39 protein-coding genes (1 of these 39 only partly in view) are annotated in these 45,904 nt (G+C 44.5%); all 39 read right to left on the bottom strand.

Annotated features, from left to right (window positions below):
* Positions 1-312: helix-turn-helix domain-containing protein (locus G632_RS0106130; protein WP_026512420.1), on the bottom strand; the 312-nt coding region annotated here is incomplete at its 3' end.
* A gap of 85 nt (positions 313-397) precedes the next feature.
* The gene (locus tag G632_RS18995; protein ID WP_051154873.1) at positions 398-1,633 is read right to left on the bottom strand and encodes a polysaccharide pyruvyl transferase family protein; all 1,236 of its coding nucleotides are present in this window, start codon (positions 1,631-1,633) and stop codon (positions 398-400) included.
* A gap of 1 nt (position 1,634) precedes the next feature.
* A complete protein-coding gene (locus G632_RS20985; RefSeq protein WP_022768147.1) occupies positions 1,635-2,630 on the bottom strand; it encodes a glycosyltransferase family 2 protein in 996 nt (331 codons plus the stop codon).
* A gap of 19 nt (positions 2,631-2,649) precedes the next feature.
* Positions 2,650-4,011: a DUF3329 domain-containing protein gene (locus G632_RS0106115; protein ID WP_022768146.1), complete on the bottom strand. Its 1,362-nt coding sequence runs from the start codon at positions 4,009-4,011 to the stop codon at positions 2,650-2,652.
* Positions 3,995-5,179, bottom strand: coding sequence for a hypothetical protein (locus G632_RS0106110; RefSeq protein WP_022768145.1), 1,185 nt, complete (start codon positions 5,177-5,179; stop codon positions 3,995-3,997). Before G632_RS0106110 ends, G632_RS0106115 begins: the two co-directional genes overlap by 17 nt.
* A 13-nt stretch (positions 5,180-5,192) precedes the next feature.
* Positions 5,193-6,146 carry a hypothetical protein gene (locus G632_RS0106105; RefSeq protein ID WP_022768144.1) on the bottom strand — a complete coding sequence of 318 codons (954 nt, stop codon included), beginning with the start codon at positions 6,144-6,146 and terminating at the stop codon, positions 5,193-5,195.
* A 2-nt stretch (positions 6,147-6,148) separates the two neighbouring features.
* The gene (locus tag G632_RS0106100) at positions 6,149-7,204 is read right to left on the bottom strand and encodes a glycosyltransferase family 2 protein (RefSeq protein ID WP_022768143.1); all 1,056 of its coding nucleotides are present in this window, start codon (positions 7,202-7,204) and stop codon (positions 6,149-6,151) included.
* On the bottom strand, positions 7,201-7,968 hold the full coding sequence (locus G632_RS18985; RefSeq protein WP_022768142.1) for a DUF5672 family protein: 768 nt from the start codon (positions 7,966-7,968) through the stop codon (positions 7,201-7,203). The genes G632_RS0106100 and G632_RS18985 overlap by 4 nt, the downstream gene beginning before the upstream one ends.
* A 9-nt stretch (positions 7,969-7,977) precedes the next feature.
* The gene (locus tag G632_RS0106090) at positions 7,978-9,021 is read right to left on the bottom strand and encodes a glycosyl transferase (RefSeq protein ID WP_022768141.1); all 1,044 of its coding nucleotides are present in this window, start codon (positions 9,019-9,021) and stop codon (positions 7,978-7,980) included.
* A complete protein-coding gene (locus G632_RS0106085; RefSeq protein WP_022768140.1) occupies positions 9,021-10,814 on the bottom strand; it encodes an ABC transporter ATP-binding protein in 1,794 nt (597 codons plus the stop codon). Before G632_RS0106085 ends, G632_RS0106090 begins: the two co-directional genes overlap by 1 nt.
* Complete coding sequence (locus G632_RS22415) at positions 10,814-11,686, bottom strand: alpha-1,2-fucosyltransferase (protein ID WP_022768139.1); 873 nt, start codon at positions 11,684-11,686, stop codon at positions 10,814-10,816. The genes G632_RS0106085 and G632_RS22415 overlap by 1 nt, the downstream gene beginning before the upstream one ends.
* 64 nt (positions 11,687-11,750) lie before the next feature.
* Positions 11,751-12,842 (bottom strand): hypothetical protein, encoded by a 1,092-nt coding sequence (locus G632_RS0106075; RefSeq protein ID WP_026512419.1) that lies wholly within the window; start codon positions 12,840-12,842, stop codon positions 11,751-11,753.
* A gap of 6 nt (positions 12,843-12,848) precedes the next feature.
* Positions 12,849-14,366: an MBOAT family O-acyltransferase gene (locus G632_RS0106070; RefSeq protein ID WP_022768137.1), complete on the bottom strand. Its 1,518-nt coding sequence runs from the start codon at positions 14,364-14,366 to the stop codon at positions 12,849-12,851.
* Positions 14,363-16,228 (bottom strand): asparagine synthase (glutamine-hydrolyzing), encoded by a 1,866-nt coding sequence (asnB, locus tag G632_RS0106065; RefSeq protein ID WP_022768136.1) that lies wholly within the window; start codon positions 16,226-16,228, stop codon positions 14,363-14,365. The genes G632_RS0106070 and asnB (G632_RS0106065) overlap by 4 nt, the downstream gene beginning before the upstream one ends.
* A 10-nt stretch (positions 16,229-16,238) precedes the next feature.
* Positions 16,239-18,041: an HAD-IIIC family phosphatase gene (locus G632_RS0106060; RefSeq protein ID WP_022768135.1), complete on the bottom strand. Its 1,803-nt coding sequence runs from the start codon at positions 18,039-18,041 to the stop codon at positions 16,239-16,241.
* 25 nt (positions 18,042-18,066) lie between these two features.
* Positions 18,067-19,281 (bottom strand): glycosyltransferase, encoded by a 1,215-nt coding sequence (locus G632_RS0106055; RefSeq protein WP_022768134.1) that lies wholly within the window; start codon positions 19,279-19,281, stop codon positions 18,067-18,069.
* A 13-nt stretch (positions 19,282-19,294) separates the two neighbouring features.
* Complete coding sequence (locus G632_RS0106050; protein WP_022768133.1) at positions 19,295-20,044, bottom strand: SDR family NAD(P)-dependent oxidoreductase; 750 nt, start codon at positions 20,042-20,044, stop codon at positions 19,295-19,297.
* Positions 20,037-20,477 (bottom strand): MaoC family dehydratase, encoded by a 441-nt coding sequence (locus G632_RS0106045; RefSeq protein WP_022768132.1) that lies wholly within the window; start codon positions 20,475-20,477, stop codon positions 20,037-20,039. Before G632_RS0106045 ends, G632_RS0106050 begins: the two co-directional genes overlap by 8 nt.
* Before the next feature lie 21 nt (positions 20,478-20,498).
* A complete protein-coding gene (locus G632_RS0106040; RefSeq protein ID WP_022768131.1) occupies positions 20,499-20,738 on the bottom strand; it encodes an acyl carrier protein in 240 nt (79 codons plus the stop codon).
* 18 nt (positions 20,739-20,756) lie between these two features.
* Positions 20,757-22,643 carry an asparagine synthase (glutamine-hydrolyzing) gene (gene asnB, locus G632_RS0106035; RefSeq protein ID WP_022768130.1) on the bottom strand — a complete coding sequence of 629 codons (1,887 nt, stop codon included), beginning with the start codon at positions 22,641-22,643 and terminating at the stop codon, positions 20,757-20,759.
* A gap of 23 nt (positions 22,644-22,666) precedes the next feature.
* The gene (locus G632_RS0106030) at positions 22,667-23,428 is read right to left on the bottom strand and encodes a hypothetical protein (protein WP_022768129.1); all 762 of its coding nucleotides are present in this window, start codon (positions 23,426-23,428) and stop codon (positions 22,667-22,669) included.
* Position 23,429: 1 nt separating this feature from the next.
* Entirely contained in the window at positions 23,430-24,542 is a 1,113-nt protein-coding gene (locus G632_RS0106025) for a glycosyltransferase (protein ID WP_022768128.1), read from the bottom strand.
* 3 nt (positions 24,543-24,545) lie between these two features.
* On the bottom strand, positions 24,546-25,481 hold the full coding sequence (locus G632_RS0106020) for a methionyl-tRNA formyltransferase (RefSeq protein ID WP_022768127.1): 936 nt from the start codon (positions 25,479-25,481) through the stop codon (positions 24,546-24,548).
* Positions 25,481-26,680, bottom strand: a complete 1,200-nt coding sequence (locus G632_RS0106015; protein ID WP_022768126.1) for a glycosyltransferase — start codon at positions 26,678-26,680, stop codon at positions 25,481-25,483. Before G632_RS0106015 ends, G632_RS0106020 begins: the two co-directional genes overlap by 1 nt.
* A complete protein-coding gene (locus tag G632_RS18980) occupies positions 26,680-28,128 on the bottom strand; it encodes a glycosyltransferase (protein WP_022768125.1) in 1,449 nt (482 codons plus the stop codon). The genes G632_RS0106015 and G632_RS18980 overlap by 1 nt, the downstream gene beginning before the upstream one ends.
* 40 nt (positions 28,129-28,168) lie before the next feature.
* Positions 28,169-28,912, bottom strand: a complete 744-nt coding sequence (locus G632_RS0106005) for a DUF2334 domain-containing protein (protein WP_026512418.1) — start codon at positions 28,910-28,912, stop codon at positions 28,169-28,171.
* Positions 28,909-29,883 carry an SDR family oxidoreductase gene (locus tag G632_RS0106000; RefSeq protein WP_022768123.1) on the bottom strand — a complete coding sequence of 325 codons (975 nt, stop codon included), beginning with the start codon at positions 29,881-29,883 and terminating at the stop codon, positions 28,909-28,911. Before G632_RS0106000 ends, G632_RS0106005 begins: the two co-directional genes overlap by 4 nt.
* 16 nt (positions 29,884-29,899) lie before the next feature.
* On the bottom strand, positions 29,900-31,216 hold the full coding sequence (locus G632_RS0105995; RefSeq protein WP_022768122.1) for a nucleotide sugar dehydrogenase: 1,317 nt from the start codon (positions 31,214-31,216) through the stop codon (positions 29,900-29,902).
* Between the two features lie 25 nt (positions 31,217-31,241).
* The gene (locus G632_RS0105990; protein ID WP_022768121.1) at positions 31,242-32,342 is read right to left on the bottom strand and encodes a glycosyltransferase family 4 protein; all 1,101 of its coding nucleotides are present in this window, start codon (positions 32,340-32,342) and stop codon (positions 31,242-31,244) included.
* Between the two features lie 24 nt (positions 32,343-32,366).
* Complete coding sequence (locus tag G632_RS0105985; RefSeq protein WP_022768120.1) at positions 32,367-33,350, bottom strand: ATP-grasp domain-containing protein; 984 nt, start codon at positions 33,348-33,350, stop codon at positions 32,367-32,369.
* A 15-nt stretch (positions 33,351-33,365) separates the two neighbouring features.
* Entirely contained in the window at positions 33,366-34,022 is a 657-nt protein-coding gene (locus G632_RS18975) for a sugar transferase (RefSeq protein WP_022768119.1), read from the bottom strand.
* Positions 34,023-34,910: 888 nt separating this feature from the next.
* On the bottom strand, positions 34,911-36,182 hold the full coding sequence (locus G632_RS0105970; protein WP_022768117.1) for a DegT/DnrJ/EryC1/StrS family aminotransferase: 1,272 nt from the start codon (positions 36,180-36,182) through the stop codon (positions 34,911-34,913).
* Entirely contained in the window at positions 36,172-38,109 is a 1,938-nt protein-coding gene (locus tag G632_RS18970; protein ID WP_022768116.1) for a nucleoside-diphosphate sugar epimerase/dehydratase, read from the bottom strand. The genes G632_RS0105970 and G632_RS18970 overlap by 11 nt, the downstream gene beginning before the upstream one ends.
* Positions 38,106-40,739, bottom strand: a complete 2,634-nt coding sequence (locus tag G632_RS22120) for an O-antigen ligase family protein (protein WP_196802270.1) — start codon at positions 40,737-40,739, stop codon at positions 38,106-38,108. Before G632_RS22120 ends, G632_RS18970 begins: the two co-directional genes overlap by 4 nt.
* 72 nt (positions 40,740-40,811) lie before the next feature.
* Positions 40,812-42,455 (bottom strand): DUF6020 family protein, encoded by a 1,644-nt coding sequence (locus G632_RS0105955; protein ID WP_022768114.1) that lies wholly within the window; start codon positions 42,453-42,455, stop codon positions 40,812-40,814.
* Complete coding sequence (locus tag G632_RS0105950; protein WP_026512417.1) at positions 42,442-43,389, bottom strand: glycosyltransferase family 2 protein; 948 nt, start codon at positions 43,387-43,389, stop codon at positions 42,442-42,444. Before G632_RS0105950 ends, G632_RS0105955 begins: the two co-directional genes overlap by 14 nt.
* Before the next feature lie 21 nt (positions 43,390-43,410).
* Positions 43,411-43,950, bottom strand: a complete 540-nt coding sequence (locus G632_RS20980) for a GNAT family N-acetyltransferase (protein WP_022768112.1) — start codon at positions 43,948-43,950, stop codon at positions 43,411-43,413.
* Positions 43,951-43,962: 12 nt separating this feature from the next.
* Positions 43,963-45,711, bottom strand: a complete 1,749-nt coding sequence (locus G632_RS0105940) for a hypothetical protein (protein WP_022768111.1) — start codon at positions 45,709-45,711, stop codon at positions 43,963-43,965.
* Between the two features lie 15 nt (positions 45,712-45,726).
* Positions 45,727-45,904 carry the 3' end of a dTDP-4-amino-4,6-dideoxygalactose transaminase gene (gene rffA / locus G632_RS0105935; protein ID WP_022768110.1) on the bottom strand. The gene runs 959 nt beyond the window's last position, so the window shows 178 of its 1,137 coding nt (coding positions 960-1,137); the start codon falls outside the window, past its right edge; its stop codon occupies positions 45,727-45,729.

Raw genomic sequence — 45,904 nt, 5'->3', positions numbered from 1 at the left:
GTGGTATAAGGGATAAGAAGCATCGCCACGCCAGAAGTTCTCAAAGGATCTCTGGAGATCTTTAAGCTCCTCCTGAAGTGCCATGGAGTCAGCCTGCGCCAGCCAGGGGTAAACAAGCTTTAAGTACTTCAGGTCATTTGCACAGGCATTGTAGTTCATACTGCGGTGCTGAGTGCGCCATGCAAGGCTTCTCAGGTTCAGATAGTAGTTGTGGATGAACCTGCAGCAGTTAGCAGTAATCTGTGCTTTTGCTTTTTGTAAGTCATTGGGATATATGCGGTACTGATATCTGAGGTAGATATACTTATCCATAGAAGCTGCTCCAAAACTTGTCTTATGCTAGTATTATAGCACTTTTGCAGCTCTTTAGCAAACGTATGTTCCCGTATTACAAAATTTAAATATCAGTGCGATTCATCCCACAACCGACTTCATCGGAAGGGGTTTTTTCGCACGTTATTATAAACTCATAAGAATGGATCAGTCCCTGCGGATCAGAAAGCTCCTGAACCGGTAAGACAAACTTGTCATAAGTCCCAAACAGATCCGTGGCTATTCCCCTGCTCTTTACAGAATATCCTATTACAAGAGTAGGAACTCCTGTACTGTAGGCTGCAATAGTACTGTGCGTTCTCGCCCCAACGAAGAAACTACACTTTGATATATAGCCCTTTAGAACCTCTGCTGGTGCATCCCCTATAATAACCACGCGCCCGGTGTCCTTGAACTCGTCATAAAGCTCTGTGAGCGGCTTTCTGTCATCGTTGTTGCTCCAGACAACATGCGGAATAAAAGCGATGTTGTTATCGGTTTTATCCAGAATATATCTGATGAAGTTTCTGTAACTCTCTCTAACCAGTTCCGGATCTCCTGCTCTGTCCAGGACCATGGGACTTAAGTTGATTCCCACAGTCTTCCCCGGAATAAAGCCCTCTAAAGCAGGAGGCTCAGCAGTTTCCATCTCAAAGGCCGGATCCTTTCGCAGCTCAAGCTTATCAGCAGAAAGTCCTGCCTCAAGCAGCGCATTAAAGCTTATCGACTCCCTGGCATATATCCTGTCAAACCTTGTAAGATCCTTTAAAAGAGCTGCATTCTTAAGGGAATCGGGCTCAATAGAACATCCCCAAAGTATAGTCTCAAAGCCCTTTTTAATAAAATAGTCATGGGCCAGTATCAGATCAGGCACCATCTCGGGATAGCAGTAATTGTCTCCTCCGATGGAGATCGCCAGTGGCTTCTTGTTCGCATAAGCCCCGGTATCACTGTATCTGCTACACTCTTTCACATAGTCCCTATAGGCATCCTTAAACCTGTAGCGCATGAAGGACTGCTTATCGCCTGTTATCTTGCGCCATCCATAGTAAAAGACATGAGCTAGAAAATCTCTGTCTATGTGACGCTCCGTAGTAAGCACGCAAAGCCCCTGCTTCTCCAAATCGCCCAGAACATATTTCCTGTCCTCATCAGCGTTATTGGATATGATCACCGGTGCCGGTACCTTCTCCACATCGCACCCCTGCTCAAGCCTCAATCTTTGTATCAGCTTGATGGTGCTGTCTGCAATAGCCTCACACCCATGATTTCCGCTTCCGGCATGCATATATAGAATTATTGGTCTGCTTAAATCTATCATATTATCCTTTTCCTTTGTGCCTGCCATAGAGTTTCAGATACAGTTCAGGACTTAAACGAAACAGCGCAGTCTTGATCTTGTGCCCTAATGGGAGTGCTGCAAACACCCCTTGTGTCTTAAGCGCATGCTCTATCTGTCCCTTGGCCTCATCAACTGCAAGCCTTGCCAGGTCGTTATCTCTTTTATCATCATCAAGAACCGCCACCTTGCCAATCACAAGAAAAGCTGTCAGAATCTGACTTACAGAAAGCGAAACAAACGCATCCCTGCTCATCTCACCCTTATATGGCAGGAGCTTCTCCTCAGCCTCTCTCCAGGATATGATCTCGCCCAGATAGCTCTCCTTAAATTCCTGCTTCATAGCTCCGGCAGCATTCTCAGTGTAAATATAGTTACCGTCTTCTATGCATTTGATGGTATGTCTTTTCCCTTGAGAGATTGCAAAGTCCAAGAGGAACAAAAGATCCTCGCCAATTGCCAGGCCTTCCTTGAAGCGTACATGCCCTTCCTCAATGCTCTGTCTCTCAAAGAGCTTGCCCCAGACATGGGTGTTGCGATCAAGGACCGAGTTCTCGATGTACTGAAAGCCGCTGAGCTTGGTATTTCCGTTAAAAGACCTTGTCTCGTCCACAAGGCTCGTACCCTCATCCGCATACTTCATCAGAGTCTCAAGGTATCCTGCCTTGACCTCGTCGTCAGAGTCCACAAAAACCACAAACCTACCGCTTGCATGCTCAAGGCCTATGTTTCTGGCGTGTGACACCCCGTGGTTCCGCGTATGCATAACCTGCACCCGGCCATGTTCATCCTCTTTTGCAAGACGGTCGCATATTTCAGATGAGCCGTCAGTTGACCCATCATCCACCAGAATAACCTCGATCTCGCCCTCTTTTACAAACTTCTGATTTAAACAAGATAAGACACACCTATCCAGTGTGTCTTTAGCCTGATAGACAGGAATTATTATGCTGACCAATATCTCCCTGTTTTCTTCCATACTTCTCCCAAATAACTATTTAATAAGCAGTCCAGGTCTCCCTGTCAACGCCAATGATATACCAAAGGCCATAATGTTCTGCATAGCTTATATTAAGCCAGAAAAACTTATCCTCAGTAATATCCGAATCATAGGCCATTGAAAATCTGGTCTCCCATTCCGGACGCAGCATAGGTGCTTCTATAACCTTTTCTTCGCCCTTTGCCATTTCAGTAAGGTATGCATCTCTTTCGTCGAACTCTCTCTTAATTCTGGCAAGATTTGCACCTTCCTCAATGTATGTGAAGATCAAAAGAATTCCGAACACTGTTACAACTGACGTTGCAATGATCTGCACTAAATCTTCTTTGAAACCTTCATTTGCAACCCAACCAATACCCATAGCTATAGCGGTCATAAGGAACAGACCGGCACCATAATAGGTACGAAGCTGTGAATCCGGTACAGCAATAAGCGCATAACAGGTCGCCAGGAAAAGGAACCCAAACAGAGCCATCCCCGGTACTTTTTGCAGTAATGCACCCTTTCCTCCCCTGTAAAGAATAGCAATTGCAATAACGATAAATACCAGAACCAAAACCAGATAGTAGTTCTTTATATTCAGTGTGATCTTCAGAAATCTTGCCATAAGCGCCAAAAGACCGGTATGTGCTTCATCCGTGATCTCTGCTCTATTGAAGTTCCCCGGTGACATAATCAATAACATAAATCCGATAAGAGCACCGGCAAGTCCCGACGCCATCCAAGGCCTGACCTTAGAAAAGTTCTTGCTCTCTCTCCATCTTGCAAAGATCATGATAAGAACAAAGAGAATAACACCACCGGAAGTGTTTTCATTACACCACCCTGCAAAGAGGCCAAAGAAAAACATACCGATGACAGCCCCAATACTCTTTTTGTCCTCTGCAGCATATTTCCTGAACAGTGTGATAAAGCCGAGCATGATGCATCCGGTAAACATATAGTTACATGCTCCGGTCTCCCAGAACACGCTGTTTGCTATGGTAGGGTCAAACAACCAAAGCAGTACTGCTATAGCAGCATAAATCCTGATATCATATTTTTTCCTGTGATCAACATTTAAATAAATGAGCACAGATATCAGCACAAACACTACAGCAGCTACTATATCAAATAATATCTTATTATCCGTATATAAAAAGATTCTCAGAATTATATGTGCGATGCTCCTGCCGGTATGCGCCATGTAATGCTCGTATTCCTGTGCGAACAAGTCAAAAAAGCTGCCGGCCTGTGCCACCTTATCATAGTAGATCACATCATCAGACATATTAGGTGTCAGATACTGATAGATGAAAACCATTATGAAATTTGCAAAGACTGTCAGCTGAAACAGCCTCTTTCTAAGATTCTCTGACATCTGTTTCCCCTTTATTTTTAAAGTAATAACCCAGGTAAGCACCTGCGATCAGCAAAAAGAAATCACGTCCAATATATCTTGTTACAAAAGTAGCCTCAACTATAGTATACACGGACAGTGCAAATATGATTATCAATGCCCGGATATCCTGCTTTTTATAGCACACATAAATAACTGCCAGCAGAGCAATCACTAACAGCACCACCGGAATAATTCCATACCAGTAAAAGAGCCTTACCCACCCCATATCAAAGTAGGAGTCTGTGCCATGTGCTGAAAAAAGCTTCCAGCGAGAGAGCACTGCATCCCTGTTTGCAGCTTCATAATATATGGAACTCATTCTGTAATTAAAGCGGGTTTCAATCTTCCAGTAATCGCCCTCAAGATCCCAGAAATTATCCCCGCAATACATGGCTCCGGTCCAACCTGCTGCCAGAACTGCAGTTACAATACAGATCACCGGAGAAACGATCGTCTCCAGAATATAAAACACCTTAAACGCTGCCAACTTAGGAAACAGCCTGAATACTATTGCGAGCAGTATAGTTGCCGCCAATATCACCGCACTTGTCCTTGATTTGGTCAGGAAAGTTATTATGACAGAAGAAACAATCATAACCAGATATGGTAATATACCGGCTGTTTTTCCATATATCCATATCCACATCAATATAAGCACAAATACAGAGCTAAAAAGTGTATTGGGATGTCCGAATCCAAACACATATCTGGTTTCTTCGCCTTCGCCTCTGCCGTAATCAGCTACCTGTATCATCTCTCCCATAACTCCGGCACAAGCAAGTAGTGCTATCAGTGTAAATCCGACAACACACACATAAAATGTGTACTTCATTGCTTTTTTAAGATCAATATCTCTGGCTGCCATCAGGAATGTCACTACTCTGAGCATATCATTCTTACCGCACATGTAATAGCTCACAGCCGACACAGCCCAAATAGCTGCAATAAATATCCATTCCCTCTTATCATGCTTCATGAAGAGCACTGCAAGAAGAGTCAGAAGAAATGTCACCCTGAACACATAGCTCTCATAGGAAAAAGAGATCTCGCTCTTTTCCACGATCATGAGTACCAGCTCTATGGTCAGCGCAATATAAAACAGCGCATCCACTATTTTCTTTCTTTTTTCATCCGTAATGTGCATCATATACAACTATCCGTCACTTAGCTAACATCCTCTTAATCTTGCGCAAAGCCTTTCTGCAAAACCTTCCGACTGTCAGATCAAATTTGTGATAAAACTTTTTGAAAGGTGAAATATATGGCATCACCAGATAATCGTATTCTGAGAGATGTTTCAAAAGATATTCGGGATAACTCTCATCCACTTCTACTCTCGTGAACGTAGCATCTCTTCCAAAGATATCCTGCCCCAGCACCAGTCTGTCGACAGTCTCCAGGATCACCTCCCTCTCGGAGTACTCCTGATGGGCTGCTGCCATGACTTTTACGCCAATCCTCTTTAAAGGATCAGTAACATGTTCTCCGCCCATATATCCAAAATGCCAGCCGCCGTCAGAAACTCTCACAGCATTTGGATCCGTTACACGGCACAGATCCCTAAGTCTTACTATACCCTCTTTGGGAATGTTATTTATTGAAGTGATTTTGGTCCCCAGCCATTTCCTGTCACTTTCCGGAATATCAGGAAACTCTCCCGTAACGGACAAAAGCTTACCTGATGATTCTTCCATGTTTAAAAAAGCATAGAAGTTTCGCTGGGCAAGATGATAGACTTTAGTTTTATCAAACTCCTCAACGATCTTCTCAAGGACTTTGGGATTCGGTATCTCATCACAATCGCCGAAGATTATGACATCGTCCTCAGTTGCCCCTACTTCCTCAAGGCCTTTTATCAAATGATTTTTCTGAAAGTAATCCCTCTCATGAGTCTTGGCATTTTCAAGAGTGTCCGTTACCTTGATATATACTATCTTATCGAGATAATCTTTAAACTTTTCCCTGTTCTTTTCAAAGCAAAGCTCTTTCTCCTGCCCGGAAAAGGTTTCAACCGCCTCCTCAATGATAAATTTATCAACATAAGGAGACAGTACCCCAAGTCTTAGCCTTAAAATATCTATTTCGTTGAAAAATGGTATCAGATCATAAACCATATTTATCTGACCCTTCCCTTGATCCAGTTTTTTATGCCTGTCTTGACAGCTTCACCCAAAAGTGCCCTCGTGGGATTTGGTAATATCTCAAATTTTCTTACATACAATGATTCTTCAGGAGCCCAATCGGGAAGTTCATAGGAATAATACTTTTTATAAAACTCATCCTCCATGAGCTTACCGAGCTTATATTTCTTTTCGGAAAAAGACATCCCGGAATAAATAAGCTTTGTAACAGCAATGGTGCATGTCAGAGCTTTTCTGCGATTGATCTGATCTACCTGTTCTGTAAGGTGCCACTTTTCCACCATCTCATCAACTTTTCCCCAGGTGATCTTCTGATTATCCACATACACCTCGCTGTAAGTTGAAGAAAGGCTGGATGCATCTTCCCGATAATAATATAAAATCTCTCCGATATATACTGCCGCTGACGCCCTATCAAGATATTCAGCTGTCTGATACAGATCCTCTCCATAGTTGAGATACAGATCCGTGTTGCCCAGATACGCAATATCTCTTTTGATACACTTAGTCCACATCGCGTTTATGGAGTCATCCATGCACAGACTCTTTTTAAAAATATCAAGCTCACTGCCGCTGTATACTTTGCCGGCTTCAAAAACTCTCTTTGAAAGAGGCGTCGATGGTCTTCCCATCCCTGCAGCATCAAACAAGATAAACTCAGGCAGTTCACCGGCTTCTTCAAATTTTCTGATCTCACAAAAGAGTCTGGCCAAGGCCTTTTGATGAAGCCTGTCATCAGCATCCATGGCCAATATCCAGTCTCCCTTTGCAGCCTTTATGCCCACCTGACGGGCACTGTATAGACCGATCTTCCCTTTATGGATCACAGATACGTTCTCATACTTCTCAGCAAACTCATCGCAAATAGAAGGACTGCTATCCTTAGAGCCGTTCTCTATAAGAATCACCTCATAGGCATCCTCTTTTCCCATATTCTCTGCAAAAGACAGATCCTGTGAAATAGCCGAGTCAATACACTCATGCAGAAACTGCTCTCCATTACAGATTGGTATTACGATTGAAAAGATCATTGAATACCGTGCTCCTCTTTCCACTTTTTGCTTCTTCTCCAGAAAAGAAGCGGCCTGATAGCCATCTTAAGCCGCTTTTTGGGGCTGTAGAATTGTGGATAGTTCTCGTTCTCCCCCCACCACTTATGGAAAATGAAAGGTTCTATGCCTTTGTTCTCGGGAAGAGGGTGCTCTCTGCCAAAATAAAGCGCAAGCTCAAAGGGTGCCCACTTTAAGCCTTCTGCCTCCATAGCGTTTTTGGAATGGCAGCAGATGAAGATATCCTCATTGTAAAAGCCATCATCTACTAGCTCCCATTTAAGATTGTGCTTTGCAGGGAACTCCAAAAGGCGCTTACTTCGAATAGACACGCTGTTTCCTACCCTGCATATATTTCCCTTACTGTCTCTGTAGGCATAATCATTTTTAGGTAGTGGCCAGGGTGATCCTATGTAGTCATAATCAAGGAACTCATCTCTCCAAAGCTCCGGATGAATTACAAAGCCATCTGCATGAACCACCAGACAAAAATCGGTCTTTATGTGGTCCTTGAGCTCATATACCATCTTGTAGTTAAATTCATCAATGTTATCAAGCTTGCTTGTGTGACTGTATCTGATGCTCTTTGGCAAGAACCATGGCTTTTTATCAGTGATGAGCACAGCGTCGCCAAACTCGATATCACGCATGCTGTAGCACATGGCCCTTACAGTCTCATACATATTTACACTTGTCATAGCCACAAGGGTTACCCTTGGCAGCTTTAGTTTCTTTTCTTTGGACATATTTTCAACCTATACGTGGAATACTTTTATAAGTCCCGTACGTCTTTCAAGGCTCCTTATGATCTTCTTAAACATATAAGCACCATAGAGCCATCTAGCCCTGATTTCCTGACAGGTTTTCAAAAATCCCGAAGGCTTTTTGTTAAGCTTTCTGTAAGTTCCGGATTTTGCTTTATATTCCTCAAGCTCCTTCTTACACTCCTCCGGGGAAAAGACCTTTCCCTTTCTGTCCATGTAGTGGAAACAGCTGTAAATATTCTGTTCCGAAGCCCAGTAGCCGTCTGATACATTATGACGGGCCCAGTACTTGGGGGCGATGGCATACTGAAGTTCATCGCTGGTAAAAGCAGGAAATACAGCAAAGGATGAGTTTGAAAGAAGGAGATATCTCGCATTCTTGATGGTTACGTAATCCTTGCCAATATCATTTCTAATGGCCTTAACCTCAGGAAGAATCTTGTGTGCTGCAGATACATCATCTGTAACAGCAAGGAATTCCATATCAGGCCTGATCTTGCGCATGTTCTTAATACCATTCACCCAGTACTTACGATCAAGCCAAAGCTCCGGTGAATTTGAATAATCGCCGCACCTTAAATGAATGATGCATAAATTGTCCTTGGTATATTCGTGAGAATCATACTCAGGCTTAACCTTAAGCCAGTCCTTAAGCTGATCCTTGTACTTTTTAAAATAGCTCTCTGCCTGGAGGTTTCCATACATAAGAGTATTGTCTTCTACTTCAAAGAACTTTGGGTCAACACCGCTGACATAAGTACCATGTGTCATATCATGCTTTGAATTGCCAAGATAAAGCCTGTTGTCATGATCCTCAAATATCTTGTACTTTGGCTTATCTTCCTCCGGGATCTCTTTTCCCAGGTCCATGTCCATGAAATACATTCCGGTGTCTGAGTGCATATTGTTGGCAAGAGCCTTAGGGTTGCAAATCCCAAAGTCAACGCCCTTATCAAGAGCTGCTGCCCTTGCTGCAACATACCAGAACAGCTGGTTCCCCAGCCCAAAGCCATGTAAAAACTCGGTTCCTATCATCAGTGAATTACCGTTCTTCCCTCTAAACTTGTGGCAGTTATCTTCTCATCCTTAACCTCATAGATCACGTCGCACTTCTCGATGGTGTTAAGTCTGTGGGCAATGATGACCATGGTCTTTCTGCCCTGGAAGCTGTTGATGGCCTCCATAACTGCTGCCTCTGTCTCGTTATCAAGCGCACTTGTCGCCTCGTCAAATACCAGGATCTCAGGATCATGATAAAGAGCTCTTGCAATACCAATTCTCTGTCTCTGTCCGCCGGAGAGTCTTACGCCTCTGTCTCCAATCTTGGTGTCCAGTCCTTCAGGAAGGCCCTTTACGAAGTCAGCAAGCTGAGCCTCCTCCATAACTTCCCAGATCCTGTCATCATTTATCTGATCCTCATCGATACCAAAGGCTATGTTCTCTCTTATGGATTCATCCACAAGGTAGATAGACTGCGGAATATAGCCGATCTGTGCAAGCCAGGAATCGTAGTTACTAAAGATATTGCTTCCATCGCACAGGATCTCTCCGGACTGAACATGTAAAAGTCCAAGCAGGATATCCACGATGGTTGACTTACCTGCTCCTGAAGGTCCCATGATTCCGACAGACTGACCCTTCTTGATGGTCATGTTTGCCTTATCAAAGATCTTCACATCAGAATCCGGATAGGAGAAAGTGATGTCTTTTAGATCAATCTCTTTTTCTAAGTGAAGCTCAGGTCCTGCAATGGCAGCGCGCTCTGCTCTCATTGCCTTATCTGCCTTCATGGACTCGGTGAGATTCTCATATACAAAATCCAGACTGAACTGGTTGTAAGCGATAGTTGTGATATGGGTATTTATTCTGTTGGCTGATGGCATTATCCTCATGGCAGCCACACCAAAGGCTGTGAGCTGAGGAAGAAGTTCTGTCGCATCTCCGCCGCCCAGAATATAGATAAGGACATAGAGCATGACAACAGCCATAAACACTGTCTCTATCATGAGCCTCGGAACACTGTTAAGAACGGTATATGTTCTATCGATGTCTGCTCCGATCTTACCCTGCTCGTAGTAGTTGCGGATAAAGAAGTCCTGTCTGTTTAAGACCTTGACGTCCTTAAGACCATAGATGGCCTGAAGTCTCCACTTGGCAATCCTTGACTGAGTCTCCTGATTGCGTCTTCCGATTGTATTGAGCCTTGGCTTTAAGATCTTGGTGCTGATAAGTGTAAGTATCAAAAGCACAAAGATAATAAGCACCGTCATCTGCCAGTTTACAAATAAAAGAACAACACCAAGACACGTTGAAACCACCAGCTCGGTTGCAAGAGAAAGGAGTGAGAGCATCAGCGTAAAAGTCTTGGGAATATCTGAATCGGTAATTCGAAATACAGTCGGGATATCAGCTCCAAGGTAGTCCTCGTAGGGCCTGTTTAAGAACTCTCTCATGACCCTGCTTATCATGTCGTTCCTGGACCTGGAGATGAAGGTATTCTGTCTGTGGATAAGGAACAGAAGATATGAGTTCTTGATCACAAACAAAAGAATAAGAATTATCAGTAGTGCACTGGTGAGCTTTATATCCGTGTTCAGGCCCACGGCATTTAAAATGTCCTGAAGCCATGGAATCTTGGCAATATTCCTGTGCAGCGCATCAGGGGAAAGAATTATTGAAACAACAGGCAGGATCATGGATACGCCCAGTGTTTCAAAAACACCCCCAATGAGTATAAGGACAGCCAGAATAACAAGCTGTCCCTTTTGTTTTCTATCAAATATGTAGTTGAGTTTGGTAAAAAGACTTACCTTTTTTGAATCGTTCATTATATAGCAACCTTTGTCATTCGCTCAGTATAGATGTCATCCATCTTCTTGTTATTGATCCACTTGGATGGAGCGATGACTATCTTTTCCGGAGAATCATTGAGCCATGCTGACCACCAGCTAAAAGAGCTGTTGGCGATGATGTGATGCTTGCATCTGCTCATGAGCAGCATGTCCGCAACATCCGTAAACTCGCCCTCCTGAAGCTCTACAGTGATAAACTTGGGGCCCTTAAAGTGCTCCTTGCACCACTCCTTGTCATCGGTAAATATGAAGAATACAGCGTTGGGATGTTCTTCCCTTATCTTGCTGATCGCATTCTTGTAATACTTCTCGGAGCAGAGGTTGTGGATCTTGATGTGCTCTGCATCCATGTAGTCAGTCCTTCGAACATGGATACTTACTGACTCACAGCACTCGATCTGCTGAAGAGTTGACCAGCTGACAGAGTCATGCATGATCTCCTGTGGACGCTTTCCGAAGGCTTCCTGTATCTGTTCAATAACCTCTGGAGATGTGAAGTATTTCTCAGACTGCCAGTATCCTACAAGATAAGCATTCTCTGTCTCCAATATCTTGGGATCAAAGATGCCTTCCATCTCATCGATCCTGAAAGTCTTACGTCCTGTGAGCTTTCTTCTGATCCTGCTGAAGATATCCATCTTGGAATCGGTAAGGGCTATAACTTCATCTTTGGTTGCCCTGTCGTATTCGACGCCAAATCGGTCAAGTACCGGAACTCTTAACTTATCACCTATAAAGCCAGACTCGTCGTCGATCTTTACATCTCTTCCTCTATGCTTAAGTTCTTTGTATAAGGCGTACTGGAACATCTGGTTTCCAAGTCCGCCTTTCAGCTGAATGATTATCATAACTCCTCCACATAAAAATACGCATATCTCAAGCTATTATATCATGGATAATGAAGTGTCGCCATTACTCGGTTTCAAGCTCATAATAGATCTCATTTTCGATGTTGTATTTCACCTGTTCTTTGGCATCAATACAAAGGCTCTTCCACAGCTCATACGCTTTATCCCAGGAGCTGTACTTCTTATCTCCTCTGTGATCGGCAGTCAGTGCCACGCCTGTATTTACATAATTTTCCTGTAGATAATTTTCAAACCAATCTGTTATCTTCTCGCCGCCAACTATATTAACATGGGTGCCGTAATCCCTGATATCCTTCTCGAAATCAAGTCCCATCTCATCCACATAACTGTTCATATCAAGGAAATCATATCCCTTGCTGCTTATCAGTTCAGACATGTAATTGATCTTTTTCTGCTCATCTTCTGTAGCGGAGTAAGGTGTTACCACAAACAGTGCCTTCTGATCTTTTTCCTTGAGGTAATCAAGAAGGTCCAAAAGATATTCCTCCTGCTCAGAAGGAATAGGCTCTTTTACCGTAACAGGAACCTGTGCAGGCTCATCAGCCGGTCCGACATCGGTCTCGATCACATGGCCTTTAAGGTCATCCGGATAACTGTAGAAAAGTGTCCTGAACTGTGACCACAGAAAGAGTGTCTTCCAGTTGGAGTGATACTTGAAAATGTCGAAGTAGTAATTGATCCGGTCACTCTTATCATCCACCATGGCATTTATCGTCTTTTTTCTGTTTACGGAGTATTTCATGTTGTCGGTAACTTCTCTGGTATGGGCCATGTTCCCAAGAAGATCCTCGTCGTTTGCAGTCCACATCCTCATCTCAAAGATAACCAGATCAGGGCTCTGAGTCTTTAGAGCTTCCTCCAAAAGATACTTAGACGCCACAGGACGCTGCATGTTGGACGAGAGCGGATACATGGTTATGCCCATATCCCCGTAAATCTTTGGGGTTATAAAGCAGGGTGCAACAGGGCTGGAGCCAATGACAAGAGCATCGATGGTGTCATTCTTTTCGGCATTAAATCCGACGAACCTGTCCTTGACATCTCCGTTAGTCCTGAGGATATAAGTAAGATGCACCACCATCCACAAAACCAGCACTATGAAAATTACCGATCTCAAAATCTGTTTTCTGGTCATACCAAATCAAAAATCCTTATAAATAAATTCTGCTGCGCTGTAACCCGGGCCATATTCGGCCAGAAGGATAACATAGAACAGCAAACCTATGAAGATAACCCACCTAAGGACAATACCCTTGGAGGCTATAAGTTCTCTTATATTTGAAGGTCCATCCTGCCCTTCCATCCTGTACTGAAGAGTTGAAACCGTGATCAGAACAGCCAGAGAAACCAGCAGGATTCCCCACTCTATAAAATCAAGTCCAAGTCCCAGAACACTTCCGTTTACCAGCACCTGAGGATTAAAGACAGTAACACTCTCCTTGAGCATTCTAAGTGCATGCGGAACATTGTCTGACCTGAAGAACAGATCGCCTATGCACACCAGAAAGAACGTCCTTACCACCCTGAAGGCGTCAGCTGCCTTACTCTTAAGATTCATATGCATCTTCTCGGCAAAGAGCCAGGTGAAGAATGGCAGCGTTATCTCGCCGATGACGATATAAGCCCAGTGAAGAAGACCTGAACCGATGACATATTTCATCTCGCCTCCGTGCCACATACCAACAGAGAACCAGAGAATGAGCATGGCAACGTAGGTCGTATACTGCTTGCCTTTCTTTTTCCCAAGCTTACCCTTTAAGGTCTTGCCAAGGCTTGTGATCATCTTACTCCTAAGGAGCGGGTAAAAGACATTGTCCTTCATCCAGGTTCCAAGAGTAGCGTGCCATCTTCTCCAATACTCACTTATGTTCTTTGCAAAGAACGGAGTTTTAAAGTTCTCCGGAAGGACGATTCCAAAGGTCTCGGAAATACCTATAACGATGTCCATACATCCCGAGAAATTGGTGTAGAGCTGGAATGCAAAGCACACTGTACCAAGCCAGATATAAGCGCCCTGGTACTGGGTATCATTGTCATAAATTGTGTTTACAACCGTCGCAAGGCGCTCAGAAATAACAAGCTCTTTAAAAAATCCCCAGAGCATTCTCTGAATACCGAAAGTGATGTTTTTGTAGTCCAATGGGTGATGTTCAAAGAACTGATCCCCGGATTGTCTTGTCTGGAAGATAGGTCCGGAAATCATAACAGGAAAGTACATCCCGTAAAGTGCAGTCTTCAGAAAGCTCTTTTGCCCCTTACCGATACCATTGTAGACCTCGATAAAGTAGCCCAAAAGGATAAACGTGTAGAAGGATAGTCCCAAAGGAGTTGCAATGCTGCCACCGTGAATGAACCTGGTGTACTTAAGTCCTATGAGGACACCAAGGAGGCCAAGGAGCTCAGCCGCCAGCAAAAGGCGTCTCTTTACAATGTCTTCTTCCTTAAGTCTTCCAAGGAGCTGTAAGAGCCCCCATGTCAAAAGAGATGACAAAAGGGGGTAGAGAATAAGAACCCCGTTTCCGCTAAGAAGGTAGTATGTGATGCTCGCAAGAAGGAGCACCACCCACTGCCCTTTTCCCTTGAAGATCAGGGGCACCAGATAATATATGATTAAAACCAGTGCAAAGAAGCACAGAAAATAAAACGATGTTACACTCATCTAAACTCTTCCTCGATCCAGAGCTGGAACATGAGAATGTACCATATCTGAATACGGTAAATTCCCCGCTCTGTAAAGTCGGTCCATATCTTTTCGACAACATCGGCATCAAGAATTCCCTGCTGCCTGATCTTGTCTTTACTTAACAGTCCTTCCGCCCAGTCACGAAGCTCCGGTTCAAGGAGCCACTTGTCAATCGGAATAGAGAATCCTTTCTTTGGTCTCTCCATCATCTCTCTGGGCACATAACGGTATAATACATCTCTTAGGACCTTTTTGCCAACCTTATCGTCCCTGAGATAATTTATAGGAAGTGACCATGCAAATTCCACAACATCCCTGTCCAGCATCGGTACTCTTGTTTCCAGTGAAACAGCCATAGCAGTCCTGTCCACCTTGACCAGAATATCGTCAGGGTGGTACACAAGCATATCCATCAGCATTGTCTCATGATTGACTTCATTTAAGAAATCATTTGGAAGTTCGGTGTATTTATAGGGTAGGCTCCCCTTTGTCAGCGCTATCTTCTTAGTCAGAGGATCTGTCTCATGTTCCATCCTATGGATATCAGCAGGTCCCTTTGCTCCAAGAATTGTTCCTTTTATCCTGTATATTTCCTTGTTGGCCAAAGGACTGTGGAGAACAATGCTGCTAACAGGTTTTCTGATAAAATATGGGATATTTTTCATCTTTCCCCATATTCTTGATATGGATTCATAGGATGTATATCCGCAGAAAAGCTCATCCCCGCCATCTCCGGAAAGAGATACGGTAACTTTGTCTCTGGTCATACGGCTTACCAGATAAGTCGGAATCTGAGATGAATCCGCAAAAGGTTCGCCAAACATGAAAGAAAGCTTTGGAATAACTTCCTTCATGTCTTTTTCTGTGATGTATAACTCTGTATGCTCGGTACCTAAATGCTTTGCAATTTCTTTTGCATAAACAGCCTCATTGAACGCAGGGTCATCCATGCCGATCGTAAAGGTTTTAACCTTCCCGGCATCAAGAGACTGCATCAAAGATACCACTGTTGCGCTGTCAATTCCGGCAGAAAGAAAAGCGCCAACAGGAACATCTGCTACCATCTGCCCCTTTATTGATTCTTTTAGGAGTCTTTCAAGTTCGTCTGCCGCTTCATTCTCAGTTCCTCTGAACGGGTTCTTCTGACCGCGCAGAGCAACATCCTTCATGGACCAGTAAGCCTGTGTCTCAGTTCTTAAAGTATTAACGTCAACAGTAAGGTAAGTTCCTGCCTCCAACTTATAAATGTTTTTATAAATTGAATATGGAGCCGGAATATAGCCTTCAGTGAAGTATATATCCAGCACATCAGTATTGATTCCGTTATCAAATCCCTCTATCACTCTAAGGCAACCAATATCCGACGCAAAAGCGAAGGCATCACCCACCATTCCATAGTACAGAGGTTTCTCTCCTACCCTGTCACGGGCAAATGTCACTGTCTGCAACTCTTTGTCGTAAACAGCAAATGCGAACATTCCCTTACACATTGAAAGAGTTTCAGATACTCCAAAATGCTCAATGGCCTCAAGTAATACTTCTGTATCAGAAGTTCCGCGAAATAAAGCACTATCGAGTTTCTTTCTTATCTCGCCGGCATTGTAGATCTCACCATTGTAGATAATGACCATTCTTCCACTGCGGGAAGTCATGGGCTGAGCGCCATTCTCGGAAAGGTCCACAATAGAAAGACGTCTGTGACCGAAGGCTACTTTTGCATCTTCGCTCACATAAACTCCGCCGCTATCCGGACCTCTATGCAGCATACGCTCATTCATTTTCAGTATATTGTTGCGGGTATCTCCCTTATATCCTATGAGACCGGCAATTCCACACATAAAACCCCTTTCAGGAAACGATGTTTATAACATGGTTCTTTTCTTCGTAACCACTTCCTATATCAAGTTTAAAAACTGCGTTTCCTTCCTCATCTTCAGAGATCTTATCAAATCCCTGAAGGAGATAAAAATCTTTTACCATCTTATTTTTGGCTGTTGGATAATAATATCCGTATATTGACTTAATTCCGCGATCCAGAGCTCTTTTTACCAGCTCGTCCATCATTGCAAATTCCATATCGCGCTTTAAGACTCTGCAGCTCATAAGCCACAGCACTATATGGAGCTCATCACTGTGATCCCCGCGGATGTTTCCTATTGCCAGAGATACGATTCCGTTATCTCCAAACTTATCCTTGAGTCTTCCATAGAGAGTTATGCTGCCGGTATCTGCTGCCGTCTCCTCTATATCTTCCTGGGTATATCTCTTAGTGGTCAGGTTAAACTGATTGCTCTTATTGGTGAGCTGGACGATCCTTGGCATATACAGCTTCTCAAAAGGTTTGATCTCCGCTTCCATCTCAAGAGATTTAAGGTATTCCGAATAATCAGCAAAGCTCTCCTCGAGCTCGAGTCTTTGTTTATTGGCCATATACATCTCGTTTCTCTTTTTATCATCTTCAGAGATTACAGTGGCCTCAAAAAATCCTGAACGGTCGATGTTTATTATATAATTCTCCGGGCTGTCCATTATAGGAGCACAGACTCCGGGAATCTGGGCAGTTACAATCTCCCTCTCTGCAGGATTGTCATCCACAAATACCAGCGACTCCGGAAGAAGTGTAAGATTCTTGGCAATGGTTTTAAAATTCTCATTCTTTGGTTCCCAGTTAGCCATAACCGAAACAAAGTCATCGGGCTTTAGTATTCCTTCAGGGTGATTAAGTCCTGCAAGAGCATTTTCTTTTTCATTCTTGGAATCTACTGCCAGAACAACTCCGATATCTTTTTGTAACTTAATATAATTCTGAAATTCAATATATGCCTGTCCCAGGTTGGTCTCATGTCCTATCTCGATGCCATCAACACCGTCATCGCCGATAACACCGCCCCAGAGAGTATTATCAAGGTCAAGTACCAGGCCCTTCTTATTTTTTCCGTAGATTGACTTTATTATATTTGCAACACTAAAGCTAAGGTACGGAATAGCAGGGATGCAAAGGGCATACTTGTACATATACCACGCCTGAGGCTCAGACCACTTATCAAGCCCGTAGCTGGCTGCAAGGTAATTGATATCATTTATAAAAAAGCTTCCCCCATCCTCTTCAGTTTTCCTGGCAAACTCATAGAACTTCTCATTGAGTCTGTTTATAAATGACAGCCTTCCGTGGATATCAACGGCATCTTTGTTACCAAGAAGTCTGAAAAAAGGCGCCTCGAAGTTATTTTGGATGATCGGGCAGTGATAAGTTTCTATCAGCTTTTTCCACATGGTCTCGAAGTGATCGTATTCCTTGGAAAGAATGGCATCTACCGTATCCTTGTCATCACCCATCACCGGGTAGCTCATTATGTTCCTGTTGCTGGTATGAATGAAAATAATGTCCGGCGCAAAATTCGCAAGCTTCTCATCGGGAAACATTGCATCCTGCCAGTACTGCCCATACTCTGACTCATAAAACTCCGGCTCTATTCCGTAGTTAAGAAGAAAGAGCTCTAAGACCTTTATGATATCATGAGTCGTAGATCCACCAAGTACCGCGATCTTCTTGTGGATTCTTTCTGACCCATCGGATAAAAGAGCTTTTTTAAGCCCCTTTGCCTTTTTCATTATGTAGCTGCTGTCAAACGGATATTCTAATTCTTTCATATGTCCGGTCCAATCTTAGTTAATATTATTTCATTTTTCTGTCGAGATAGTCCTTCCAGCTCTGATTTACAACATCGGGAGCTATCTTTCTCTGTATCTTAGACGCTGCTATACCCAGGTTCTCCGCAAGGACCTTGTTGTCCAAAAGCTTTCTCATAGCCTTTGCCATTTCCTTTGCATCATCAACCGGTACAAGCAGTCCGTTGACTCCATCCGTTATAAGGTCCGCCGGACCACCACATGGACAATCCGTCGAAATGCAAGCCATTCCAAGACTCATGGCTTCGATCAAAGAGTTTGGCATACCTTCCTGGTTAGATGCCAGAACATACATATATGCTTTCTCTATATGCTCGGCCACATGCTTAACCACACCGGCGAACTTCACTCTTGAAGCTATTCCAAGATTCTCTGCCTTTCTCTGGAGCTTTAGTCTGTCGGGACCATCTCCGTAAATTTCCAGAATATAGTCCTCATAATCGCCTGCTGTAGCTTCCTTGAAGGCTTCCATTACCATGGCCTGGTTCTTGTTGCTATCAAGTCTTCCCACCATGACTATTCTTTTTTCTCTATCCCCTACGTTTCTCTTTCGAATAAATGAGGGATTAACAGAGTTGGGAAGTATAGTGCACTTACCTCTCAAAAAAACAGGGAACCAATTCATAGCTGCCGTGGTCTGTACCACTATTCCCTCTGCCTTTCCAAAGGTCGACAGCATGCCGGCTTTTAAGGCCAGAGTATCATATTCCATATTGGGATCGGCTCTTACGGATACAACCACCTTGTAGCCCTCTTTAGTTGCAGTTGAAAGAGCCATGATATTATTCTTACCGATAAAGCTGAGGATAAGGTCGGGATTTATCTCTTTCCATATCTCCTCAAGCTTTTTGTGACGCATTTTCAGGTTATATGCTCTGCCCTTTTGCTCACTTTTTAAAAGAGCCGAAAAGACTCTGTCAATTCCGCCCTTTTCACCACCATGAGGATCAACCCACACAGGATTCTCATCAGGGTCAGCTACCAGTTCTGCCTCGTCGGCACCTGCCGGTACACACTTCCAGGCAGCGTGCTTTACCTCATACTCATCGGCAGCAAGATAGGTAGTTACCAAAGTCACCTTGTAGCCCTGCTCAAAAAAGTAGTCCGCAAGATTTGTCATTACTCTCTCTGCGCCGCCCTTTTGCAGGGATCCTATATACATGGCTATATGCTTTTTATTGTTGTTCTCTTTTTCTGACACGTCTCTCCTAAAGTTAAATGATCACGCTTCCATTGCTCACGTTGAGGTTTGCACCATTTATATAATTGCTGTCCTCGGATAACAAAAATGCAATGGCAGGAACTATCTCGGATGGAGTTGCATGCCTGCTTTCAGGGCTGTTACCTGCAGCCATCTCGATGATCCTGGGATCAATATCGCTCAAAAATTTGGTCTCTATCATGGAAGGTGAAACGGCATTGATGCATACCATCTTCCCCTCATAATCAGCAGCAAGCTGCTTAATAACACCCAGCAGCATGGACTTTACCATTGTATATTCCAGCATTGATTTCGGAGGCTTTCCGTTTACTACGGATGAAAGAACTGCCACAACCTTGCAGTGGTCTTTCTTCTTAGCCATTCCCGGCAGAAAAGCCTTCAGAACATCTATAAAGGAGTACACCTGGATCTGTACGTTTCTGTCCATTCTTTCTCTGTCAAATTCCTTCAGCTTTGTAAACATCATCTTTGCTGCAGGAAGATGAACTATGTGGGTGGGCGTGATCTCTTTTTCCTTAAGAGCATCTATCAACCCCTCTGTTCCTTCTTTTGACGAGAGGTCAGCCTGAATAAGCTCTGCCCTGTTTCCTCCGGTAAAAGAGATTTCTTTTAACCTGTCGCAATTTGAATGGTAATGAAGGCAAAACAGGCTGTCATTATATTCAGCATTCAGTTTTTGGATAAGGGCGATTCCCAGATCTGATGACGCGCCCAATATGAGAAAAACTTTGTTGTTATTCATCTATACACCCGGCCAGTATTGTGCCTTTTCCTACCTTCTTGCCATCCTGGTTGACTATCTGAGCTGCAATCTCCATGGTTTTTGTCGCATCGTGCTTTACTTTTACAAATCCTGAAACAGTAAGGGTATCACCTATAAATACAGGGAATCTGAACTTTGATTCAACACTGTTTAAAATACAGTACTTACCCGGAAGGTAGACGCCGGCAAGCGTAGAATAGAAGGACGACGTCAGCATCCCATAAACAACTCTGTCGCCAAAGCCCTTTTCTCTCGCATAGGAAGCGTCATTGTGCAGAGGATTGATATCCCCTGTGATCTCGAGAAACTTTCTCATCATATCCTCAGTTACAGTCACTGTAAACTCGGCCTTTGTAAAGTTCTCTTTGTCCTCTTCCTTTGAAATTATGTCCTCATATCTGTATTCGTTCATGAGTCCCACCGACAATACGAATTAAAGCTTACCCATGATGAGGTCAGCCATCTCACCGACGTTCTTAAGAGCTACGATCTCACCCATGGTGAACTTAACACCGAACTCTTCTTCCATGGCATTTACAAGGTTGATGTGCTCAAGTGAATCCCAATCCTCGATGTCATCGGCTGTTGTCTCATCTGTTACTGTTATATCTTCATCGTCGAAGACGTCTCTGAAAACCTCGTTCATCTTCTCAAATACTTCTTCTCTTGTCATTTAATACTCCTTTCAAAATCAGACCATGTAGTAATTATACCACTGCTGGAATATGAAGAACGACCAGGCAATCTTGCTGTAGTTGGCTCCTGTAGCCGGGCCTCCGTCACCCTTCACAATGTAATCATTTATAAACTTAGAAACATATTCCACATCAAATATACCCTGCTGCTTTAAGAAGGACGTGCTGCTGTAGTCAATAAGCGCTTCCTTTAAAGGTCCGCGGAGCCATGCGTCCATCGGAACTCCAAAGCCGGTCTTTGGTCTCTCCAAAAGCTCTCTCGGTATATAATCGTAAGCAATGTCTTTTAGGATATGCTTCTTGTCACCGTTATAGTATTTAAACTTATGAGGTATCCTGAAAGAATATTCCATAACATCCGTATCCATGATAGGGCATCTGTTCTCAAGAGAATATCTCATGGAAGCCCTGTCCATCTTGACCAGAATATCCTCAGGCAGATAGGTGTCCATATCAAGGAGCATACGCCTTGCCTGGAAATTGGATACACCATAGCTCGTCTCTATCGGGTAGAGGATAGGATATTCCTCGTTATCGCTAAGATTTACAAAGGCGTGGGATGCATCAAGATAGCCCTTTGACACAAGCTGTGTCTTGGTCTCGGGATTTCTGTTATTTGCAACCACCCTTACCCTAAAGGGCATCTTATCAAGAAGCTTGCCGCTTCCCACAGGAATCTGTCCTATAGCGTGGACCATAGCACCCGGGAAGTCCAGTTTCTGAGCCTGCCCTACGTTGTCATAGACATTATATCCGCAAAAGAACTCGTCACCGCCATCACCTGACAAGGCAACCGTAACATCCTTCTTGGCCAGCTTACTTACCAGCATTGAAGGAATCTGCGAGTTGTCAGCAAAGGGTTCGTCGTAGTACTGAGGAATAGTGCTGACCAGATCGAACATCTCTTTTTCGCTGATATAGAGTTCTGTGTGGTCGCATCCAAGGTAAGCTGCAATCTCCTTGGCATACTCGGCCTCGTTGTAGCTTGGCACATTAAAGCCGATGCAGAAGGTCTTAACAGGCTCCTTTGAAAACTCCTGGGCCATGGCTGTAACGAGAGATGAATCGTATCCACCTGATAAAAAAGTTCCAAGAGGAACATCAGCTATCATTCTTGAAACAACAGCCTTTTTAAGTCTGTCCTTAAGGCCCTGCTTGGCCTCCTCATAATTGGTAACCGGGTTCTGTGCCATCTCATGATAGACTTTTTTAACATCCCAGTATTTCCACTTCTTGATCTCGCCGTTATTAAACTTAAGCACGCTGCCGGGCTCAAGCTTATACACATCCTCGAAGATTGTGTCAGGAGCAACTATATACTGCTGGAAAAGAAATCTCGGAAGAAGCTCTTTTCTTACTCTGCCGCTGAACTCAGGGCATTTCATTATAGGCTTAAGCTCTGACCCAAAGACGATATTCCCACCATCAATCCAGTAGAAAAGGGGCTTTTTACCAATCCTGTCCCTTACGAGAAATACGTCTCCGCTCTCTCTGTCAAAGAGTGCAATGGCGAACATTCCATGGATGTGATCCACCATGTCTATTCCCCATTTAAGGTATGCTGCGATGATAGCTTCAGTGTCACAGGTTGACTTAAAGCTGTAATCGGAAAGCTCCTCTTTTAGTTCAAGGAAGTTATAGATCTCTCCGTTAAAGACCACTGATACTCTGCCATCTGCTGAGTGCATGGGCTGATGACCAAGAGGCGAAAGGTCAAGGATAGCAAGTCTTCTCTGAGCAAAGCCCACAGTATAGCCATCTTCTGCCTCAAACAGTTCAACACCGCTGTCATCCGGTCCTCTGTGATACATGGTATCATTCATTACTCGGAGCTGGTCCTTGGTTATTTTCTTTTTAGATACGTATCCACAGATTCCGCACATCTAAAGTTTCTCCAGTTCTGTCCTTAAATCTCAATGGGGAGCTTCTCAAACTCGTCCCTGAGTGGTCCGAAGTCTTTACACTCGTTGTCGATCGAATCAATCAGTTCAACATATTTCTCATTAACAAGAGTCTTGTAGTTATTAAGGTTATCATATCCTTTCTTGGTCCATGCGAAAGGATGTGTGAGGATCTGGATCTTATCGTGTTTCTTTATCGTCTCCTCGTCGGGATAGCCGTATCTCCAGATGTGGTTTGCATCTGACATGTACTTGATATCAAGCTTGGACTCGGGAGTCGCCTTGGGATCAAATACAAAGAAGTCATCCTGATAAGCATTTAAAATACCGTTTAACTTGATATTCTCAGCAAGAACGCTGGGGGACGGTCTGTGGATTGAGAAAGAGTTGATCTCAAATCCCAGCATATTGCTGAGCATATCGATCTCCTGTCTGATCCTGTCCCTTACAAGTCTCATATCGGTCATTCCGTTAAGTGCAAAGTGAAGTCCGATGTTCTGACCTCTCTCATGCATATCTGTCAGAATATCCCTGTTCTTTCTTGAAAGAATATTGTAGGAGTTGTTGGTCCACTGGAAGAAGAAGGTGGATCTGAAGTCCATGCTCTCCTCAACCTTGGAAAGGGCATATGCTCTTTCTACGGAATACTCAACGTCGTGACGCATGATGATGAACTCGTCTTTATTCAGCGCCTCTTCATAGGTTGCGTAGCGTCCGCTCTCCTTGATAACTCTTATGATCTCTCTGTAATCATCAAATGAAAACATCTTATCTCTCCTTAAAGTTCTCTATTACCTTATCCAGATAGTCTCTCCACTGAACAAATATCGCCTCTGCGTTGGTTATCTCTTCAATCTTGGCAGCTTCTTTTCCAAGCCTTGCAGCCAGTTCCTTGTCCTCAATCAGTCTGTTAAGGCCATTGACCAAAGCGTCCTTATCCTTGATTGGAATAAGAAGACCATTCTCGCCGTCCTTCATTACTGTCGCAGGTCCTCCACATGGACAATCTGTTGCAATTATGGGCATTCCCATTGCCATGGCCTCCAAAAGAGAATTAGGAAGACCTTCCCAGTCTGAAGTGAAGGCATATACTTCGCCCTTTGGTATCTCTTTTTCCAAAGAATCAGATCCGCCCATGAGAAGGATGTAATCCTCTGCGTGGTTGTCTGCAATTATCTTATCAAGGATCTCCTTGGTTCCGTCGAAGGAATCAGGGCCATAGATCTTAAGAACATAATCGGGATGCTTTTTGTGAACCTCCACAAAGGCTTCGCACAAAAGGGGCTGATTTTTGAAGTCCACGAGTCTTGCGTGGTGGACCACCGATTTTTCTTTTTCCTGTGGATGCTCTACCCCAAAGTACTTGGGATTTACAGGGTTTAAGATTATGGTTGAATTGTCCTGAAGGTAGGGCTTAAAGAAAGCCTTCTGTCCGGTAGTCTGGAAGACGCAGCCGGCAGCCTTTGGGAACAGCCATTTGATCTGTACCTTGTCAGAGAACGCATCGTAGTGGCCGACAGGATCTGTCCTGACGGATATTACAACAGGAATGTTGCTGTTTCCTGCTGCCATAAGAGCCCTGTAGTTGGCCCTTTGAGCGAAAGCCACAAGAACATCAGGCTTATACTCTTTGACAAATTCCTTAAGGTACTTGATCCTGAGGAAAAACTTCGTTATTCGGTTTTTCTTTTCATCGCCTTCACGTAGTCCCACGTGGACTCTTGTAACTCTCTCGTCAAGATGAAACTCATCTTCGTCGTACCACTCAGTGGCTACGTAGACCTTGATCCCTTCCTTGGCGAACTGGTTTGCCAGGTTTGATACAACTCTCTCTGCACCACCCTGTACAAGGCAATTTAAGTGAAACGCTATACTCTTCATAGTTTATCTAAGTACCATTCCTTTGGTAATTTCAAATCCGGCCTCAAACTTATCGATTAGAAGTGACCCGTCAACTGTCCTTACCACAAGCTTTCCATCAAAAATATCCACGACTTCTCCCGGAGCAAAGCCTGAGAAATCGATCATCTCATCAAAGGGATGAGCCTGCCACACGGTTACTTTGTGGGCATCATCCTCTGTATCTGCATAGCAGAAGGCACCGGGGAAAGGAGCTGCAACTCCGCGAATCAGGTTGTAGATATTTCTTGTCCTGTCCTTAAAGTCGATCTTTCCATCTGCCGCTGTACGTTTATTGTACCATGAATCAAAGTCTTTTGAATCAGTGTGAATTGTTACCTCGCCCTTCTCAAGATATGTGGTGAGAAGTTTTCTGATGAGGTTCTTGGAGCAAATCATGTTCTTGTACTGAGCAGTCCTGATGTCGTCGTGCTCATTTATCTGGAACATCTCTGTGGCAAAGACGTTGGGGCTGTCTGCCTTCTCATCGTACTTAAAGAGATTTAAGTTAAATCTTGTATCTCCCAGAATCATTGACCAGTTAAGAGGAGATCTGCCTCTTCCAAAGGGGAGATATCCGCAGTTGCCGTGAAATCCAAAGATTCCTGCTTCAAACTTATCCAAAACTTCCTTTGGAATGAGCCTCTGCCATCCCATTACAACACCGATACCGAAGGTGTTCTCCTCCATGAATTTCCTGGTGTTATCATCATTTAGGAAGTAGCTGTCCGCCTCAAATACAGGGATTCCGAACTTCTCTGTAAGGAAGGTCAGTCCCTTAAAGCCGGACACCTGATTGTGCTCAAGGACCTTAGGGGCAATGGTGATGACAAGATCAACCTTGCAGATGTCCTTCTGAATGAACTCAATGATATTCTCCGATGTGTCTTTTACTCCAAAAACAACAACTTTATAATGCATCACTCATACCTCTTAAATATCTCATGAATACTGTCTTTATACTTATCCGGAGCAAAAACTGACGCTCTCTCAAAGGCCTTGCCTGAGTACTTCTTAAGAAGCTCCTCATCATCAAGGATCTTCTCCATCTCCTGTGCAAGGAGTCGCTCACCCTCAGTGATATACTCGGGATCGAAGTTCTCCTCCTGATCCATGTCGGGAACGAGGATTCCATACTCTCCGCGGATAGGCTCTTTTATGCTGCTGCCATCGGGGATCTCCTCGATAAGCTTGTTGTACTCAGCATCAGAGAGAAGTATCTCTCTGGGTCCGGTCTTACAGTCAGCTGAGATCACGGGCTTTTTAAGGGCCATGGCCTCCAAGACTGCGTTGGGAAAGCCCTCATGGTTGGAGCTGCAGACATATACGTCGGAAGCTGCAACATATGGGAACGGGTTCTTCTTAAGGCCGGCAAAGCACACCTTGTCCTTGATCCCCAGGGCCTTAGCCATCTCTTTATACTTATCCCAGTTACCTGCTCCCATGACCACAAGACGGGCTTCAGGGTGCTTGAACTGCACCAGGGAAAAGGCCTTTACCAGATGCCAGATTCCCTTGATATAGTCATTTCGTGCCGAGCAGGAAAAGACCTTTATGTCATCTCCAAGGAACGGATAATCCTCAGGAGTCTCCCCTGCCTTATTCTGTATGTCGAGAATGTCCAAAGGATTGTAGATATAGGTGCTCCTGTCGTACTTAAAGTCTCTTTTTAGCTGTCTTACAATCTCTTTTGAACAGGACAGTACCTGATCTGACTTTCTGCAAAAGAGCTTTACCTCTCCTGTATTTTCCATGTCAGTCTGGCAGCGAAGTCCAGTAAGGACCTTCTCTCCTGCTCTTGAGAGAGTGTTTACGTAGTTAGCCGAAGATCCGAAGCTGTAGGAGATATCGATATGCTTCTCCTTCTTGACCTTGCGGGCTTTACGCACTCTTTTAAATACATTTATAACCTTGTTAACAAGGCCTTTCTGCGAAGGAACATCAATGTCTATGACTTCGAGTCCCGTTATATCAAAGTTTATATCCTTGGAGCTGAAAATGAGAATGCATACGTTGTAGTACTCCTGCATGAGTCTTGCGGTCTTTATGCAGACTCTCTCAAATCCGCCCTGATGGAGCATTGGCACCATCAGCATCAGGTTTTTCTTTTTCTGATCCATTAAAAATGACCTCTCTCGTAGAAATATCCCATCATCTTGGCCTGAGTCTTGACATCAAACCCGGCGTCTTTTAGCCTTCCCAAAATATACTCAGAGCTGTTTGCCCTGTCACCCACAGAATAAAGTCCTGTGCGATGGTGAGTGCTCTTTGGGCTCTTGTCGGGTACATTTACCGTCTCAAAACCGGTTCCTGCATCCAGTGCATCGATATCGGGCATTTCATCCGTCTCAAATACGCTCTCTCTTCTCTCTCCTGCAATTGCAGTAAAGGTCTGATTGAGCTTTATTTCCTCCTCCAGAGGATCTGCGTGGTAGTCCTCCCTAAGAAGAAGGTCATCGAGTATCTTTCTGGCCCAGTCTCTTGGCTCTGACGTTATGCTCCTCATGGAAACAAGCTCTGTCACGTTAACTTCAGGTGTTACGGAGTCAGATACAAGGCACTGAAGTCCTGCTGCCTGAGCCTCAATAACACTTCCCGGAAGTCCCTCGTATCTTGAAGGGAAGCAGAAGTAGTCCATTGCCTGATAGTAATCGCTGGCGTTGGACTTATTGCCTGCAAAGATGCAGCGGTCCGAAATGTGGAGCTTATCCGCAAGCTTTTGCATATCTTCCATAAGCGGGCCTTTGCCCAGCATCAGGAGCCTTATGCGCATTCCGTGAAGTATGCTGTACTGGTTAAGATCGTCATTATCAAGTATTCTGCATAGCTGCGCAAAAACATTTAAGAGAAACTCATGATTCTTGGCATAGCGGAAGCTTCCGACATGGCCGATGACCAGAGCATTGGATACTCCAAGCTCCTGCCTTATCTTATCCCTTACTTCGGGCTTATATGCAAAGTGTTTAAGGTCAATGGCGTTGGGGATTATCCTCACAGCACCTGCCTTAACAAGATCCTCGCCAAAGACTGATATTCCGGCTTCCTTGGAGCAGGCAAAGTTATAGTCTGTAATGCCTTCCTTCTGAAGTGGCTTTCTCAAAACCCTTGTTGCCATTCCCTTGATTCCTGCATCAACGCCTGCACTTCTTGCATGGGCGATGCAGATGGGAATTCCACTTTTCTTGGCGATTGGAAGGTAAATGGCAGCAGTACTTGTCATGTGTCCCTGAACCACCTTCCACTCGTGCTTGTGGCTCTCAAAGAACCTCTTTATGGCAGCCTTGTACTGGGCCATATTGGTCCCTGTGAACTTCGGAAGACAGAAAATCCTGCCCCCGAGCTTATATACGCTATTATCAAAATAGTCCGGCTCGCGAACTGCCATCAGTTCATCTGAAGTCGGACTCTTTTTTCCTGTTTTTCCAGGCGAATAATGGACAAGAAAATCAAACTGGATCTTATCTCTGTCCATGTTTCTGTACAAATCAATTATTCGGCATTCCGCGCCGCCAACTCCAAGGCCCCCAAGCACATGGAGTATACGTATCTGACCGTATCCATTTTCCATAGAAATTTGGTCCCCCGCCTTATTTCTCTTATCTTTCTAATCAGCCTTTCAGCTTGCGGAGCTGAACTGCCAGATATTTAGCCTTTGCAATAGCATACTGTTTTGCCTGGCCAAATGTATTTCTATCCTGTACTTCTTCATTAAAGAACTCAGAGTAGGAAACAGCCTTACCTGACTCCAACAGTTCTTTTAACTTATCAAAATCCTTGTCATCCATGGTGTTTGCATGGTAAACGAAGGTTACAATACCGTCCCTGGTATCTGCAAGAGAATCGCTTCTCTTTATTGCAATCGGGTAAAAGACAAAGTCGTAAGCCCTGTAAGGCTCCGTTCCAAAGCCGTCTGTGATGCGATTAAAGCCGTTCTTTTTAAGGGCTGTAAGAGTATTTTTGTCAAAAGAGTGGGACGGCGCCATGAAGATATCGGTCTCAATCCCGTTCTCCCTGAATATCCTTCTGGCCTTTCTTATCATCTCATCCTGCTTATCAAAAGGAAGGCCTGCGAACTCAGACTTGCCACCTATAGGAAAAAGCCCCGGATCCTTGGTGGTGTATCGATGCTTATATCCGTGCATGGCTACAACCCAGCCTCTGTCCCTGAGATTTTTGATGTAATCCCAGAAGTCGTCTCTAGCCGGGTTAAGTGAGAGCTTTTCATCTTTGTTCCTTGGCACAACTCCGATAAGGGGTGTTATGTGATGCGCGTCCAAAAGGTCTTTAACCCTCTTGAACTTGCTCCAGTCCATATCCGGAGTTATGTCGTCCATGCGAATTGCAATTCTCATAAATTCTTTTTATACCAGTCTATAGCAAGCTCAATACCTGCCTTGAAATCGTATGATGGATCGTATCCGAGATTGGTTCTTGCCTTGGTGATATCTGCGTTTGAATCCCTGATATCTCCTGCTCTGGGTGGTCCGAAGATAGGCTCAACATCCATGCCCAGTGCATCTGTTAAGTGGTGATAAACATCTATAAGGAACTCTCTTCCGCCTGCACCGATATTATAAGCTTCTCCGGCTGCATCAGATGAAGCAAGGCACGCACGAAGATTTCCTTCGATTACGTTATCGACATATGTAAAGTCTCTTGACTGCTTACCGTCTCCGTTTATGGTTGGAGTCTCACCGTTCATGAGCTGGCGAAGGAACTTAGGGATAACTGCTGCATAAGCGCCATTGGGATCCTGTCTTCTTCCGAATACGTTGAAATATCTAAGGCCGTAGGTATCAAGGCCATAGAGCTTCTTGTAAAGCTTGCCGTACTCCTCATCTGTCTTCTTGGTAAGAGCGTAAGGTGAAAGTACGTTTCCCTCCTGTCCCTCTTTCTTGGGAAGAGTTGTTGAATCACCGTAAACAGAGGAGCTTGAAGCATATACGAACTTCTTGACACCGTTCTGTCTTGAAGCTTCCATCATGTTAAGGGTTCCTCTGATGTTGATCTCCTCGTATAAAAGAGGCATCTCAATACTCCTTGGAACGCTTCCCCAGGCAGCCTCGTTAAGTACGAAGTCTACTCCCTTGGTTGCTTCCATGCAGGAATCAAGGTCTCTGATATCCTTCTCAAGGAAAGTAAACTTAGGGTTCTCCATGAAAGGCTGGATGTTCTCGATGTGACCTGTTGAGAGGTTATCCATACATCTTACTGTGTAGCCCATGTCAAGAAGGGCCTCACAAATATTTGATCCGATAAAGCCCGCTCCGCCTGTTACCAGGAATACGGAATCTGCGGGGAATTTAAGTTCTCTAAATCCCATTATTTATTACTCCTTATTACAGTCTCCAGTAGTCGAATTCCGGAGCTTTATAATCATTCATGTCATAGATGCCCTTGATATCAAGGAATACTTTTGTCTTATGTGCTGCATTGAAGAACTTCGCAATGTCTGCTGCCTTGTAATCCTTGAAGTCCTCGTGAGCAACAGCTACGATCACTGCATCCATGTCTTTTACTGCGGAAAGGTCATCAAAGGTAATGCCATAGAGTCTCTTAGCCTCAGCTGAATCAGCCTGAGGATCAACAACCATAGGCTTTATTCCGTACTCGCCAAGCTCGTTGTAGATATCGATAACCTTGGTGTTACGTGTATCAGGGCAGTTTTCCTTGAAGGTAAAGCCCAGGATTGCTACTTTTGCATTCTTAACTGAAATGTCGTTGGCGATAAGGCGCTTAACCAGTGACTCTGCAATGTACTTGCCCATATCGTCGTTGATACGTCTTCCTGAAAGGATGATCTGTGAGTGATATCCAAGCTCCTCAGCCTTGTAGGTAAGGTAGTAAGGATCTACACCGATGCAGTGTCCACCAACAAGTCCGGGGAAGAAGTGAAGGAAATTCCACTTGGTTCCTGCTGCCTCCAAAACGCTCTTTGTATCGATTCCCATTCTATGGAAGATCATGGAGAGCTCGTTCATGAAAGCGATGTTGATATCACGCTGTGAATTCTCGATAACCTTGGCAGCCTCAGCAACCTTGATGGACTGAGCCTTGTAAACACCTGCAAGAGCAACCAGGCTGTAAACCTTAGCTACTGTATCAAGTGTCTCCTCATCCATACCGGATACGATCTTGGTGATGGTATCAAGTCTGTGAACCTTGTCACCGGGGTTGATACGCTCAGGTGAATAACCAACCTTGAAATCTACGCCGCACTTAAGGCCTGACTCCTGCTCAAGAATAGGAACACAGATGTCCTCTGTTACACCGGGATATACAGTTGACTCATATACTACGATGGATCCCTTTGTAAGGTACTTACCAAGGGTATGGCTTGCTCCCTCAACAGGTGTAAGGTCAGGTGTGTGATCGTCATTAACAGGTGTAGGAACTGCTACTACGTGGAACTTGCATTCGCGGAGCTTCTCAGGATCAGCAGTGAACTCAACTGTTGTCTCCTTGATAGCATCATCTCCGACCTCTCTTGTGGGGTCGATTCCCTTCTTGTAGAGCTCAACCTTCTCAGCGTTGAAATCATATCCTACAACCTTGATCTTCTTGGCATAGGCTACTGCGATAGGCATACCTACGTATCCAAGTCCTACAAGTGACAGTTTCTCTTCTCCTGAAAGGAGCTTCTCATATAAATCCATTGTATTTCCTCCAAAAATCAAATCATTACTTAACGATTCTTTTTATCTCTTCAATATACGTCAATATTATACTACGCCTGTCAAACTTCTGCTCGACGTACCTTCTTGCCGCCTCACCCATGGCTCTGCGTCTGTCTATATCAAGCCCCGTAAAGCGCTCGAGGGCTGAAATCAGTGACTTTGCATCTCTTGGTTTGCACAAAAATCCCGATCTATCAGTATCAACGATTTCTCTGCATCCACTAATGTCCGAAGCAATAACAGGTCTTCCCGTTGCTGCTGCCTCCATAAGGACGTTACTCATTCCCTCATGGTAGGATGGGTGAACTATCGCATCAGCTTCCTTCATGTAAGGATGAATGTCTTTCTGATAAGGGATGACTTTCAGGATTCCCTCTTTTTCTGCCTCATCCGCTATAGGTCTGAAGTCATCCTCGCAGTAACCAACTGCTGCAAAAGAGACTTTCCCGCCGTATTTATCATGAAGAGCCCTTGCTGCTTCTATGTACTCTTTTGAGCCCTTCTCCGTCATGAGACGCCCTATATAAAGAAATCTCGTGACATCATCTTCATGTCCCGGGATAGGTTCCTGTCTGTGCTTTTCAAGGTTTACTCCGGAGCCGTTTACAGTAACATGCTTCTTCGCCCTTATTCCGTGGCTCTCGAATATCTTTCTGTTCTCTTCATTCTGGAAAAAGAGAGCGCTGCACTTCTTTAAGGAAACCTTGTACATGGTGACTATGAGTTTAAGGAGAATTCCTCCTCGCTCAAAGGTGGTCCCAAGTCCCGTTATGGTTGATATATATGGGACTTTCAGCCTTCCGCACACATATCCGCCGTAGATATTTGGCTTTATTGTATAGGTCAAAACCACGTCCGGTTTTTCCTTTTTTACAAGACTCTTATAAGCGCGCAAAAGAGCCATATCCTGAATTGGATTGACTCCGCGTCTGTTGATGTCAGTGTGTACTACCCGACATCCCTCGTCCTTTAGTTCTTTTACCTTAAGTTCATCCGGAAGACTTATGACTATCTCATAGCCTTCCTCCATGAGCCCCGTAAGGAGCTCATTTCGAAAGTCATATAGTCCGCTGGATGAATTTGCTAAAATCAGTGCCTTTGGCATTTAGCTTCTATCTCCGCCATCTGTTTATTTTGCAAGCCTATCCTCAGGCTCTACCATCAGTTCGTTGTACTTCATCATGAAGACGCCGTCCCTGTAATCGCCAATGTTTACAAGGTTCTCCTTGCCTTCAAGGTTATTGATGATCTGCTTAGGGAAGTTGACTCCGCACTCGTAGGCGTGTGGATATCCTCCGCCAAACCTTGGGTTAACCTCTGACAGGTACCAGGTGTCATTATCTTCATCGTAGAACAGGTCGATATCTATCATTCCGCGATATCCCACTGCCTCCACGAAATTTGCCAGCTTCATAAAGAGTATGTCGCACTTGCATGATACGGACTTATCCGTCTCACCGGCTCTCATCTTGATCTTCTTTTTCAGGAAGATGGATGTGCACATGCCGGTTATCATATCGATGTAAACATCTGCGCCGTACTCCTGACCCTTCATGTATTCCTGGATCATAAGGCCGTCATAGTCATGGAAAAGGGCTGTCAGCATCTCTTTTGACCTTACTTCGTTAATGTTAAGGGATGCGCTTCCCTTCTGGGGCTTAACGAATATAGGGTAATCAATTTCACCATCTGCCCTTGATGCTTCGAAGGAATCGATTGATGCAAAGCATCTTGCTGTGGGGATTCCAAGCTTCTGGAGCATATCGTACATTCTGAACTTATCAAGACTGGTCTCACACAGCTCATAGGAAGACACGATAGGTGTAGTGCCAATCTCCAGGAATTTATCTGCATTCTTGGCAAGAAGAGAAAGCTCAGGGTCAATAAGACTTAATACACCCTTTATTTCCTCCTTTTTACAGATCTTAAGGACCTCGTCTATGTAGGCGGGATCATCAATTCTAGGAACGATGTAGGCCTTGTCTGCATCATAAATAGCCGGACCCAAGTTGGAGCAGTCGGTAGCAATTACTCTGCCTGCCATCTCACGCTTAAAATACTGAACAACCTTATTTCTTGTTCCTGCACTAAGAATTAAAATGTTTGTTCCCATATTCGGCCTCCTTGATTATTTTTCCAGTTTGCCTGTCTTTTCAAGCCTCTCTTTTCTTATCTGAGCAAAGTTTCCTTCTGTGGCGTTTGTATCCTCAGCCACCTGGTCGGAGTGTCCAAACACCGTCTTAAAAGTCATGGCGATAACCTTTAGATCCATCAAAAAGCTCAGGTTCTCAACATAAGTAGCATCCAGTTCAAACCTGGTGTCCCAATCCACGGTATTTCTTCCGCTGGCCTGGGCAAGTCCCGTAAGCCCCGGCCTTACTGTGTGGCGGAGCTTCTCCCTCTCGGTGTAATAGGGAAGATACTCCACAAGAAGCGGCCTCGGACCTATAAAGCTCATGTCCCCTTTTAGTATGCAAAACAGCTCCGGCAGCTCATCAAGACTGGTCTTTCTAAGGAGCTTACCAAACTTTGTCAGCCTGTCCTTGTCGGGAAGGAGCTTTCCGTTCTCATCCCTCGCGTCAGTCATGGTCCTAAACTTGTACATGTTAAAGATCTTTTCATCCTTGCCGGGACGGGGCTGTTTAAACAGGACCGGGCTTCCGAGCTTAACCCTTACAAGAATTGCAAGGATTATATAGAGCCAGCTGAATAGTACCAGGATTATTGCTGAGATCAGTATATCTAAGAGTCTTTTTATAAAAACAGAATAAATAGTCTTTTTCATAATGGATTAATCTGCCAGTTTCAAATATCAGTCACTCAGAACTTATTTTATCATAAATGTATTCTTCAAGATACTGATTGGTGCCGAGACCTGCCATGTTTTTTATATTACATAGCCCGCGCTGATGGATTATATATCTCTGTGGATGTATATCAATGGCCTTTCGCGGCATATCCTCGCCCAAAGAGAGGGCTTCGGTATTCCACGGTGCCATTGACATACATCCGCAGAGATAATTCGGTCTGTAAGCGGGCTATGTAATTGTGGCATCGGCTCCTTTTCGTTAAACCTTACGGTATATTTTAAGTTTTTCTTCTGGGACAGTAAGGCTCCATGCACCTATTCAATCATCTAGCTACTAGCTACTGTCCTTGTACAATTTTTATTACAAGACAGCAACGCGTTTCATACATGTCATTGCCAGCTACTGTCTCTACACATTTTTAGTTTCAAGACAGTAACACTTTACCAGTCATTACCTTGATAGCAACTGTCCCTGCTTGATTTTTGATCCAGGACAGTTGCCCCCCACCAATCATCGACCTGATAGCTACTGTCCTTGCATAATTTTTGTCTCAAGACAGTAGCACTTGCCAAATCACCAAGATGATGCTAACTGTCCCCTTTGATTTTTTGCTTCAGGACAGTAGTCCTCCGCGCAGCGCCACATTTCACTTACGGTATTTACGTAATTTCCCCTCCAGGACAGTAATTGGCTTCCTATACTCTGAGCAAATATTTGCACAAGGGGCTATGGCGGTCCGAGGTCTCTAGCAGAATGGTAAGCTACTGGCGGCGGGACATGAAAAAATACTGTCTACCGGGCAACGCCCGATATTAAAGCCCCGGCCAAGAAGCCGGGGCTTATATCATTTATCTATGAGGCATTTAAATAAAACACCTCTTAACAATCTCTATTATGACATCCTGCTGTTCGGGAATCATCTTGTTGTCACTTGGAAGGCAAAGGCCTCTCTCAAAGATATCCATTCCCACATCAAGAACTGTGCCCTCGTCGATATAGGCATTACTTCTTGCTCTTCCGCTGCCCTGTCTTGTGACAAAGCCGTTCATGCGGTAAATGGGCTGCATATGCATCGGCTTCCAGATGGGTCTTCCCTCTGCATTGTACTTGGCTATGGTCTCGAGGATCTCTGTAGGGCAGCTCTTTCCGGACTCTGTCACATAGAGAACATCCTTCTCACCTCTTACCTGTTTGCACATGGCATCTCTGTCTATCAGCAGGCAAGAGAGCCAGAAATTAGGCTCTGAAACTGATGCATCAAAAGGATTCATAACTACCGGAAGGTCCTTAAACCCTTCCTTATATCTCTCGTAGATTGCTTTCTTCTGAGCGATGTGCTCCTCAAGGTGTGGAATCTGGCCTCTGATAAGTCCTGCAATGAGGTTACTCATTCTGTAGTTGTAACCGAGCTCCTCATGCTGATACCAGGGAGCATCCTCCCTTGACTGAGTTGACCACTTTCTTATCTTGTGGGCATCCTCTTCGCTCTCTGTAAGAAGCATTCCTCCTGCAGAGCCGGTGATGATCTTGTTTCCGTTAAAAGAGATAACGCCTACATCACCAAAGATTCCTGTCTGCTTACCCTTATAGGTTGCACCGAAAGACTCGGCAGCATCCTCGACAATAAGGGCTCCGTGAGCATCACAGATCTTCCTTATCTCATCCACCTTGCCGGGAGTTCCGTAGAGGTGGGCAATTACTACCATCTTTACATCGGGATAGATCTCAAAAGCCTTCTCAAGAGCCAAAGGATCCATGTTCCAGGTGTCGTACTCAGTGTCGATAAACACTGCTTCTCCGCCTTCATAAGCAACAGGGTTTACCGTTGCGTCGAAGGTCATATCGGAGCAAAAGACCTTTTTGCCTTCCAGCACTCCGTGGCCAACCTTTGGCTGTCCGTAGAGCTTCTCACCGGCAAGTCTTATTGCCAGGTGAAGTGCTGCTGTTCCTGTAGCAAGACCTACTGCGCACTTGCAGCCAATCTTCTCTGCGATCATCTCCTCAACTGCATTGATGTTGGCGCCTACGGTAGAGAGCCAGTTGGTATCATAGGCTTCCTGAATGTATTTGATCTCATCTCCGTGAGTTGTGGGTGATGAGAGGTAAAGCTTTTTTTCAAAGGGTTTAAGTTCCATTGATCTCCTCCGTGGTCTTTTGAAGGGCCTCTTTTCTCTCTCTTGTCATTGTGTATCTGTGTACGTCGGGATGATAGGTCTCAACGATTTCTTTTACAATATCTCTTATCTCAGGTGATTCCTCTCTTGCAGCCTGATTGAGCTTCTCAAGCTGTGAGAAGAACCTCATCTCATCCATCTCGATGGGCTTACCGATGTGGATCATCTTGTTGGCTGTGTCCTGAAGTCCCTCTTCGTCCATGAGCATCTCCTCGTAGAGCTTCTCACCGGGACGAAGGCCTGTAAACTCAATCCTGATGTCCTCGCCAACCTTGTAACCTGAGAGCTTGATGAGATTCTCAGCAAGGTCAAGGATCTTGACGGGCTCACCCATATCAAGGACAAAAATCTCTCCGCCCTTGGCAAAAGCGCCGGCCTGAAGCACCAGTGAAACTGCTTCGGATATGGTCATGAAGTATCTGATGATGTTAGGGTCTGTTACTGTAACAGGACCTCCGGCTGCAATCTGCTTCTTAAAGAGCGGAATAACCGAGCCGTTTGAGCCGAGTACGTTACCGAATCTCACTGCAACGAACTCTGTATCATAGTGCTTGTTAAAGGTCTGAACGATCATCTCACAGATTCTCTTAGAAGCTCCCATGATATTTGTGGGATTAACTGCTTTATCTGTAGAGATCATTACAAACTTCTTGCAACCGTTGCTGGCTGCAGCCATAGCTGTTTTCCAGGTTCCGAAGACGTTGTTCTTGATGGCTTCATTCGGGCTGTCCTCCATAAGAGGAACGTGCTTGTGGGCTGCTGCGTGATATACAATGTCCGGTTTGTACTGTTCAAAGATCTTATTGATCCTTAATGTATTACGAACTGATGCAATGAGTACCACAAGATTCATGTCAGGATATTTGTACTTGAGTTCCTGCTGGATCTCGTAGGCATTGTTCTCATAGATATCTACGATGATAAGAGTCTTTGGGTTATGACCTGCTATCTGTCTGCAGAGCTCGGAACCGATGGATCCGCCACCTCCTGTTACCAGTACAACCTTGCCCTTAACATAGCCTGCGATGGAATCTATATCTACAGAGATAGGATCTCTTCCAAGAAGGTCCTCTACCTCTACATCACGAAGACGTGATACGTTAACCTCTCCGTTTACAAGCTGATACATTCCAGGAAGGGATCTCAGCTTACAGTTGGTATTCTTACAGATATCCAGGATCTTTTTAAGCTCTGCCCTGGAAACTGAAGGGATTGCAACGATAATCTCATCTATGTCATATAGGTCAGCGCACTCTTCAATCTTCTCTCTTCCGCCTACTACGCGGATTCCCTGGATGTATTTGCCCCACTTGTTGGAGTCATCATCGATGATGCACTTGATGGACATGGTGGAGTAATTGCTGGTAAGGATGTCCTTGATGATTATATTGGCAGCTTCTCCTGCGCCGATTATCATCACAGCCTTGGAGTTATTGCGGTTCTCAGCCATGTGCTTTCTGCTTCGAAGGAACCTGTAAGAAAAACGGCTCGCGAAGATAATGGTGATGAGAAGGAAGGTGTAAAGGAAATAGCAGCTCTGTGGAACCGGCTGTTTATCAGACTTAAAGAACTGAAGTCCGATGGCATTTATAACGCCGGAGAGCGTACAAGCCATTACAAGGTTCTGCATCTCCCTCTCGCCTGCATAAGCCCAAAGGCTGTCATACATCTTAAACAGGTAGAAAATTGCCAGTGTGATAATGATGTTGATCGGAAGGAATCTGGTCACGGGAGTAAGGAAATGCTCCGGTATCGCAGAGAACTTAAACTCATATCTCATAAGGAGAGATACATAGCTGGCCATTATCACGCTGAGTATATCGTAGATGATAAGCCCTATTCTTCTATAAAGTTTTGCATAGTTAAATGGTTCTTTTTTCTTGTTCATATCTCTTTTGCCTTAAAAGTAAGCGGTGTAAGTGCGATGATAAAGGCCACCGTCATTGGATTGCAGTACTGGAATACCCACTCTGAAACACCTGCGACTGCAAATCCGATGATAACTGCACAGGTGATCAGCGACAAAGGCTCTGTTTTCCTGTTCTTACTAAAATATCTGATGCTCGAAGCAAGTGCTACAATCATGGTAAACAGGAAAAGAATTCCTACCGGGATACCATGGTCATAAGCCACCTGAATGTATGTGTTGTGGGCATGAACAGCGATCTCGCCATTTGAAAGGGTTGCCCCCATCTCCTCATGTCCCCACATATTGAGCTGCTGAAGGTAAGACTTTGCAATTGATATACGTCCGTTTGAGATTACATCTAGGATGTTGTCTGTATCAACATATCCTTCAAGCTCATCAAGGAGCATTATTATCTCAGCTCTTGTCATCATACTTGATGCAATAAGTGCATCTGTCTCAGGTGGATCGATCATACCGGATTCCTGATTTTCAGTGTTATCCGGGCTCTCGTCGTAAGGCCTTCCATAGTAGTCATAGAGAGGCTCTCCCCTGCCGTTGTCCTCGTAATTATGAGGATCCATGGGGAATTCGTACTCTCCCACGTCCACTCCAAGGATCTTACTCTCAAAGAGATTTGCAAATCTCTCAACACACATAAAGTTAGTGCTGTCCCAATCCGCGCCGCCTCTTATGAACTCATCCGCATCATCGATGGGGTAAAATACAGGGTCGGCAGCGATAGTCGGAAGGATCCTCTGCAGTGTAAACGCAGCCGGGAAAGCCAGTATTACTGACAGAATAAGTATTCCCAGTATCCTGAAGAGCTGCTTCTTGTAGTAAGAAATAACCACGCAGATCACAAGGATAACGCTCACAGCTATCGCAAGGTACGCAGTCCTTGAAACAGTGAATATAGCATAGGACATGATAAAGCCAAAAAGCACAATCTCTTTCCAGGCAATAACTGCAATCTCTTTAAGCCTTGCATTATTTGGAAGTGAAATGATCTTGACGATCAGCATTACCGTAGCAGTAGCACCCATGAAAGTGAGATACTCAGCAGTTACGGTAACCGTGTGGAATATGAAAGCAAATCTTCCGCTGACATATCCCGGGAAGTATCTGTGGAGATAGCTAAATGCCAATGAAATGGCAAAGTTCATCATAAATCCACCGGATAATATCTTGTAGAAATCTCCTCTCTTATCCCAGATGGCAAATCTCACAAACAGGAAGAATGCAAAGACAGCCAGGTATATAGGCCACATCCTTGTATTGCTCAGGATTGCCATTGAGATAAGGAGCACTCCCAGAACTATTCCAAAGAATGTAGGGACGACAACTTGTCTTTTACTGTGTTCTGCACCGTACCTGATCTCTCTGGTCTTAAGGATTATAAGCCTTATAAGGTTCAGAACCAGTATTCCGCCCAGGATCACGATAATGATGCCATACTTCAGGACGGCATTGTGAAGGTCGTACTCCTTCTCATCGGGAGAGAGCTTGTGCAGGTTATAATAGTGCACGCCAAATATTGAGGAGCCCAGGATCCACACAAAGTTGTAGAGGTTGAAGAACTCCTTAAGGGAGAAGGTAAACAGGAGCATAATTATAAGCCAGATACTCATCCTTCTCTCGGAAATGTAGTGATAAATGTCATACAGGTCATTCATGTAGCCCGATGCATACCAAAGGGCCATGGCCATGGAGAACATGATAAGAACATACTGAAGTCTGTGCTCGTTCTTAAGGCTCTGCCAGAAGGAAATGCCCTCCTCATGAATGATGACCTTGTGGTTTATTGCATAGAATACTATCGCTGCGGCAATGATAAGACCTATCTCGTAAAAGACAATGTCGATAGCCCTGCTGTCAAAGATCTTCAGCGGGAATACCATTATCATAAGCGCTCCGAAAATCAGAGCTGCCACAGGGTTTGCCGAGTAGGCCAGCACCTTCTCAACTGTAAGAAGGCTGTCCTTTTCAGGGTTCTTTTTGTAATAGAAATCTGAGCCAAAATAAATGGCTGCAGCAAGTAGTGCAATTCCAAGTATTATTCCAATGGAAACTCCCTTTGAAAGCGGCAGTCTGTAGTTGTACTTAGCTGCCAAATGAAGGCCTTCAACCTTTGCATACTCCCAGGTCAGATCTCCCACATAAGCAGAATCAGCAGGTATATCCTCAAGCGCCACGTAGAACTTGGATCTGCAGTCTGCAAGTCTTATCGAATACTCTTTTCCCACTTCCACATTCATTTCCATGGGAATCCTTACATATCCGGGGATTGTGAACTCTGCAGTATCAGTGTAGTTTGCCAGCAGTACTGCCCCGTTCTCATCGCACAGATATGAAGTTATGTATCTTCCCTTATCGACATTAGTAACATATACGTCTACTGAGCTCAGCCTGTTATACCGGGCTATGAAACTCTGATAGAACTTGTTGTTCTCAAAGTTAATTCCCTGTGATTCAGAGACGATGGTTCCGCCGCCTGAAGTCTCAAGAGTCTGGGTAAAGACCCTTATAGGGAAGATTAGTAGTATTCCGATTAATGCAAAAATAAGCGTAACAATCTTTATTGCTCTGCTTTTACTGATTACTTTTCTCATATCAAAACCTTTTCCGGCGCAAAATTGTGCATCATAGTATGATATCACACAAAGAGGGCTTAATCAAACGGCTTACTGCGCCTCTTTAACGGCCTTTGCAGTCACCAAAAGAAGTGGCATGCACAGCCATAGGTACAGGACGTACCTTACAAGATATGTCGGCCCAAGGAGCACTGTACAGAAAGTGAGCAGCATGGGCATAAACGGCAATATATTTCCAAATCTCTTTTTATAGAGCCTGTAAGCAAACACGAACATGTAGATAAAAACATATAGTCCGGGACCAAAGAATAAGTGAAGCACCGGCGCATCCTGCTGGAATGAGCCGATGGACAGATATCTGTAGAGCTTATCAATTGCAGGGATAAGGCTCTTTCTCTCTCCCGGAGGCTCAACCTCGTAGCCAAAGTAGGAGCTGTCCTCGTAGGTAAAAGAGTAAACCGAGTTGCCCTTATAAACGTTAATTATTGCCGGCGGATACCAGTAACCGTAGGAGGTAAGAAGCCAGGCATTGACGTAAGCAATCGGGTGCTTAACGAGCTGTGTCTTCCATGCCTTCCAGAAGCCTGCGCTGTTCTGTTCATAGAGCTCGTTGTTAAAGTCAACCTTTACAAGGTCTGATACTCTGGGCGTGTATTTATCCAGATTACTCTTTGGTATGTAGCTCTCTATCAGCTCTTTTTCCTGAGCAGTGAGACTATCGCCTTCATAAGCGTAGACTCTTGCCAGCTGCATGATTGGCACTGTGAGCATCTCCTGGTGATGAGTCCCTTCAGTGTGGCATACTGCGGACAAAAGGCCCGATAATGCCAGATAAAGCACCACCGGCGCTACAAGCATACCGATAAGCATGGGCTTTAAGCTCTTTCTGAAATAGATAAGAGCAAATGGAATAAATACCAGATATGCATAAAAGCCGTTGTGCCTGAACATGGGCATAAGTACTGCCGTAAGGACGAAAACTGCTATCTTCTTTTTGTCAGATAAGAAAGCCTCAGGGCTTGCCACCAGCTGAACCAGAAATACTGTCAGAAGAAGGAGCAGCGCCGAAAACAGGCCGTCTTTGCAGGAGCAGAGCGTGTACATGACTATTGTCGGGAACAGTCCATAGTACAAAACCCAGAGAATTCTTGATCTCTTGCCAATTCCGCGCTTCTGAAGGTAAGTGACCACATAGGCAAAGATAGCTGTTATCACCAGCATCTGCAGGAATATGTAGGCAAAGATTCCCACATTCCAGGAGCCTGATATCTTGTGGAACAGAGCGATAATTCCGCCCAGCAATAGGACATGGAGCAGCGGATGATGGGTGGTAAAAGACCTTGTAAGCACCTCGTTAAGTTCATCCTGTGCGTCGTAAACAAAAAATCCCGGAAACTCTGCCAGCATGACTGGAATGCTAAGAGCTATCATTGACAGGTAATTGATAAGGAAGTCTCTTCTTGATACCTCTGCATCACCTGTGTCCTTAGGAAGGGTGATAAAGCCAAAGAGCTTGCCACCGTGAAGCGCGCTGTTGTAGTTTCTCCACACGTACCTGGTATCAATGGTGAAGATCAGAATGAACATCAAAAGTATCGACAGGGCATTCTTATCATTTAAATTGATGGCATCTGCACTTTCAAGCTGATATCCGAATATTAAAAAAACACTTGCCAAAACGCCAAACAAGCCTGACATAAGCCAGGCCATTTTTGCATCCTTATCTGGTTTCATCGCGGGTAGTCTCCCTGATAACGAACTGCGGATTCTTATTCTGTGATATATAGAGTCTGCCGAGGTACTCTCCGATCATTCCCAGCATCAGCATGATAGCGCCGCCCATGAACACTACTGCGCTCATGAGAGCCGAGAATCCGATCTGCACATCCGGCAGGACAAACTTCTTGATAATGGTGTAAATTCCGTAGATAAAGCCCAGTATTGCAAATACGGCTCCTGTCACGGTAGCGATCCTGAGGGGCTTAATGCTAAAGGCAGTAAAGCCGTTGATCCAGAGGGCAAAGAGCTTACCAAGGGTATATCCGCTCTGGCCGACTTCCCTTCTTCTGTGGGTGACATCTACGTTTACGATATTTCTGGTGGTACGAAGGACGAGGCCTATTACGTAAGGGTAAGAGCTCTCATACTTGACCATCTCATTGACAACAAAGCGCTTTACAGCAAAGTAACTGGACACATAGAGGTCTTTTGGTTTACCAAGCATGACAGAGGCCATCCACTCATTCATGGCCGTACCGAAATTCCTGAAGAGATTGTGCTGCTTGTGGCTGTACCTTGCATAGGCAACATCTGCGCCGCCTTCAAGGGCTGCAATAAGCTTATCCACTTCGTCTGCAGGAGTCTGTCCGTCATCGTCAAGGCAGACTATGTAATCTCCGGCAGCTGCGTTTAAAGCCGCCATAATGGCAGCATGCTGACCGAAGTTCTTGGCAAGGTTTATACCAAGTATGTTTTTTAGCTCACTTTTATCTGCAAGCTCACGGATCTTGCCCCAGGTGTTATCCGGTGAACCGTCGTTTACCAGGATTATCTCATAGGAATAAGAGGCCATCTTTTTCATGGTCTCATCTATTTCCCTGATAACGCCCTCAAGGGTCTGTTCTGATCTGTAGCATGGAATGCAAAAGCTGATTAGTTTCTTAGACATTGATTTTGCTTCCTCTCCCATCTATAAACTCTTTTCCATTATTATCATATCATCTTTTTGACCATCACTGCACAGAACCTTGGGAACATCCGCGGTTTTTACAAAACCTGCATGAGTATAGCTCTTTATTGCAGCGATGTTGGAAGCAAAGGCACGAAGTACTGCCTTTTTAAGTCCCAGCGTTTCCTTGGCATATTCAAGGGCCAGTACTGCTGCCTCTTTGGCGTAGCCCTTTCCGAGTGCATCCTCTTCACCGATGTATATTCCGTACTCAGCCTCGCCTTTGGTTTTATCAATTCCGTGGAAATGAACAACGCCGACGGGTCTTGGAATCCTTCTGTCCTGCCTGTTTTCACAGATGATGAATTGAACTGCCTTTCCGGTATCAATATTCTTTTCTTTCCAAGCCTTTTGGCCATCGATGGTAAAGTCCTCACGATATACGTGGTTCATGCGGACTCTTGTTTTGTTTCGCCACTCCACGATCATGGGGATATCGTCCTCGTCTGAAAGGCGAAGGCTCACCAGATTTCCCTTTTTTACAAATTCATATTCTTTCATGCATATCTCCAATCAGTTTGCGGATGTGACCTTGTAGACATAGAACACATCTGCCACTGTATCTATCTTTTGAAGCTCTGTATTTACTCCCTTATCCAGGTAGTAATCAGAAAGCCACTCGATTCCCGAGGACTCTTTGGTCACCACATAGACGCCATCGCTCAAAATGGCATCATGCATGGAAGCAAAGCCATAGGCACTCAACTTGTCGTAGTAAAGAGGACTCTTAGATGCCCAGCCTCCCATGAGGTCGTGATTGGCAAGGCGATTATCTACGCGGTCAAACATCTTTTCAGAGAAGGTTCTCTCACCTTCATCAGTGGCTTTGACCGAGGTGTAGACGTCACAGAAGTAGAATGAGTCCCTGTTCTGTGCAAAGTAGTCATAGAGCGCATCATAGTGAGCTCTCATCACATCCCTCTCTGCCATCTCGTCCTTAATGACTCCAAACTGGTTTGGAATGAAGATAAGAGACGCCAGTGAAACTGCCACAAGAGGAACATAAGCATATCGCTTGCTATTTTTGCTTTCCAAAAGGATCATGCCAAGAAGAACAAATATCTCCATGAGGTAGAGAGGATGGGTGATCCTGATCGGGTCTCTACCCCTCATTATTATGTAAAGCCACAGCGTGGTTCTGCAGGCAAAGAGAAGAAGCACCGAGAATATTCCGCAAAGCTTTCTGTTTTTGTCCTGCGCAAGGCAATAAATAACAAACGCTGTTAAATAAAGAACCAGTGCTATTATATTCCAAGGCGCATCCGTCATGGGATACTCATAGCTCTTTTGATAGGTTATATGCCTTAATCTGTACAGATAAGAGACTGTGCTGGCCTTAAGGTTTTCCATAAAGGGAGTCTCATCTGTCTTTTGCCCGGAGGCATATTCTGCCACAGCCCACAGAGTATCTGCATTTATCTCATCATCTATTCCGTAGTTATAGTTCACAAGTAGCTGCTGTTCAGCTTCCGACAGTCCGATACTGTCAAAGAACTCCTTGTTCTCTGCATAATCCGGTATGTACTGGAAGTCGTAAAGCTCTGTCCTTGCATCAAAGAGGTTATTAAACTCCTTCCACTCAGATGAAGAATAGCCTATCTTGTGGAGCACCATGGATACTGCTATACCGGCAATTATGAAAACCAGGAGCTTAAAATATTTCCAAAACAGGTCCTTTTGCATAAGCCACCTGGCAAATATTGCCACGCCCACGATAGGAAGGGTCAAAAGAAGCATCTCAGACCTTATAAGATAGGCAAGTGTTATAAGAACTACCGCCAGTACGTGATCTCTTTTCCCATCTCCCTCATGCGTCATGATGAGGAAGGCTGCAGTTGCGGACATAAAGCCCACGGTAAAGGTGTACTGGACAAAAACAAAGTGAGAGCCGATGGTGCCCAGCATAAACAGGAACACACAAAGAGCGGTTATAACCTTGGAAATCCTGTCTTCAAAAGCTGAAAAAGCACGCTCTGCCACAATATACACGCACAAAAACTGAAGTGCACATAAAAAGATGCCATACACATCAAGGCCCTTAAATACCCTGTAGATAAGGGCAATTAAGGCGCTGATGGGATACAGCATCTGAATGTTGTGTCCGGCGGGAATCCCGGTATAGGCTCCCGACAATATATCTTTCATGAGCACATCATCATTGAGGTCAAAGTAAAAGTCCCCAAAACAAGAAACAATCACGAAAACCCCCAGCGTTAATAATGCAGGTACTATGAAGTTCATACCCTGATGTGCTTTTTTCATACAAAGAGCTCCGTCTTACGTAAATTTGTAGTACTCCTTAACCCTTGTAACAACCTCGTCCAGATCCTCGTCTGTGAGCTTGTAGTACATAGGAAGACGCAGAAGTCTCTCACTCTCCTTGGTAGTGTACTTATCTTTTCCCCTGAATTCACTGTAGATAAGTCCTGCCTTGGCTGAGTGGAGCGGAACATAG

Source organism: Butyrivibrio sp. NC2007 (assembly GCF_000421405.1).
GTDB lineage: Bacteria > Bacillota > Clostridia > Lachnospirales > Lachnospiraceae > Butyrivibrio.
This window is presented reverse-complemented; position numbering and strand designations above follow the sequence as displayed.

Coding starts and splice junctions, on each gene's coding strand:
- G632_RS18995 (WP_051154873.1), bottom strand. CDS start 1,633: ATGATAGATTTAAGCAGACCAATAATTCTATATATGCATGCCGGAAGC.
- G632_RS20985 (WP_022768147.1), bottom strand. CDS start 2,630: ATGGAAGAAAACAGGGAGATATTGGTCAGCATAATAATTCCTGTCTAT.
- G632_RS0106115 (WP_022768146.1), bottom strand. CDS start 4,011: ATGTCAGAGAATCTTAGAAAGAGGCTGTTTCAGCTGACAGTCTTTGCA.
- G632_RS0106110 (WP_022768145.1), bottom strand. CDS start 5,179: ATGATGCACATTACGGATGAAAAAAGAAAGAAAATAGTGGATGCGCTG.
- G632_RS0106105 (WP_022768144.1), bottom strand. CDS start 6,146: ATGGTTTATGATCTGATACCATTTTTCAACGAAATAGATATTTTAAGG.
- G632_RS0106100 (WP_022768143.1), bottom strand. CDS start 7,204: ATGATCTTTTCAATCGTAATACCAATCTGTAATGGAGAGCAGTTTCTG.
- G632_RS18985 (WP_022768142.1), bottom strand. CDS start 7,968: ATGTCCAAAGAAAAGAAACTAAAGCTGCCAAGGGTAACCCTTGTGGCT.
- G632_RS0106090 (WP_022768141.1), bottom strand. CDS start 9,021: ATGATAGGAACCGAGTTTTTACATGGCTTTGGGCTGGGGAACCAGCTG.
- G632_RS0106085 (WP_022768140.1), bottom strand. CDS start 10,814: ATGAACGATTCAAAAAAGGTAAGTCTTTTTACCAAACTCAACTACATA.
- G632_RS22415 (WP_022768139.1), bottom strand. CDS start 11,686: ATGATAATCATTCAGCTGAAAGGCGGACTTGGAAACCAGATGTTCCAG.
- G632_RS0106075 (WP_026512419.1), bottom strand. CDS start 12,842: ATGACCAGAAAACAGATTTTGAGATCGGTAATTTTCATAGTGCTGGTT.
- G632_RS0106070 (WP_022768137.1), bottom strand. CDS start 14,366: ATGAGTGTAACATCGTTTTATTTTCTGTGCTTCTTTGCACTGGTTTTA.
- asnB (WP_022768136.1), bottom strand. CDS start 16,228: ATGTGTGGAATTGCCGGTCTCATAGGATATAAGGGAGATACCCGCAAC.
- G632_RS0106060 (WP_022768135.1), bottom strand. CDS start 18,041: ATGAAAGAATTAGAATATCCGTTTGACAGCAGCTACATAATGAAAAAG.
- G632_RS0106050 (WP_022768133.1), bottom strand. CDS start 20,044: ATGAATAACAACAAAGTTTTTCTCATATTGGGCGCGTCATCAGATCTG.
- G632_RS0106045 (WP_022768132.1), bottom strand. CDS start 20,477: ATGAACGAATACAGATATGAGGACATAATTTCAAAGGAAGAGGACAAA.
- G632_RS0106040 (WP_022768131.1), bottom strand. CDS start 20,738: ATGACAAGAGAAGAAGTATTTGAGAAGATGAACGAGGTTTTCAGAGAC.
- asnB (WP_022768130.1), bottom strand. CDS start 22,643: ATGTGCGGAATCTGTGGATACGTATCTAAAAAGAAAATAACCAAGGAC.
- G632_RS0106030 (WP_022768129.1), bottom strand. CDS start 23,428: ATGTTTTCATTTGATGATTACAGAGAGATCATAAGAGTTATCAAGGAG.
- G632_RS0106025 (WP_022768128.1), bottom strand. CDS start 24,542: ATGAAGAGTATAGCGTTTCACTTAAATTGCCTTGTACAGGGTGGTGCA.
- G632_RS0106020 (WP_022768127.1), bottom strand. CDS start 25,481: ATGCATTATAAAGTTGTTGTTTTTGGAGTAAAAGACACATCGGAGAAT.
- G632_RS0106015 (WP_022768126.1), bottom strand. CDS start 26,680: ATGGATCAGAAAAAGAAAAACCTGATGCTGATGGTGCCAATGCTCCAT.
- G632_RS18980 (WP_022768125.1), bottom strand. CDS start 28,128: ATGGAAAATGGATACGGTCAGATACGTATACTCCATGTGCTTGGGGGC.
- G632_RS0106005 (WP_026512418.1), bottom strand. CDS start 28,912: ATGAGAATTGCAATTCGCATGGACGACATAACTCCGGATATGGACTGG.
- G632_RS0106000 (WP_022768123.1), bottom strand. CDS start 29,883: ATGGGATTTAGAGAACTTAAATTCCCCGCAGATTCCGTATTCCTGGTA.
- G632_RS0105995 (WP_022768122.1), bottom strand. CDS start 31,216: ATGGATTTATATGAGAAGCTCCTTTCAGGAGAAGAGAAACTGTCACTT.
- G632_RS0105990 (WP_022768121.1), bottom strand. CDS start 32,342: ATGCCAAAGGCACTGATTTTAGCAAATTCATCCAGCGGACTATATGAC.
- G632_RS0105985 (WP_022768120.1), bottom strand. CDS start 33,350: ATGGGAACAAACATTTTAATTCTTAGTGCAGGAACAAGAAATAAGGTT.
- G632_RS18975 (WP_022768119.1), bottom strand. CDS start 34,022: ATGAAAAAGACTATTTATTCTGTTTTTATAAAAAGACTCTTAGATATA.
- G632_RS0105970 (WP_022768117.1), bottom strand. CDS start 36,182: ATGGAACTTAAACCCTTTGAAAAAAAGCTTTACCTCTCATCACCCACA.
- G632_RS18970 (WP_022768116.1), bottom strand. CDS start 38,109: ATGAACAAGAAAAAAGAACCATTTAACTATGCAAAACTTTATAGAAGA.
- G632_RS22120 (WP_196802270.1), bottom strand. CDS start 40,739: ATGAGAAAAGTAATCAGTAAAAGCAGAGCAATAAAGATTGTTACGCTT.
- G632_RS0105955 (WP_022768114.1), bottom strand. CDS start 42,455: ATGAAACCAGATAAGGATGCAAAAATGGCCTGGCTTATGTCAGGCTTG.
- G632_RS0105950 (WP_026512417.1), bottom strand. CDS start 43,389: ATGTCTAAGAAACTAATCAGCTTTTGCATTCCATGCTACAGATCAGAA.
- G632_RS20980 (WP_022768112.1), bottom strand. CDS start 43,950: ATGAAAGAATATGAATTTGTAAAAAAGGGAAATCTGGTGAGCCTTCGC.
- G632_RS0105940 (WP_022768111.1), bottom strand. CDS start 45,711: ATGAAAAAAGCACATCAGGGTATGAACTTCATAGTACCTGCATTATTA.